The following is a 42,814-nucleotide window of genomic DNA, read 5'->3' as shown; positions in this document are numbered from 1 at the left end:
ACTCGTTGTCATACCAGGCCATTACTTTCACCAGGCGACCATTCACTCGGGTCTGAGTGGCGTCGAAGGTGGAGGAGTAAGGGCTGTGGTTGAAGTCGATGGACACCAGAGGCTCATGGTTTACAGCCAGAACTTCGCTCATGGCACCAGATGCGCACGCTTTCTCGATGATGGCGTTCACTTCTTCAATAGTGGTGTCACGGCTGGCCACGAAAGACAGGTCAACCAGGGATACGTTTACGGTAGGTACACGAACCGCACCGCCGTCGAACTTACCAGCCAGCTCAGGTACAACCAGGCCCACAGCGGCAGCAGCGCCGGTCTTGGTGGGGATCATGTTGACGGCTGCAGCACGGGCGCGACGCAGGTCAGAGTGGTATACGTCAGACAGACGCTGGTCGTTGGTGTAGGCGTGTACTGTGGTCATCAGACCGGACTCGATACCCAGAGCGTCGTTCAACGGCTTGGCGAAAGGCGCCAGGCAGTTGGTGGTGCAGGACGCGTTGGAGATAACGGTCATATCGGAAGTGATGACGTCGTGGTTAACACCGTAAACAACAGTGGCGTCTACTTCTTTACCTGGAGCGGAGATGATGACTTTCTTGGCGCCAGCTTCGATGTGCTTAGACGCGGTCGCCTTGGTAGTGAAGATACCGGTACACTCGAACACTACGTCCACACCCAGGTCTGCCCAAGGCAGCTTGGAGGGATCGCGCTCGGAGAAAGTCAGAATTTTGTCACCGTTGATGGTGATGGCATCGTCGCTGTGCTCAACTTTGGCATTGAAGCGACCGTGTACGGAGTCGTACTTGGTCAGGTGAGCGTTGATGGATGCGTCACCCAGGTCGTTAATGGCAACGATTTGGATGGGGTAGTCTTTTTCGCTTTCATATAGTGCACGGACGACGTTGCGGCCGATACGGCCATATCCATTGATGGCAACTTTGATCATAGCGATACCTGTCTCATAACTTTAATAACTGTGGTTAATTTACAACAATAATGCCGGTGGTCAAGGGTGACGACGCAATAATCTGCTGTATTTGAGTAAATGTTACGACACATCAAGTTTTGACAGCTTAAAGCCTAGTACACAAAGGGCTAAACCGTGGTGAAGATCACGTTAACCCTCGTGCCTTTGTGAGCAAGAAATCATCATTCGACCTGAAAGAGCAAAAGAAATTTAATTACAGTTTTAGGCTCTCGGGCTTAAATTTTCCCTCTTCCAGCAGTTCGTCGATCTGCTCCGCTTTCTCGTCCAGCTTAGTCCTTTTTACGCCTGCAGAAGCGGCCAGCAGACTCAGTCTTTGTTCGTTCACCAGCTCGGGTTGGTGCCGTGCGATTAGCTTGGCAAACAGATAGGCCTGAACCGGCTGATCGAGGTTCATGTATTCCTGGGACAGTTCAAGATAGGTATCGACCGAGGGGTAGGGCAGTTCATTCAGGGTATCGAGAAGATAATCTACGGCTTTCTGAGGGTTAGCCCTGGAGTAGTAGGAGGCGGCAAATTGCTTAAGTTCGACGGTGTTGAGCTCTCCATTGCGCTCGGACTGCAGGAACTGGCCCAGCGCTTTGGTGTCATTCAGGCGGGTCCAGCGATAGAAAGTGATGTAAGGGGAGGTGTCTTCGCTGGTGCTATTTTGCAGTTTTTTCAGCGACTTCTGCGATGACATGTAGCTTTCGATACGGGCGGTTTCCCTCTCTTTGGCGACCAGACGGTTTTCGATCATGGTGGCCTTCTCCATGCACTTAACGTAATTCTCCAGTGCAATGAGCTCGTTATACAGGGTGTGTCTGTCGGAGTCCTTATGCTCGTAGCGGGTCCAAATCACCTGTGAACGCTCTTTGACACACCACCCGGTCAGGGCGACGTCGGCGCACATTTTGGGGTTGCTCTCGCACACCTCCTGCAGGGTGAGTCGTGTGTCACAGGCGGTGAGGGGGAGCAGCAGTGCCGCTAAAGCAATTACTCGCATTGTGTAAACTTACCAAAAATTTTCTCTATTACAGCGGTAAACCGCCAATTTGCCTAATTAAATTACGGGTTTAGCTGGCTGGAATCAACCGGACGATCTTCTGTAGAATACCGCCAGCTGGCCAACGTAGCCACGTAATCTGTACCCATTTCATGGTCTTTTGACTTAGTCGACATTATAGGTCCTAAGCTGCAGATCATGCCTAGAAAGGATTTGTCCCAAATGACCGCTGACAAGCATCTGAAAAGCTGGCAAGAACGTTTTGAAATGGCGGAAGCGATGCAGCCTCTGATCGGCAAGCTGTACCGCAACCAGGGCATCGAAGTGCTGGTGTATGGCAAGAGCCTGCTCAACGCCTCCACCATCGACATCATCAAGATGCACCGTCTTGTTCGCAAGCACGAGGGCGACAAGCTGCGCCTGCGTGAGAGCTTCCCCTTCCTGGAAGCCCTGAGCAAGCTGGACGTTAAGTATGCTCGTGTCGACCTGGGCAAACTGGCCATCAACTACTGGCGCAACCACAGCGACGGCAGCGAGATTGAAGCCTATGTTGCCAAAGAGATGGCGCCTGCCTCCAATCAGGAAGTTGAGCAGCGCGATGTTGTGCTGTACGGCTTTGGCCGTATCGGTCGTCTGCTGGCCCGCCTGATGATCGAGCGTACCGGCGTGGCCAACAACATGCGTCTGCGCGCCATCGTCGTCCGTGGTGGTCGTGGTGGTGACCTGGAGAAGCGTGCCAGCCTGCTGCGCCGTGATTCCATCCACGGTCCTTTCAATGGCTCTATCGAGGTGGATGCCGAGAACAACGCCATTATCGCCAACGGTACCTACATCCAGGTGATCTACGCCAACAGCCCTGATCAGGTGGATTACACCGAGTACGGCATCGATAACGCCCTGGTGGTGGACAACACCGGTATCTGGAAGGATGAAGAGGGCCTGGGCCTGCACCTGAAGTCCAAGGGAACCGCTAAGGTGCTGCTGACTGCACCTGCCAAAGGTGACATCAAGAACGTGGTCTACGGCGTAAACCAGGCAGACATCCTGGATGAGGACCTGATTGTGTCCGCTGCCTCCTGTACCACCAACGCCATCACCCCTGTGTTGAAGGCGATTAACGATGAGTATGGCATCCGCAACGGTCACGTTGAAACGGTTCACTCCTACACCAACGACCAGAACCTGATCGACAACTTCCACAAGGGTGACCGTCGTGGCCGCAGTGCGCCGCTGAACATGGTACTGACCACCACGGGTGCCGCCAAGGCGGTGGCCAAGGCTCTGCCTGAGCTCAAGGGCAAGCTGACTGGTAACGCCATCCGCGTGCCTACTCCAAACGTGTCCATGGCCATCATGAACCTGAACCTGGCCAAGGAAACTGACCGTGACACGCTGAACGAGTACCTGCGTGAAGTGGCCCTGCACTCCAACCTGCAAAGCCAGGTGGACTTCACCGAGTCTACTGAGATTGTGTCTACCGACCTGGTAGGTTCTCGCTACGCCGGTGTGGTGGACTCCCAGGCCACCATCGTCGACGGTGACCGTGCGGTACTGTACGTATGGTACGACAACGAGTTCGGTTACAGCCGTCAGGTAATTCGCGTCATGAAGAAGATGCTGAACCTGACCACTCACGTTATCCCTGCCTAAGGGATAACCGAGATAAAAAAACCGGCGCATGCGCCGGTTTTTTTGTGCCCGAAGGTATGGGGGCCGATAGCTTCAGGGGATCAGATGCAGCGAGCCGGTTTTGGCAAGCCGGCTATTTTGGTGGCCTGTTTGGCCGGGCCTTTGGGGAACAGCTTGTAGAGATACTTGGAGTTGCCCTTATCCTCGCCCAGTTTCTGTCCAATCGCTTTGACCAGCACCCGGATGGCGGGGCTGGTATTGAACTCCTCGTAGAAGTCGCGAACAAAGGTAACCACCTCCCAATGAGCGTCGGAAAGTTCGATCCCCTCCTGCTCTGCCAAAATGGGCGCCATTTCCGGCTGCCACTGACTGGAATCGAGCAGGTAACCCTGCTTGTCGGTGGCGATCTCCTGGCCATTAAAATTCAACATCATTACCACGCCTGTACTTTTTCAAACTCCAGCGTCAGCTGGACAAATCTATCGTAGTCGACCACCTCAATGGGGGCGTTCACTCGGGAGATCAAGCCTCGGGCCTCAAGATCTTCCTTGAGAACATAACAGGGGCAGTCAGACAATGGCTGCAGCCACTGCGGCAGGGTAGCGGCGATGACGGCATCCTGCATCAGCAGAATGCCGTCTCCGGGGATCAGGGCGCGCAGCATCAGGGTGAGCCCGTCAGAGTCGGACGGCGAGCGAGATTGGGTATGGAGTACGTTCAAAATGTCAGTACCTGTTCTGTCTGGTTTAACTCCTGGGCGAAGTGCGCCTTATCAGCCACGTCAACCGCCATCAGCAGATCATCGCCGGTCAATCCACGCTCGGCCAGGGAGGTGGCGCAGACCCAGATCTCCTCCACATCGTAGAGGGGGAGGGCCTTGAAGGTGGCGATGTAATCTCGCCCCTCAATGCTGCCGGGTCGCTGCCCTTTAAGCAACTGATAGACCCCGTCACCACAGAAGAACAGCCGGGTGGGGATGTCGTAGCTGGCCCCGAGCAGTGCCAGGTCCAGTGCCTCCCGACCGCGGGGGGTGCCGTGTGGCGCGCGGGTAAATAGGATTCCTAACTGCTTCATCAGAATTGCACCGTCCTGTCTACCTGCTGCATGGTGGTCACCAGCTCGCCCAGGCCCCCCAGGATGAAGGGTGAGGCCAGGTTGGCACTGTCCAGGCCACCATCTTCGGCGGCTTCCGCATCGATGATGCCCCGTCGCAGTCCGGCTGAGACGCAACTGACCAGAGGCACCTTGTGCTGCTGGTGAAGGGCATGCCAACGTGGTGAGAGGTCCAGCTCATCACTGGCGGGCATCAGCATACGGCTGGCGTTGAGGACGCCGTGCTGGTAGAAGAACACCTGTTCCAGGGTGTGCCCCTGAGCCAGCAAGGTTTCACAGAACTTCAGGGCAGACCAGGCGGACTGGCTGCCGTAGGGTTCGCCGTTCACGACGACTAGAAAAGAACTCATTTCGGATTCGTAACCAAAGAAAAAGGCCCCGACTTGGGGCCTTAGTGTATCTCAAACTGGGCGCTTAGTCGTCGCTCATCCCCAGCAGGCTCAGCAGGCTGACAAAGATGTTGTACAGCGAGACAAACAGAGTCACGGTGGCGTTGATGTAGTTGCGCTCGCCGCCGTGGATGATGGCGCTGGTCTGCATCAGGATGGCACCGGAAGAGAACAGGATGAACAGGCAGCTCAGGGCCATGCTCAGCGCGGGAATCGCCAGGAAGATGTTGGCGATGAAGGCGGCGATGATCACCCAGAAGCCAGCCATCATCATGCCGCCGAGGAAGGACATGTCCTTACCGGTCACCAGCACATAGGCGGAGAGGCCGAAGAAGGTGAAGGCGGTGCCGCCCAGGGCCATCATGACGATGTCACCCATGCCCGCGCCCAGATACATGCCTAGGATGGGGCCAAGGGTGTATCCCATAAAGCCGGTCAGGGCGAACACGGACACCAGACCCATGGCGCTGTTGGCGGTGCGGCTGACCAGGAACAGCAGACCGTAGAAGCCCACCAGAGTGATGATGATGCCCGGATGTGGCAGCTGCAGTGCCATGGTGACACCGGCGACGGCAGCTGAAAACGCCAGGGTCATGGCCAGCAGCATATAGGTGTTGCGTAGAACTTTGTTGACCTCGACGCCGGCAGAGCTGGCGACGGTTTCAAAACGTTGGGTCTGCATGTGGACTCCTTTTTTGTGGCCCGTTTCTGACAGGTTAGAGCCACCGATTCCTGAAAAGTTTAACTCTACAAGCTGATGTGGGAACGGAGCAACGGTTTTTCAACCAATTTAGTAACAAAACCACTGCTGTGGCCGGTGTCTACCGGGCAGTTTCGGAAAAACCTTGGCGCGACCATGGCTTACCCGACCCATTCGGCTTCGTTGACGATTTATGACAAAACTTCTACCTTAAGCGGGTTAACCTTCCCCAGTTGAAGGTGCCCGCGAGGCAAACAGGCCCGCCAGAGGCCGACAAGGTGCCCCATCACCTGATTTGTACGGTTTTTTGCCAAGTCCATGACGTATTTGGTCATTCAACTGAAATTTTTTGAGCTTGGTATTTTACAGGTTAAGGATTAACTCACTCACTATGGATACTCTAAGCATTGCCCTGGAGCTTGAGCCCCACCTGATCGCCCTGGAAAAAAGGCTGTTTGTTCCCTCCACCCGGCGCAGCCGCGAACTGCTTGCCTTTTTGATTCACAAGGAATTTATCGAAGTGGGGGCGTCCGGTCGCGAGTTTGGTCTGGAGGAGGTGCTCAAGCGCTTGCCGGAAGAGGACTCTCTGGGTGTGGAAGCCCAGGATTTCAGGGTAAGGCAGTTGGCTCCCAACCTGTGTCAGGTGCTCTATAACGCCAAACTGACCCGGGGCACGGTGGTCAGCCACTCCCGTCGAAGCTCCCTTTGGGCTCTGGAGGATCATCGTTGGCAGATGATTCATCACCAGGGCACCCCCTGCCAACCGTTTTAGTTTCATGACAAAGCTGGTTGTTCGCCCTTACCGGACAGAAGATGCCCGGGCTCTGACGGACATCTTCTACGACACCGTCCACCGGATTGGTCTCGTCCATTACACTCAGGCCCAGGTGAATGCCTGGGCGCCACAGCCCAAAGAGTACGAGCGCTGGCAGCAAAGGCTGGCCCAGTGGCCGCCTATAGTGGCTGAATTCGATGGCAGGGTGGTGGGCTTCATTACCCTGACACCGTCAGGGCATATCGAGTGGACCTATACCCATGCTGATCTTCAGCGCCAGGGGATCGCGTCCCGTTTGTACCGACATCTGGAGCAGGAGGCTCGTCAACAGAGAATGGGTCGATTGACCGTGGATGCTTCTCGCTTTGCGCGCCCCTTTTTCGAGGCAAAAGGGTTTGCGGTGGTGCGGGAGAACCAAACCGTTCGCCAAGGTGAAAAATTGCAGAATTGGCGTATGGAAAAGCGCCTCTAGGAAGTCAAACCATCTGAAGGGCGGATCTTTTGTCAATCCCGCTGGATTCAGGGGTTTACACCGGACGATCCTTTCACTATTATTGCCGCCACTGGAGAGATGGCTGAGTGGTTGAAAGCACCGGTCTTGAAAACCGGCAAGGGTTAATAGCCCTTCTAGGGTTCAAATCCCTATCTCTCCGCCATATTTCAATACCTCGAGTTCTGAAGCCTTAACACTCTGGATTCGGAGTAGGTGAGATAGGGTGCAGAACCCTAGCCGGGTTCGCAACGAGCACAGCGAGTAACGCCGAAGGCGGCCGAGCTCCGCGAGGGAATCAATCCCTATCTCTCCGCCATATTCGTTCAACCCGCCTTTGAGGCGGGTTTTTTCGTACAACTCGCACTCTGCGAGAGAGTCACGGTCTGAGGTCGCAGCAGCGACCTGGCGGCCTAGGATTGTCACAAGGGTGTGCGAGACTCAGTCAACGGCAGCAAAAGCGGAGCTCGGCTCCCTTTGGTGCCAGGGATAGCTAACTTGGTGTTGCATACCCTGGTGAAGAGGCTAAAGATTCCGGTCCCGAATCCCCGTTGGCATTGATGAAGTGGGCTATAATTCGGTCGGCTATGTCAGGCTTCCCAAACGACGTCGGACGTGAGTATTCCTACCAACAGCTTGTGATAGGCGATAACTGGCGAAATCATTTCGCTAAGTGCGTATCTTTTGGTTGCAAAAGTGGTATACTCCCCCGCCGAAAAGTGACAACGATTGTTTTTTCAGAGTAAAGCAATGACTGATTTATCAAAATACAGAAATATCGGTATCTTCGCGCACGTTGATGCCGGTAAGACCACCAGTACCGAGCGTATCCTGAAGCTGACCGGTAAGATCCACAAGACCGGTGAAGTGCATGACGGTGCCGCCACCACTGACTTCATGGAGCAGGAAGCTGAGCGTGGTATTACCATTCAGTCTGCTGCTACTACCTGTTTCTGGAACGATCACCGCCTGAACATCATCGACACCCCCGGACACGTTGACTTCACCGTTGAAGTTTACCGTTCCCTGAAGGTTCTCGATGGTGGTGTTGGTGTATTCTGTGGTTCCGGTGGTGTTGAGCCCCAGTCTGAGACCAACTGGCGTTACGCTAACGAATCCGAAGTAGCCCGTCTGATCTTCGTGAACAAGCTGGACCGTATGGGTGCAGACTTCTACCGCGTAGTAGACCAGGTGAAGAACGTACTGGGCGCTCGTCCGCTGGTGATGACCCTGCCTATCGGTATCGAAGACGACTTCAAGGGCGTTGTAGACATCCTGAGTCAGAAGGCTTACATCTGGGACGACTCCGGTCTGCCTGAGAACTACGAAGTAGTTGATATCCCTGCCGAGTTGCAGGAGAAGGCCGCCGAGTACCGCGAAGAGCTGATGGAAACCGCTCTGGAGATGGACGAAGACCTGCTGATGGAGTACCTGGAAGAAGGCACTGAGCCTTCCATGGAGCAGATCAAAGCCTGCATCCGTAAGGGTACCCGTGACCTGGCATTCTTCCCCACCTTCTGTGGTTCCGCCTTTAAGAACAAAGGTATCCAGCTGGTACTGGACGCGGTAGTTGATTACCTGCCTGCTCCTACCGAAGTAGACGCTCAGCCTCTGACCGATCCAGAGACTGGTGAGCCTACCGGTGAAGTAGCGACCGTTTCCGCTGACGAGCCTCTGCGTGCCCTGGCGTTTAAGATCATGGACGACCGTTTCGGCGCCCTGACCTTTATCCGCATCTACTCCGGTGTTCTGGAAAAGGGCATGACCATCCTGAACTCCGCTACCGGCAAAACCGAGCGTATCGGTCGCATGGTAGAGATGCACGCCGACGAGCGTACCGAGATCACTCGCGCCCAGGCTGGTGACATCATCGCCGTAGTTGGCATGAAGAACGTTCAGACCGGTCACACCCTGTGTGATCCTAAGAACGAGTGCACCCTGGAGCCCATGATCTTCCCTGAGCCTGTAATCTCCATCGCTGTTGAGCCGAAGGACAAGGGTTCTGTTGAGAAGATGGGTATCGCCATCGGTAAGATGGTTGCAGAAGATCCTTCCTTCCAGGTTGAGACCGACGAAGAGTCCGGTCAGACCATCCTGAAAGGCATGGGTGAACTGCACCTGGACATCAAAGTAGACATCCTGAAGCGTACCTACGGCGTTGAGCTGGAAGTTGGTCAGCCTCAGGTTGCTTACCGTGAGACCATCACCTCCGCTATTGAAGACAGCTACACTCACAAGAAGCAGTCTGGTGGTTCCGGTCAGTTCGGTAAGATCGACTACCGCATCAAGCCTGGCGAGCAGGGTTCCGGCTTCACCTTTGCCTCCACTGTTGTGGGCGGTAACGTGCCTAAGGAATTCTGGCCTGCCATTGAGAAGGGCTTCCGTGACATGATGGATACCGGTCCTCTGGCTGGCTTCCCTGTTCTGGACGTTGAAGTTGAGCTGTTCGACGGTGGCTTCCACGCGGTTGACTCCTCTGCTGTGGCCTTCGAAATCGCCGCTAAGGGTGCTTTCCGTCAGTCTATGCCTAAGTCCGGTCCTCAGCTGCTGGAACCCATCATGAAGGTGGACGTGTTCACTCCTGAAGATCACGTTGGTGATGTTATCGGTGACCTGAACCGTCGTCGCGGCATGATCAAGGACCAGGAAGCTGGTGCTACCGGCGTACGCATCAAGGCAGACGTACCTCTGTCCGAGATGTTCGGTTACATCGGTCACCTGCGTACCATGACTTCCGGTCGTGGCCAGTTCTCCATGGAGTTCAGCCACTACGCACCTTGTCCTGCTAACGTTGCCGAAGAGGTAATTGCAGAGACCAAGGCTAAGAACGCCAAGTAATTCTTGAGTTCTTCCCTAAAGCCCCGGCCCAGTGCCGGGGCTTTTGTTTTTCTAAATGCGCAATCTTCCCGGGGAAAACTTGTTCAATGCGCTCTTGGTGTTAGCATTACTCTATAAGCTTTCACAAGGAGTGAGTGTGCATGCAGCCCCACGACCGTATCCCCCTCGATGATTTTGTCGAATATGACGCCGAGCAGATGGTTCAGCGATCGTCTGAGCACCTGGCACATCTGCGCCGGCGTCACTCCGTTCGCAGTTTCTCGGATCGCCCTGTTCCCCAGGAGGTGATTGAGAACTGTCTGCTGGCCGCGGGCAGTGCCCCCAGTGGTGCCAATCACCAGCCCTGGCACTTTGTGGCCATCCGCTCTGATGAGGTGAAGAAACAGATCCGAGAACACGCCGAGTTGCAGGAGCGGGGGTTCTATGACGAGAAGCGCGCGGGTGAAGAGTGGCTCAAAGCCCTGAAGCCTTTAGGCACCGATGCCAATAAGCCCTACCTGGAGATCGCCCCCTGGTTGATTGCGGTGTTCAGCAAGAAGCGGGGTGGGATGCACGACGATGGGGAAACCACCAACTACTACGTGCATGAATCCGTAGGCATTGCCACCGGTTTTTTGCTTAATGCGTTGCACACCAGCGGCCTGGCGACCCTGACCCACACCCCTAAGCCGATGAGTTTCCTCTCCAAGGTGTGTGGCCGTGGCGATAACGAGCGCCCCTATATGCTGATTGTGGCGGGTTATCCGGCAAAGGGTGCCACCATACCGCTTCATGCGACCCACAAGAAGTCCCTTGAGGAGATCTCAAGCTTCCTGTGATCAGTTCTGGGCCGGGGCAGGCTTGCCCAGCAGTTGACTGTCTCTGGCCATCTCGATAAACAGCCTCAGACGCTGATTTTCAAATGGGGTCCTGGGGTAGATGGCCCACAAGGGGCCTGGGGTCGCATGGCGGCCCTCAAACAGGCGCACCATCTCGCCGCTCTCCAGGTACTTGTCACAGCAGAAATCCGGCAGCCAGCAGATGCCGTGGCCCAGCAGGGTCATCTGCAGGGCCGCTTCGGCTTCATCCAGCATCAGATTGCTTTTTACCTGCAGGGTCCTCTGCTGCTCTCCGTCTTGCCACAGCCAGTCTCCATCCTTGAAGTCGGTGTAGTTGAGTACCACCAGGTCGTGGTCTGCCAACTCGGTGATGCTGCCCGGGCTGCCTCTGCGCTCCAGGTAGTCGCGGCTGGCGTAGAAGTCCCTCTGAGTCAGAGACAGGGGCTCGTTGACGAAGCTCTTGTCCTCCAGGGGTTTGGTATTGAACATCAGGTCCACATCGAATTTGGTGGCATCCGGCGGGGACCAGGTGGACTTGAGCTCCAGATCGATGCCCGGGTAGGTTTTGACGAAGCGGGACAGTACCGGGCCGGCAATGACCCGGTTGAACAGGCCCAGGGCACTGACTCTGAGGCGGCCCACGGGCTCACCGCTGGCACTCTTCATCTGTTCGGTGGCGGTTTGCCAGTGCTGCTCTATGTTGAGGCTGTGCTCCAGGAAGGCCTCCCCCTCCTGGGTCAGGGACAACTGGCGGGTGGAGCGCTGAAACAGGGTGACGCCCAGGTGGGCCTCCAGCTGTTTGACTCTGCGGGTGACGCTGGGCCTGGGCAGAGAGAGGGAGTCGGCGGCCCGGGCAAAGCTGCCCAGGCGGGCTATCTGGTTAACCAGGCGAATGTCATCGAGAGTGACTTGATGCATAGAGGGACAACCCAGAAGTAGTTGGCTAATGACACAAAGGGTATCAGTGGTTTTATCGCCGCCCAAGTGGCGCGATGGAATTCACCTGCCTTTGTTGCAGTTTCCCCCAGCGTCTTTCTGGCGTTGGGGGAAACCCACCTGGTATCAGAACCTGTGTGCCAGTCCCAGGCTCAGGATGTGTACATGGGCTTCGGAGTGGCCGGACACCGTCTGACTGAAGGGCTGACCGGCGACTGGGTCAAACCCCTCGATGGCCTGGTTGACCTCGATATCTCCCAGATCAAGGTACTGATAGCTGAGGTCCAGCTGAGTGTTGGGGGTCAGGGCCCAGCTCAGGCCGGCGGCGTAAGCAATTTGACGGTCCACTGGCGGATCCAGCTTGTGATTGGCCTTGGACACGGCGGACTCGTCGTAAGCGATGCCGGTTTTCAGCGTCAGCGTAGAGGAGACTTGGTAATGGATACCCAGGGCGCCGCTCCAGGCGTCCTGCCAGTTACGGGGCACTAAGATGGTGGGACCATTGTCGTGTTCAATCAGGCTGCGGTCCATATCAGACCACTGGGCCCACTCGATGTCTGCCATCAGGCTGAGAGCCGGTGTGAGCTTGTGCTCCACACTGAAGGTCACCAGATCCGCCAGATTAAACTGCTGGCTGGCCTGGTCGTGAACGGCTCCCATAGGGGTGGACATGCTGGTTTCTCCCCGAAGCTGATGTTCTACCCCGGCCACATAGCGCAGTCCCAGGCTGGTGTGCTGCCAGGGGCGGTAGAGCAGCCCAAGGGCCCAGGCCAGTTCGGTATCGTCCAGCTTGAGAGTTTCTTCGGCACCGGGGAAGGGATCCAGGGTCAGCTCCCAACTCATGTAGCTGATGCCCAGGCTGGCACCCACCGACCATCGGTCATTGATGCGGTAGCCCACGGAAGCTTGAGCGACGCCGATCATTACCTCCACCGATTCAATGAAGTTGGATCCGGCCCAGTTGTCGCCAAAGTCGGTGGCTCCGCCGGCGGGGGAAGCCAGGGCCAATCCGATTCCCCAGTCTTCGCTCAGCGGTTGACCATAGAACAGGGAGCCGCCGCCGCTGAGGCCAATGCCATAGTCGGTGCTTTTGCGTCTTCGTTCATAGTCTGGATTGGTGCCGGTTGAGCCCTGATCGTGGAAGCTAAAACTGTCCTCAATCAGCAGCAAGCTGCCCTGGACCTCCCTCTGCTCCAGATAGGCCAGCCCCGCAGGGTTGTTGAAGGCGGCACCGGCGCTGGTGTCGGTGGTTCTTCCGGCACCGGCACTGCCAAGATAGGCCGACGCGGTGTCGTCACGCAGGATGCCACTGGCTTCTACAGACAGTGAAGTGGTTGTCATTACCATTATCGCCATAGTGCTGAGTCGATAATTCATATATCCCCCTTATATATTTAAGGTTTGGTGTTTTTGTTGGAGTAATTGTTTGCAGCGGACTATATATCTGCCGAAATTAATGGCGGTATGACTTTGCAGCAATTTCGTGAGAGTGAACAAATTAATTTCATTTTATTGATCTCACTATTTTCCGTCAGGAAAAACTCTATTCCACTTTTGTTAATTTGACCTGATTTTATGTGCGCCTGCATGGCCGGGACACTCCGAGTGCGGGTGCGATGCCTGCCGGTGACACACCTCTAAGCTTCTCGGCAAACTGCTGTTGATATTGGGTTTTATGGCAAAGTGTTAGGCGCATCCCAGAATTGACAACTCATTGGCCGGGTAAGAAAGGCCATAAGAAGAAACTAACCCCTTTTATTAGAAAGGTTTTTACATATAAAGATCAATATAATTATCAATAGTGAAATACTGAGTTGTTTGGTTTGGTCTATTTGATTCTGGCTGGCTTTACTATTATTGAATCGAAGCTGATACGTCCGAAATAATTCCTTCAAATTTGTGTTGGACGAATTTATTTTGGCCTGGAATATGAGAAAAACCATGACTGAAAATAGAAACCAGGGAAATACCCGGTCCGCTACGGATCATGAGGGTTTATTGGAAAACCCCGAACGACGCAAGCTGTTTAAGCGTGCAGCCATTGGTGGTGGTGCAGTGCTGGCCGCGGGCTTAGGTGCTTATGGAGCCGGGCGTGCGTCCATCGAAGGCAAGATCAATGAGCAGTGGCCCATTCTGGCTGATGACTTCCAGCCCTTCCCGGGCGAAAGCCACATGTGGTCCTACGCCGGCAGCCCCTTCCTGATGATGCGCCACCCCGAGCGCAACGAGCAGTTTGGCCGGTTGGTGAAAGGCAACCCCAACTACAACTTCCAGCTGCAAGTGCCGCGCTTCGAACAGAAGGGGCACGATAACGCTCGTCCGGGTTTTACCCAGCTTGACCGCTCTCTCTCCCATGCGGCCTGGTGCCCTCCTCACAAGTGGGATTTGCGCCTGGGGGCCATGGGGGTACCGGACACCATATGGTTCTCCTGGGATCAGTCTGACATGGAGCATGAGCAGTATCAGTTTGCCTCCAAGCAGCAGGCGGCAAATGCCATCCGCAGTGCCGCACGGCTGTTCGGCGCTGCCCGCTGTGGTATTGCCAAGCGGGATAAGCGCTGGGATTACGATCCCATCTATCACGCCGGCCCCACGGTGGAGATGTTTGAAGAGATGGACCGTCGCGGTGTCAGCAAGATCACCGACCCACAAGAGATGGGCAAGGCAATGATGGCCGCCCTGGAGGAGTTTAAGCCGGTTGAGAAGCAGCTTTCCTGGGAGAAAGACTTCCCGTTCACTCCCAAGACGGTGATCGTCATGGCAGTGCCCATGGATTATGACAATCTGGCGACCGCACCCACCTTTACGTCCGGAGGCACCGTGGGAGACGGTTACACCAAGATGGCGACCCTGGCGTCGCAGATGGCCAAGTTTATCCGCGGCCTGGGTTACCACGCCGTAGCCTCGGGCAACGATCTGGGTAACTCCGTGGCTTATGGCATTGCCGCCGGCATGGGGGAGGGCGCCCGGAACGGTCAGCTGATTGTACCTGGCTACGGCCCGCGAATTCGCCTGTGCAAGGTGTACACCGATTTTGAGTTTGTCGAGCACGATCAGCCACGTACCTGGGGCATCGAAGACTTCTGCAAAACCTGTAAGAAGTGCGCCGAGGCCTGTCCCTCCAAGGCTCTGCCCATGGATGAGGACACCACCTTTACCTTTGTGGGCGAGCACTCGGAGCAACCCGGCTACAACTGGAACAACCATGAAGGGATCAAGAAGTTCCATGTCGATTCCAAGCGTTGTTTCGACTACTGGATGGAGAGCGACGGCGACTGCGCCGCCTGTAATGCTGCCTGTACCTTCAACGAGCCGGACTTCTGGCACCACTGGATGATCGTGGCCGCCAACCCCTTCGTGCCAGCGACCCTGCACGGAGTGATGTCTGAGATGCACCCTGCCTTTGGCTATGGCGCCACCCAGGATCCCACCAAAGTGGCGAAATTCTGGAACACAGGTGAAGGGATGCGAGTGAACCCCACCAACCGTAACGTGTTCGGCGCCGTTGGCCGTTCATAAGGAGGACAACATGGAACTAATTGAATTTTTCATCATGGGGATCCTGTTCACCCTGGGTGTGCAGGGAATGGCGTATCTGTCGGTTAAGGCGCAGCTTCCGGTGACCGCCTGGGTTGGGATGATCACAGGTGGCCTGATGTTTCTGTTCGGCATTGGTTGGGCTGGGAGCTCCTTTATCGAGAACGTGCCTCAGTCCGGCGCCCTGGGACTGGCGGCCTTCTGCATGCCTGGACTGTTGCTGATGGCCTTCATCTGGCGCAAATACGCCCCCAAGGGCGCCCGCCTGTAAGCGTCAGCCAGCCTACGGCCGTGCCGATCATCCTCCGGCACGGCCCCATTTCTCAGAGCGTATTATGAGTAAGAAACTACAGAATCCCTCCTCCCTGCTAAGCCTTGTGGCCTGGCTGAGCCTGGTCCTGGCGTTTGTCGCGGGCCAGCTTGGCAACCAGCCTGACTATCCCGCACGGCTGGCTAAGAGCTTTCCCGGCGCCCAGTTGGTCGAGCAGGCGGACACCCAGGGTGGTCCGGTGGTTCTCGAATGGGTCAACCGTCAACCTGATCAACCCCAGGTGGTGATCCTCGGAGAGGGGCAGGGCTATGGCGGACCATTGCAGGTGGCGGTCACCGCCAGTCGCATCGAGGGGGGCGCCCGGGTTCATGGTGTCCACCTGATCGGGCATCGCGAAACCCCACCCTATGTGGCGCGCCTGGTGAAGATGCAGTTTTTCCGCCAGTTCGCCGGTGCCAGCGTCACCGATGACTTTCTGCTCGACACGGATATCGATTCCTTTTCCGGCGCCACAGTCACTGCCCGGGGCGTGAGTCAGGCGCTGCGAGGATCCCTGCACCTGGGCGCGGTAAAGCATCTGGGGCTGGAACCCAGCTGGACACCGGATCCCTGGGTCTTCGGATGGGAGGAAGCGGGCATGCTGCTGCTGGCTCTGGGGGCCGTGGCGGTCAGCGTCGGTGGGCGAAGCAAGCCGATGAGCTGGCTGAAAACGGCGCTTCCCCTGGTTTCCCTGCTGTTTGTGGGGTTCTACACCAACGCCTCCATCAGCATCGGCAGCCTGGGGAGCATACTGCTTGGCTACCTGCCCAGCATCAAGCAGCACCCCATCTGGTGGATTCTGATGGGGACCATAGTCCTGGGGGTGGTGGTGTTGGGGCGAAACCTCTATTGCAACAAGTTGTGCCCCTATGCGGCGGTGCAATCGTTGCTGCATAAGATCACCGGCATCAATATGAAGGCGCCCAGGTGGCTGAACAAGCATGGCCGCTCACTGGTACTGGGCATGATCTGGGCGTCACTGATGCTGATCTTCCTGTCGCGCCATCCGTCCATGGGCGCCTATGAGCCCTTCTCCATGATGTTTGCCCTGGAGGGGACTGGGCTGCAGTGGTACATCCTGCCTCTCTCCCTGTTTGGTGCCTGTTTCGTGCCGGATTTCTGGTGTCGTTACTTCTGCCCAGTGGGCCTGACCATCAATGAGTCGGTAAAACTGCGGCGCAAGTGGGTCAATCGATTGAGCCAACGTCGACGCGCCGGCCACACCATCGCTGTGCAAACCAAGGAGTAACCATGTCCAGAGTAAAATCCCGGGGTGAGGCTCACCCCATTTCCCAGTTACTGAGCGTGGTCACCGTGTTGCTGGTGCTGCTGTTTTTTGTGGGAGCGGCCGAATCCATCATCACTGACGGCGTACTGCACCGTTTTGTTCAGCAGCTCGGTTGGGCTGAAGGGGGGGCACAATGAGATACGGTCCTGAGCGCTGGCTCGCCTGCAGCCACTGTGGCGGTGCCTTGAGATTTCGTGCGCTTCTTCAGGTGGATGCCCGACTGGCCCAGTTGTGGAGCGACGGTTATGTCGACAGCCCCTCGGTGCCCGAACAGCCTTTGGTGGTGGCCTGTGGCCACTGTCAGGGTAGCGTGTGGTTGCCGGAGTTGGCTGACGCCACAGGCTCTGATGGAGTGGATTATCGTGCCCTTACCGAGGAGGAGTTGTGGGCGCTGACCCGGAGCTATGGGGAGGAGCTGTCGGAGCATCAGTTGCACCTGAGGCTCAAACTCTGGCAGCTGGCCAACCACCGTCATCGCCGCGGCGAATCTCAGGTGGTCTGGAGCGACCGCGAGAGACGCAACCTGGAGAGGATTCTGGGTTTGCTGGATCTCTCTACGGCCACAGAGGTGATGACGGCGGTTGAGGTGTCCAGGCAGCTGGGGATGTTTAATCAGGCGTTGGGGCTCCTTGTCAGGGTCGAAGGTGAGTTGCCAGCGGCCTTGCTGACTCAGGTAGAGCAGCGGATTCAGGCCCGGGATCCCAGGGTGTTTAGCGTCAGAGCCAATGGGGAGGCTGGCCATGAGTGCCGCCGCTAAACAGCTGCAGGATCCGGGCGGCGATCATCATGGGTTGCAGCAGATGCTGGCCGACCTGAATGAACAGTTGGGCCTGGGGGGCATATGGTACTGCTACGACATCGCTCATCCAGCGAAGTGGTGCAGGAGGGTAAAAAGCAGCGAGCAGATGATACGCAGCTTTGTTCGCCGCCGCCGGCTCTTTGCCAGCAGCGGCACCGCCGCACAGCTGTGGCAGCAGCAGATGAGTCATTACCCGGGATTGGGCCATGTTCTTGAGGGAGTGTGGAATCAGCAGGTCTACTTCTGGCCCATGCGGGAGCTGCCGGTAGTGATGAGCCGCCGCTTGACCAAGGCCGGGATAGAGGCGCTGGTGACCTTTAGCGTCCGTTGTCCTCTGTCCCCGGAGTTTCGAGGACGCTTCACCCTGTTGATCCCGGACAGCCAATCTGTGGCTCAGGTCAGCGCCACAATCGAGATGGTTCTGCGGCAACTGCAGCAGCTGCAAGTCAAAATTGCCCTGGAGTTTGGCAAGTCCATCAATCCTCTGGTGGATTACAACATCGTCAATCCGTTGTCGGCCTACATACTGGGTTTGTTGGCTCAGGGGCAGGACAGAGAGCAGGTTTCTGCCCAGCTCAGGCTGACTCTGCGGGGGGTGGACTACCACGTCAGCGTGCTCAAAGAGCTGCTGGAAGCCAGAAACATTGCTCAGCTTGTGTATCGGGCGGGGCAGTGTCAATTGATCTGATTGGCTTTACCCCCTGGGCTCTAAACGCTAGTTTAAATGTTCAGCAATTGAGCAGGGAGAGCCGTTGATGAACCACCTTACAGGCCCGGATGGGGCAACCCACGAGGTGTTTAACCAGCCACCGGCGCTGGAGAATCACAACCTGTTTGACACCGATGTCCCACTCAGGGAACTGCTTGCCAGGGAAGGGGGCCGTTGGGGTGAGGAGCGGGTTCGCCACCTGGGGGCCACCCTGGGACAGAGAGATTGGATCGCCCGCGGATTTCAGGCAAACGAGCAGGCCCCCAAGTTCCACAGCCACGATCGCTTCGGTCACCGTATCGATCAGGTGGAGTATCACCCCGCTTATCATGAATTGCTGTCTTTGGCGGTGGACTCGGGACTGCCGACCCTGCCCTGGACCCATCCTCAGCCTGGCGCCCACGTGGTGCGGATGGCACTGAGTTACCTCTACAGCCAGGTGGAGGCAGGATCGGGTTGCCCCCTGACCATGACCTTCGCCGCGGTTCCCCCTTTGAGAAAGCTCAGTCCCCAAGCTGGCCAGTGGCTGCAGAAGCTGCTTCATGGTTGCTATGACCCGACCAACGCCCCCATAGCGCAAAAGCAGGGGATCACCATAGGGATGGCGATGACCGAAAAACAGGGGGGCACGGATGTGCGGGCCAACACCAGCCGTGCCGATGAGGTTGAGGGAGAGCTCTATCGTCTCACCGGTCACAAATGGTTCTGCTCTGCCCCCATGTGCGATGCCTTCCTGGTGTTGGCTCAGGCGCAAGGGGGGCTCACCTGTTTTCTGATGCCCAGATGGAGTCCCGATGGCAGCAAAAATGCGCTGCAGATCCAGCGTCTGAAAGAGAAGATGGGCAATCGTTCCAATGCATCCTCCGAGATAGAGTTCCGTGATGCCCTGGCCTGGCGTCTGGGAGAGGAGGGACGAGGTGTGGCCACCATCATTGAGATGGTGGCACTGACCCGATACGACTGCATGATTGGTTCCACGGCCCTGATGCGCCAGGCTGTGGCCCAGGTGACTCACCACATTGCCCATCGCAGTGTGCTCGGCAAACGCCTCATAGACCAACCCCTGATGCAAAATGTGGCCGCCGATCTCTGTCTGGAGGTGGAGGGGGCGCTGGCGATGACCTGCCGGGTGGCCCGGGCCCTGGACAACCAGGCCAGCGAGGCCGAACGCCTGCTGGTGCGCATTACCACTGCCGTGGGCAAATACTGGATCTGTAAGAGAGCCACCAGCCAGATAGGGGAGGCTCAGGAATGCCTGGGCGGCGCAGGTTATGTGGAGGAGAGCATTCTTCCCCGGCTCTACCGCGAAGCGCCGGTCAACTCCATCTGGGAGGGCAGTGGCAACGTACAGTGTCTGGATCTGTTGCGGGCCATTTCAAGGACGCCGGCGGTGGCCGAGGTGTTCATGGAGGAGTTGGGGCAGGCCCGAGGAGGGCACCGCCTTTACGACGCCTATCTGGATAGGCTGGGGACTCTGGTAACGGATCTCGGTGACATGGAGTATCGCGGCCGGGCGGTGATGGAGCGTCTGGCTCTGGGATTCCAGGGAGCCCAGCTGATCCGTGCCGGCAATGAGAACGTTGTGGACGCCTTCTGCCGCAGCCGTCTGCAGGAGCGCCTTGGTTACTGCTTTGGCAACCTGCCCAGCGGCATCGATTGCCGGGCAATCATTGAGCGGGCCCGGCCTCACTCCGGCTGACAAGGGGGGACTGACGCACGATGCTCAGCTGCGTGTTCTAGGGCGCCAGTCTACAACGCCTTCGCCGAAGAGGACGGTGTGATGTTTACGGCAACCTGATGCGCAGGAGGAGCGAAATCGCCAAGGTTGCATTTAGGCGGTGACATCCGGCTAAGGTATTGTTGTAATTGACTGCAATCCGCCGGAGTGATGGCGTCAATCAGAACAGCAAGGATAGAGAATGATGAAGAAATTGGGTTTGTCCGTTATCGCCGCCGCGGTGATCGCCGGAGGGGTCTACATCAATCAGACCCAAACCGGTGGCGCAGGCATGCTGGAGCAGGTTCCTGCTGACACGGTATTTTTCGCCGCTCAAGTGACGCCTTTTCCGCTGCGGGCCCAGCTGGAGCAATATTCGGCCCCATTGTTGAGTGAACAAGAGCGGGTCATGATGGAGCAGGAGCTGGAGGATATGACTCAACCTTCAGCCCGTTTTCTGATGCATTGGTTTATCCATTATGCTGAGGCGTTGACCAGCCCGGACAAATTCATTGAAGATTATGGCCTGGCGGATGAGGTGACAGGTTACACCTATGCTCTGGGCATGACCCCGGTGCTCAAATCCAGTCTGGCCCATCCTGACAAGCTGTTTGCCACCCTGGATCGTTTCGAACAGCAGAGTGGCCAGACCCACGAGATGCGCACTCTGGGTGATAGACAGGCTCGGGTCTACCCCCTGGATCTGGATGACACCGGTGAGGTGATCGAGTTGTGGGTCGCTCATCATCAGGGCGAGCTGACCTTGACCCTGGGGGCTCCCTTTCTCACTGAAGCGCAGATCACCCAGACTCTGGGCGCGTCTCAGCCAGCCCGCTCCCTGGCGGACAGTGGTGAGGTGGCTCAAATCAAGACGCGCAACGGCTTCTCCAGTGACAACCTGGGTTTCATAAACCACAAGCAGTTGGTGATCGGGCTGTTCAGCCAGGATGGCAATGAGTTTGCTCGTCAGATGACCAAACTCATCGATAACCCCTCCGAAGTGGTGTCGTTCCGCAATCCAGAATGTCTGAGCGAGTGGTCGGCCATTGCCGATAACTGGCCCCGTACCTCATTTGAAAACGACTATCGTCTTGAGGCCGGCAAACTGGCTATGGAAGGGCAGATGGTGGTCGAATCCTACAACGGTGTGATCCTTGACGCTCTGATGCAGATGCGTGGCTTCCTGCCCGATCTCGGCAAAGGAGCCGCAGGTCCGCTGCTCAGCGCCGCTCTGGGGCTCAATGCGGACAAGCTGCAGGGGAGCCTGACCACCATCCGCGACCAGTGGCTGGAGCAGGAGTATCAGTGCCAGGCGCTGGGTGAGATCCAGGATGAGCTGAAGATGATGCCCCCTGAGACTCTGGGATTGTTTGCCGGATTCACCGACGGGGTGCAGGGCATCAGCCTGAGCATCTTCGACTATGCGCTGGATCAACAGGGAGTGAGCAGCGAGATGATCGAGCGTGTGGATATGCTGATGAGCTTCTCCGCCAAGGACCCCGGCAAGATCGTCGCCACCGGTGCGGCTGCCTTCCCTCCCTTGGCTGAAGTCAAGGTTGCCCCGGGTGAGAAGAAGCAGGTGGATCAGGTCATGGGCCAGTCACTGCCTCAGACCATGACCGTCGAGCAGGCAGGGGAGCACCTGCTGATCTACTCAGGGCTTAAGTCGGAGGCGGCAGCCCAGACTTTGGGTATGCAACCAGCGAATCCTAATGGCCTGTTCTCCATGGTACTGGATTACCGCCGTGCCATGGAGCCCATGATGCAGCTTCTCAGTGCCATTGAGCCTGAAGCGGCCGCTGAGTTGGCGACTTACAGTGAAATGGACGCACGACTGAGCATGGAGATGGATGTGGACAGCCGGGGACTGGTATTGACCTACGATCAGCAACCGACCCAACGTTAACCGCCGAACAAGGCTCTTGCGGCCTGATGTCTACAAAATCGACATCAGGTCGCAAAACTATCTACTTTTCTGTCGAAAATTCACAGGTAAGATCGGGGCAGAGTTATGGCCACACTCAACGGTGGTCCCATCTTACAGACAAAGTGGAGCTTCTAATGAGCAGTAAACAATTTCTCACCTTTCACAGTGTGGTCTACGGCTTTTTTGCCCTGGCACTGCTGTTGGTCCCCGTGCAGCTTTGGCCACTCTATGGGCTGGAGATCGCCGACGGCGATGCCCTGTTTTTGTCGCAGCACAACAGCATCTTTCTCGGTGGCATCGCCGCGTTGACCTGGTTGTTACGCGATCTGACCCAGCCAGACATCCTTAGGCGTGTGCTTGTCGGTTTGCTCGTCACCAATGTGTTTGGGGTCATCATTACCCTGTATGCTTGCGTCTCCGGGGTGTTTTCCGGCTTTGGCTGGAGCGATCCCGCTTTCTTCACCCTGCTGGCTTTGTTGAGCCTGATGCAATTGAAAAAGCTGGACTGACTTCGCCGGATGCCCGGAGGTTTGTTGCTCGATTTTTTGGGGTAGTATAAGGGGTTCGAATCTCGGCATCGGACCCTTTCATGCGCCCCAACCTCAATCAACTCAGAGTGCTCAGTGCCTTACTCCATACCCCCAACCTGACCCGGGTTGGCGAGGCGCTGCATATGACTCAGTCTGCGGTCAGCAAGACACTGGCTCAGTTGCGCGACGACTTTCAGGATCCGCTGCTGATTCGTGATGGCCAACGCTATCTGCTGACCCCACGGGCAGAGGAGTTGAAGCAGGCCCTTCCTGAAATGATGAGGCAACTTGAAGCGCTCTATCGGCCACCGGCGTTCGATCCGGCACAGTGCCGACGCACCTTCGTCTTCGCTTCCTCCGATTATGTGGCTCAGTTTATCTACCCCTTGATAGCTGCCGAGGTGGCGCGTCAGGCCCCCGGGGTGACCTTGAGGTACCGTTTGTGGCAGCGAGAACAGGTGCACCAGCTGGCGGACCTACCCGTCGACCTGGTCTCCACCATCCTGGAAGAGGAGGAGGTGCCTGCCAACCTGTGCCATTGGCCCGGTGGGGAAGATGGGCTGGCGGTGGTATTGCACCGGGGCCACCCCCTGGCGAAGGGAGAATTCAGGCTTCAGAGCTATCTGGGCAGCCGCCACCTGCTGGTCAGTGGGGGAGGGGATAAAGACACCCCGGTGGACCGTTATCTGGCGACCTTGGGCCATAGGCGGCAGATCTGGGCCGAAGTGCCTTTCTTCCAGGCGGCGGTGGGCATTCTGTGTCACTCTGATGCCCTGTTGACCACCCCGCTGCACATTGGGGTTCAGCTTGCCGAAAACGCCCCCCTGACCGTTCGCCGTCTGCCTTTCGCCTTGCCTAAGCAGGGGTATCGCATGTTGTGGCACCAGAGACTCGATCACGACCCGGCACACCGCTGGTTTCGCGAGCTTGCCCAGCCGCTGCTCGAAGGGCATCTGCGCAGCTACGTCGTTAAAGGCATGAGCATCTGGAATGGCCGTGATGACTAGATATCTCTTTGTGGCATCTTGTCAGGGGATTATGCTGAAGTCATTGAGGTTCGAATAGGAAAGAGCAATGAGTTTTACCACCTGGCTGCCCCTGGCCACCATCTGCGTGCTGGGCGCCATCAGCCCCGGGCCAAGCCTGGCCCTGGTGATCAACAATACGGTGCAAAGGGGCACGGCCACCGGTCTGAATACCGCCATTGGTCATGGCCTGGGTGTGGCCCTGTATGCGCTGATCACCGCCATGGGACTGGGACTGATGATCAGCCAGACGCCCTGGTTGTTTCAGGGGCTGCAGTATGCTGGCGCCGCCTTCCTGCTCTATATGGCGTTTAACATTCTGAGGGCCAAGTCTGCTGCTGACACCGAAGAGCCCAAGCCCCATAAAAGCCGGTTTGTCGGCTTTGGCGGTGGCTTTATGGTGGCCTTCCTCAACCCCAAGCTGGCGATATTTTTCCTGGCGTTGTTCAGTCAGTTTGTTCGTGAAGACCTCACCCTGGGTGATCAACTGGTGATGATGGCCACCGCCGGTGGCATCGACGCCCTGTGGTATGCCGCCGTGGCCTTGGGGATCGGTCGCACCGGGCTGCTGGGTTGGCTTAAGTCCAACGCCCTGTGGGTGGACAGGACCAGTGCGCTGATCTTTATCGCCCTGGCCACGGCTGTAGTGCTGCGAACCTGATGATTTTTTCGATTAAAGTGAACAAGATTATCAGTGTGATCCAGATAACAGATGTGGCTGTGCCCGCTTGAGTCACCCATCACAGGGCGTAAGCTGGTGTCAACCGTTGTTGAGCTAAGGAGTGATGTTGATGGACACTAACCTGAAATTCGCGCTGGGCGCCGTTGTGGGCTCTCTGGGCATGATCGTGGTACTGGCTTCCTTTATTTTCTAAGGAAGACCAGACACAACAAAGCCGCCTGTTGGGCGGCTTTGTTGTGTCTGGCGTTGGACTCAGTTGTATTGAATGTTGTCGCCGGAGATGCGAATGATCTTGTCGGCGATCAACTGCTGAAACTGGTTCTGAATGGCCACGTCGTTTCCCTGAATTTTCATATGGCTGGCAATATGGTTCTTCAGGGTGGCGATGGTTTTCGGTCGTTTGTTCTTTGGGGTTGAGATCAGCAGTTGCAGCATCTTGTCTGGATCCGGTGGGGCTGTGTTCATACGAACCTGCTGGCATTTTCGGCCATTGCTGCGGATGTGGGTGACCAGAGGGGTAAAGCCGTTGTCATTACTGATGACATCAAAGGCGATGTCCGGTGACTCCAGTGCATCGAACTTGCCCAGATAATAGCTCAGGTGAAAATCCAGATTGTTGGATTGAATCTCCTGTACCTGGACAAGTGTTAGCTCTATGGGGGAGGGGTAGCGTTGAGAACCCAGATCCACTTTGGGCTGCTTGGCACCTAGAAGCAGCACCACCTTGTCGTAGGCACTGAGGTCCACTTTGTCCAGGTTGCCAATGTTCTCATAATCGATGAATGCCCACTTCATGCTCACCTCCCTGTGGCCCATAGTCTCTGGCCAGTAAGCATGGTACAAAGCCCCTAATTCAACAAAGTCTGTATGATCAGCGGACCCACCGGTAGGCGTCAATGCCGATGGAAAGGGATGAGAAGGCGAAATGAAAGCCCCTGAGAGTGACTCTCAGGGGCTGCTGTTCAGGGCAGGATGATGTGGGGCACGAAGCGGGAGAGATCCTGGGTGATCAGGCTTGAGTCCTCTCTCACCGAGATGCCGGCGGCTTCATCGCCCACCAGCCAGGAGCCAATCAGGGCGTAGTCGTCGCCGAAGCGGGCGAGGGGCTGGAACGCCTGATAGATGACGCCCTCCTCTCCATAGGGGCCTTCGCTGTCCGCCACCGCGTGCCCCCCTTCGAGAATGCGCACATTGGCGCCCTCCCGCGAGTAGATGGGTTTTTCCACCAGCTTACTCTCCGAGGCCAGATGCAGTTCATCGGCGAAATAGGCGGGCAGCAGGTTGGGGTGGTTGGGGAACAGCTTCCATAACATCGGCAGCAGCGCCTTGTTGGAGAGCACAGACTTCCAACTGGGTTCCAGCCAACGGGTCTGGCTCTTGTCCAGATGCTGGCCAAACTCCTCCCGCAGCATGAACTCCCAGGGGTAGAGTTTGAACGCCGCATGCATGGGACGATCCTGGCCATCCACAAAGCCGCCTTGGGGCGTCAGCCCGATCTCCTCGATAAAGGTGAAGATGGCCTCGAAGCCCGCCTCTTCGGCGCAGTCCTGAAGGTACTGTACCGTGCCTCTGTCCTCGTCTGTGTCCTGGCAGCAGGCGAAATGCAGTGGCACAGGTGGCCAGCTCCGCTTGAGCTGGGCGAAGCGTTCAATCAGCTTGTCCTGAATGCTGTTGTACTGGTCACTGCCCTGGGCCAGGGTACCGTCCTTGAGACGGTCCTCCAGCCACAGCCACTGGAAAAAGGCGGACTCATACAGGCTGGTGGGGGTGTCGGCGTTGTTCTCCAGCATCTTGGCCGGACCGGCGCCATCGTAGGCCAGATCCATACGGGCATAGAGTGAGGGATCCTTCAGTCGCCAGGAGCGGGCGATCATCTCCCAATGCTCCCGCGGGATGGCAAATCGAGTTAGCAGTTCCTCGCTGGCCATCACCTTATCCACCACCTCCAGACACATCTGGTTGAGCTCTGTGGTCGGGTCTTCCAAGTCCCGCTCTATCTGCTCCAGGGTGAAGGCGTAGTAGCGGCTCTCGTCCCAGTAGGGCTCCCCATAAAGAGTATGGAAATTAAAACCATAGCTTTCGGCCTGGCTCTGCCAGTGGGCCCTTGGGGTGATCAGTTCGCGCCGCATCAGCCGCCCCAGCTCCTGGAACTGCTCTTAGTGCTGCTGCGGGCCTGGGTGGATTTCACCCGGGCAATCTTGCCGAAGCCGCCCCGCTGGGTCACCGTAGTGGCCTTCTTGGGGGTGAAGTTGTTGGGGGAGGTGCGGACCACCCGGTCATTGGCGCGGCCGACGGTGTCGCCGGTACCGGTGACCAGCTTGCCATACATGGGCGAGCGGGCGTTTTTGGAACTGTAGAGCGGCGCGGCGCGGTATTTGCGCGAGGAGCCGCTCAGCATGTTGCCTATCATGTAGCCATACATCATCGGCATAAACCAGCCACCGCCGCCACTGCTTTCGGCGTACTGATCGCCGTCGGCCAGGGAGCCGGCAAACTCGCCGCCGCCCATGCACTGATCGGCGCCGAACTCCAGCTCGCAGTCGGTCAGAGAGTTAAAGCGAGGGGCGGTCTCCTCGGCCAGTGCCATGGCTTCACCGAAGACATCCCGGCACAGCTGCTCCTGATCTGGATTAACCAGGATGCACTCCTCCGCAGTTTTGTATACCTGGGCCGTTTCCTGCTTGGGGGCAGGGCTGCAGCCAGACAGCATCAGGGAGACGCTGACGGCGGCTGCCGTCGGTGCCGTGGCCTGTTTCTTAAATCTCGGGGAGAGGACAGAACGACTTCGTTTCACAATCTGCTCCTAATAGCTCATGCAGGCGGCGTTGAGCAAGCCTACACAAATGTTAATGGCGGCCAGCACGATGGCGGCGGCGATGTTGTTTTGCTCAATCTTTTCCACCAGGCCGGGCAGGATCACCAGTCGTACTACGGTGAAAGCCAGCAGCTGGGCCACCAGTGCGACGCCAGCCCAGAGCACGTAATCCATCAGAGAGACAGAGTTGGCTGCCGCCGCTGCCAGGGCCAGGGTAAAGCCTATCAGGGCACCACCGATGCCGATGCCGGCTGCTTGATTTTGTTCCTGTTTTACCAGGCCCCATTCATCATAGGGAGTCAGTGCAGAGTAGATCACCTTGAACAGGGCGATCAGGGCCAGTCCGATCACCAGGTAGGTAAAGAAAGGGCCAATTCCGGCCAGAGAGTCAGTCAGCATATCCATATGTGTATCCAGTTGGTCGAAACGATTATTGTAAACAAAAGGTTGGGGTGGGTGCTAACCCCGGGTAACCCCATGGCTCAGGACATGAGCACCATCAAAATAATCCCCGATTCTGCGGCTCCTCAAAAGGTACCAGCCAAACCAGAAACTGGCTAACAGGGGAAGGCTCTGGTAAAGGCCAATCTCCCCGCGCAGGTGCAGCACCCCGGAAAGTTGCAGGCCCAGATCCGCCACCCAATTGGCCAGCAGTAACCAACGGCCATGACGCCACAGTATGGTGAGAGCGGGGCGCTCGTCGCTTTTGAGTCGACCGCAGATCATCAGGACGATCACTGGTAATCCCGAGGCCAGACCAAGGTAAAAGTGGTGAGTATCAGGATAAAACAGCGCCAGGATATCGGAACCCGTGGTTCGGCTGGCAGCGGCAATGGCCAAAAGCAGCCAGGTTCGCGCGAAAAACGCCAGCAAAAGGTAGAGCCACACCGGCGCCTTTAGGCTGCCGTGCTGGTCGTATGCGTGGATTGGGTAGTTCAATGGTCTCTCTCTCTGCTGGCCCTAGGATAAGGAGTGGGGGCGCCACTAAGGTTTTTCAACAGTAAGAATATAAGTGAATGGAATATGAAGAAGGGATGACGACGGACTATGATTGGTTCGACCTGTTAGGCAAGGATGCATTATGAAACCCAGATTTGAAGGGGGCAGCACTCTTTTGGTGCGCATCCCGCCCCACGAGTTCACTCAGACCCTGAGCTTCTACCGCGACATTCTCCAACTCGAGGAGGACGTCAGTTTCAGTAAACCTTCACTGGGCGCCTATGCATTCTGTTTTGGCGCGATGCGGTTGGTCCTGTGTGAAGTGGATTGCATCAGCCGTACGGAGATTTGGCTGCACCTGGCGACCGCAGACGAGTCCGATGCCGCTTTTTATCTGGCTCAACATGGCGTGGTCCGCCGGGATGAGATTGCGCCTTTGCCCGATGGCGACAAAGGGTTCTGGATCAGCGCACCTGGGGGACTGATTCATCTGGTCAGCAACCTGGGGCAACCCTTTGGCTGACCGGGCATAAAAAAGCCGGGTTCTGCCCGGCTTTTTTTGTTACTCGTCTGGGTAGACCTTCTCTTTAAATTCGCACAGGTCTTCGATGATGCAGCTGCCGCATCGGGGTTTACGCGCCAGGCAGGTATAGCGTCCGTGTAGAATGAGCCAGTGATGCACATCCACTTTGAACTCGGCGGGCACCACTTTGAGTAGCTTCTGCTCCACCTGATCCACATTTTTGCCCATGGCAAACTTAGTCCGGTTGGACACCCGGTAGATGTGGGTGTCCACGGCGATGGTGGGCCAGCCAAAGGCGGTGTTCAGCACTACGTTGGCGGTCTTTCGGCCTACGCCGGGCAGGGCCTCCAGTGCCATTCTGTCTTCGGGGACCTCGCCGCCGTGCTTCTCCACCAGAATTTGCGCCGCCTTGATGACGTTTTCCGCCTTGGTGTTATACAGGCCTATGGTCTTGATGTACTCCTTCACTCCCTCGGCCCCAAGGTCCAGCATCGCCTGCGGGGTGTTGGCGGCGGGGAAAAGGTTGCGTGTCGCCTTGTTGACGCTCACATCGGTGGCCTGGGCGGACAGGGCTACTGCCACCAGCAACTCATAAGGGGTCGAGAACTCCAGTTCCGTGGTGGGGTGAGGGTTGTTGTCCCTGAGCCGGGTCAGGATCTCCAGCCGTTTCTCTTTATTCATTCTCTGTTTGCGTTCCCTGTTCACAGCCTGTTTTGCGAAACCGGATCAGTTGGTGACCCGGGCACGCTCAATCTTAACGGCTTCTTTTTTCTGGGCAAAGGCCGACTCGACCTTGTCATTCAAGGCATTTTTAGCTGCGATGAGCAGACCCATGGCGATAAAGGCGCCGGGTGGCAGCAGCGCCAGCAGGAACGGGCTTTGCACCTGCCACAATTCAATGCGCAGGGCGGTGGCCCAGTCTCCCAGCAACAGTTCAGCGCCATCAAACAGGGTGCCCTGACCCAGGAGTTCGCGGACCCCGCCCAACAGGCACAGCACCAGCAGGAAACCCAGAGACATCATCAGGCCATCGAAGGCGGCGTGGGCCACGGAGTTTTTCGAGGCGAAGGCTTCTGCACGGCCGATGATGACGCAGTTGGTCACGATCAGAGGCAGGAAAATCCCCAAAGACAGGTAGAGCCCGTAGGCATAGGCGTTCACCAGCAACTGTACACAGGTCACCAGGGCGGCGATGATCATCACGTAGATGGGGATGCGAACCTCATCAGGAATCCCTTTGCGCAGGCCGGCCACCAGCATGTTTGAGGCGATCAGCACGACCATGGTGGCCAACCCCAGGCCCAGGGCGTTGGTCAGGGTGTTGCTCACCGCCAACAGGGGGCAGAGCCCCAACAGCTGAACCAGGCCGGGGTTGTTTTTCCACAAGCCTTGCCAGGCGATCTCTTTCAATTGGCTCATCGTTTCTCTCCACACTGAGGGGCAGAGGGGATCTCTTCTTTGAAGCGGCGCACATAGTTCAGGGTGTTGCGTACCGCCTTGGTGTAGGCGCGTGGGGTGATGGTGGCACCGGTAAACTGATCGAACTCACCGCCATCCTTCTTCACGCTGATGCGCTTGTCCTTCTCATCCTTCAGCCGATATCCGACAAAGCTCAGCACCCAGTCGGACTTGCGCAGCTCAATGCCATCGCCCAGCCCGGGGGTTTCCTTGTGGCTCAGGGTGCGAACCCCCAGCAGGTTCTCATTCCAGTCGATGCCCACAATCAGGTGGATATCACCGTTGTAACCGTCGGGAGCCGTGGTCTCCAGGGCCAGGCCCACCGGGCGACCCTCTTTGAGAGCCAAAAAGGCGCGCTGAGGTTCCTCGCTGCCCAGGTACTGGTGGCTGGTGATCAAGTGGCAGCTTTGATGCAGAGGGATGTCGTACTCTTCTGCCGGCAGAATCTGGTGCAGGGTTTTCAGCAATTGCTTTTGCTGCTGTTCGTAGATCCGCTCTTCGGTGAGCTGATGGGTCACCGCCACCAGCGCGGTGGCCGCCATGCCAAACAGCGCCAGCACCAGGCCATTACGTTTCATGGAGTTCAACATCAGAGGCTCCCGTGTCCGTAGGTGCGTGGGCGGGTGTAGTGGTCAATCATCGGCGCACACATATTGGCCACCAGCACGGCAAAGGCAAAGGCATCGGGGTAACCACCAAAGCTGCGGATAACGAACACCAGCACGCCGACGATGGCACCGAAGATCAGTCTGCCCCTGGGGCTGGTGGCGGCGGTAACCGGGTCGGTGGCGATGAAGAAAGCGCCAAACATGGCCGCGCCGGAGAACCAGTGGAACATCAGTCCGCCGGTGCCGTCGGGGTGCAACATGGTGCCGAGAATGGCACTGATGCCCAGGGCCAGCAGCACGGACACCGGGATCTGCCAGCGAATCAGCTTCTGCTGGAGCATAACCAGGCCACCCAGGAGGAAGCCCGCGTTCACCCAGACCCAACCCACGCCGAGGTTATCGACGAAGATCGGCTTGGAGAAACTCTCTCCGGCGGTCAGACCCAGGGTCAGGTCGGTCTTGAGGGTGTCCAGTGGTGTGGCCATGGTGATCCCATCCACACCCATAGACAGTTGGCTGATGGTCAGCTCCAGGCTGTTACTGCCGAGGAAAATCATCTGCAGAGTGTCACCGAAGTTCAGGACATTGGCTGCCAGGGCCTGGGGGGGCATCCAGGCGGTCATCTGTACAGGGAAGGAGATCAGCAGGGCGACATAGGCCACCATGGCGGGGTTGAACAGATTCTGTCCGAGTCCGCCGTAGAGCTGTTTGGCCACGGCAATGGCAAACAGGCTGCCCAGAACCACAATCCACCAGGGGGCCAGGGAGGGCATACAGATCCCCAGCAGCAGACCGGTCAGTACTGCGCTGTAGTCGCCAATGGCACTCATCACCGGGCGGCCGCGAGCCACCATGAACAGCGCTTCTACCAGTACCGCAACGGTAATGGCCAAAGCAATTTGAATGAGGTTGCCCCAGCCGAAAAAGTACCACTGGGCCACGATGCCGGGCAGGGTGCACAGTGCCACCCTCTGCATCACCTGATGAGTCTTGGTATGCACGGTGGCATGGGGTGAGGAGGCGATTTTAAAAGCCATCGTTTACTGCTCGTCCGTTCTAGGGGCAGCATCTTGCTGCGCATGTTCTTTGGCTGCGGCCTGTTTGGCCTTCGCTTTGGCAATAGCCCGCGCGACGGCCGCCTTTCTGGCTTCTTCGGCGCTGGCTACCTTGTCTTGAGGCGGGGTGTCAGCCTGCTCTTGCTGTTCGGCAGCCTTCTGGGCTTTGGCCTTGGCGATGGCGGCGGCCACGGCGGCCTTGCGTTTGTCCTCGGCCGGGGCGGGCTCGGCTTGCTCACCCTGGGCCGCGGCCTGCTTGGCTTTGGCCTTGGCGATGGCGGCGGCCACGGCGGCCTTGCGCTTGTCCTCCGCCGGGGCGGGCTCGGCTTGTTCACCTTGGGCCGCGGCCTGTTTGGCTTTGGCCTTGGCGATGGCGGCGGCCACGGCGGCCTTGCGCTTGTCCTCCGCCTGGGCGGGATCGGTCTGCTCGCCCTGGGCCGCGGCCTGTTTGGCTTTGGCCTTGGCGATGGCGGCGGCCACGGCGGCCTTGCGCTTGTCCTCCGCCTGGGCGGGATCGGTCTGCTCGCCCTGGGCCGCGGCCTGTTTGGCTTTGGCCTTGGCGATGGCGGCGGCCACGGCGGCCTTGCGCTTGTCCTCGGCAGGGGCGGGCTCGGCGTGCTCACCCTGGGCCGCGGCCTGTTTGGCCTTGGCCTTGGCAATGGCGGCGGCCACGGCGGCCTTGCGCTGGTCCCCGGCGGGAGTGATGTCGCTTGAACCCTCGGCCTGCTTGGCTTTGGCCCTGGCAACGGCGGCGGCGACAGCGGTTTTTTTCGGGTCTTCGGCCTTAGGTGGCTGGGCGTCGCGCTTGGCTTTAGCCCTTGCCACTGCGGCGGCTACGGCATCCTGTTGTGAACCGGGTGCCATCGTGGCATCGCCAGTTTCTGCCTTCTGAGCTTTGGCGGCTCGAGCCTGGGCTTTTCGTTGGGCACGCAGCGCGGCCATATCCTGCTCGCCGTTATTCTGTTCATCGGTTGCGCCAGGCTTGGCTTGTTTGATGCGTGCCAGTGCGGCCTGGACCGCATCGCTTTCTGGAGCCGGCGTTGAACCTCGGCGACGGGCGGAGGCGGCCTTGTGGCGATTTTCACGCTCTTGCTTCTCAGCCTCAAGACGGGCTTGTCGGGCCTCGAAACGGATCTTGGCGGTTTCCGCTTTCTGCTGTTTCTGCTCTTCGTGACGGATGGCGGCTTTGGCCACTCGATAGTATTGCACCAGCGGTATGTCCGACGGGCAGACATAGGCGCAGGCACCGCACTCGATGCAGTCACGCAGGTTCAGCGCCTGGGCCTTATCCAACTCATTGGCGCGGGCGTGCCAGTACAGTTGTTGTGGCTGAAGCTGCGCCGGGCAGGCTTTGGCGCACTCGCCGCAACGGATGCAAGCCAGCTCTCTGGCATTGCCCGGCAGCTCTTTTCGGCTTGGGACGAGAATGCAGTTAGTGGATTTGATCACCGGTGCCTTGAGGCTTGGCAGGGTAAAGCCCATCATCGGGCCACCCATGATCGCCTTTTGGCCATACAGTTGAGGCTTAAATCTGGTTTGCTCCAACAGCCAGTCGATGGGGGTACCCAGGCGCACCCAGTAGTTGCCAGGTTGCTTGCTGCGATCTCCTGTGACGGTCACCACCCGCTCTATCAGGGGCTCGCCATTGAAGATGGCGCGCTTGATGGCGAATACCGACCCGACGTTCTGCATCACCATACCCATCTCGGCAGGGAGAGTGCCGCTGGGCACTTCACGACCGGTAAGCACCTGAATCAGTTGTTTTTCGCTGCCCGAGGGATACTTGGTGGGGATCACTCGTACCCGCAGCCTTTCCGGATCGAACTGACTGTTCTTAATCGCCTGTTCGATGGCGGCAATGGCCTGAGGTTTGTTGTCTTCGATACCAAACAGGATACGCTTGGGGCCCAGCAGCTTGTCCAGGACCCGTAATCCTTGAACAATCTCTGCGGCAAACTCGCGCATCAGGGTGTCATCGGCCGTAATGTAGGGTTCGCACTCTGCGGCGTTGATCAGCAGCACCTCGATCGGGTTGCGAGGGGCCAGTTTGATGTGGCTGGGGAAGGTGGCGCCGCCCAATCCTGCAATACCGGCCAGGCGGATCTTTTCCAGAATCGCTTCCTGACTCAGTTCATCCAGGGACTTGATTGGGTGGCGCTCAAACCATTCATCCTGACCATCGGCACGTACGGTAATGGTCAGTTCCTTCAGGCCCGAGGGGTGAGCCGCATCCCAGTCGCCAATGGCTTCGATGGTGCCGGACGTGGGGGCGTGTACGGGCAGACTCATGGCGCCTTCGGCCTGAGTCAGGGGTTGGCCACGCTTAACCGTATCCCCCACTTTCACCAGCAGGTTGCCCGGTTGGCCAATGTGCTGGCTGACCGGAATGTGGAACAGTTCCGGCAGGGGCAGCAGGTCGATGGGCGTCTGGTTGGACTGCTCTTTGTTCTCCGGTGGGTGGATACCGCCCGGGAAATTCCAGAGTTTGCCGCTGTCGATCTCTTCAATCAGGGTCTGAATCATTCTTTATTCACTCCACCTCGGTGACCGCGATGCGGTTCAGATCCCAGTTCCAGTTCTGCTTGGTGGTCTTCACTGGAATCATGTCGATGCAGTCGACGGGGCAGGGGGCTACGCACAGGTCGCAGCCGGTACAATCTTTGGCAATGACTGTGTGCATCTGCTTGCCGGTGCCAACGATGGCATCCACCGGGCAGGCCTGAATGCACTTGGTGCAGCCAATGCACTCCTCTTCTCGGATAAAGGCCACGCGCTCGACCTGTTCTCCGCCTTCCAGAGGTTCGGGATCTACGCCCATCAGGTCTGCCAGCTTCTGAATGACGGCATCGCCACCCGGAGGGCAAAGGTTGATGGGAGCCTGGCCAGAGGCTATCGCTTCCGCATAGGGGCGACAGCCAGGGTAGCCACACTGACCGCACTGAGTTTGCGGCAGAGTGTTGTCAATCTGCTCGACCACGGGATCCGACTCCACCTTAAAGCGGATGGCGGCATACCCGAGGGCCACACCAAACACCAGGGCAAGCCCGGCGAGTACAAAAATGGCGATTAAAATACTGCTCATCGTCTATTTCACCAGCCCGGTGAAGCCCATAAAGGCCAGGGACATCAGGCCGGCTGTAATCATTGCAATGGAAGCGCCCTTGAAGGGCGCGGGGACATCGGCGGCGGCCAGTCGCTCTCTCATGGCAGAGAACAACACCAACACCACAGAAAAGCCTACGGCAGCGCCGAAGCCATAGATCAATGAGCCAAACAGGTCGTGTTGCTCCTGAACGTTCAGCAGGGCAACGCCGAGTACTGCACAGTTGGTGGTGATAAGCGGCAGGTAGATACCCAGGACCCGGTAGAGTGAGGCACTGGTTTTGCGCACCACCATCTCGGTGAACTGAACCACTACGGCGATCACCAGAATAAATGCCAGAGTACGCAGGTACACCAAGTCGAAGGGGATCAGCAGATACTGGTTGATCAGATAGCTGCACAATGAAGCAAGGGTCAGAACGAAGGTGGTGGCCATGGACATGCCGATGGCGGACTCCACTTTGCCCGACACCCCCATAAAGGGGCACAGACCCAGGAATTTCACCAGAACGAAGTTGTTCACCAATATGGTGCCAACCAGTAGCAGCAGATACTCTGACATGGAAATGAGGCTCGGATTACATTTAGCCCCCTATTATCGGTAATTGATTGGTCATAAACAACTGAGGAGCAATGGGGTTATTCACAGAAGAACGTCCAATAGCGACTTCGGTGGAATTATTGAACAGCTTCGCTTCGTTTTCAGTAGCTTGCACTGCACTTTTTCTCGGCGCTCCGGGCAAAAAGGCGTCACCCAGGCTGGCGCCCTTCCCTCGAATGACGGCGCAGAGCCGGGATGGGGCCAACAGGGAAACGTTTTATTGTTGGGGCGTGAGCCAGGGTGAGGGGAACTGTTAAGCGGGTCACGTATTTGAGTTTTAGCAGAAAAATGATGTTTATGAGTGAATTGTCGTCGAAACAGCGCTCTCTTAGGATTTTCCGCGTTTGCTTTCTCCTAGTTATGCGTCCAGGCCGAATGGCTAACATCTTACGACAGTCACTGACCGTCCTCTGACGTGCAAATGTCATCGGGAATCTCTAAGATGTGCGCGAATTTGGACCCAGGTTCAAACCTTGTTGTGAATGTGGAGAGGATGTGAAAGGAAGAGTCGCCGAAAGTGCACTGGTGTTTGCCATGGTGCTGTGGGCCAGCAGCTTTATTGCCCTGAAGCTGGCGTTTGTGAGTTATGACCCCTGGACAGTGATTGCTGGCCGCATGTGGGTGGCAACCCTTTGTTTCCTGTTGATGTGGAAGCGGGTTATGCGCTTTGAATATCGCCGCGGTGACTGGAAGGTGCTGCTGTTGTTGGTACTGGCTGAACCCTGCCTCTACTTCATTCTTGAAGCCATGGCGCTTCAGTACACCAGTGCCGGTCAGGCGGGCATGGTGACCTCTCTGGCGCCGCTGCTTACTGCGGTGGTGGCTTTTATCTTCCTGAAGGAGCGCCTGAGTCGCATCGCGGTCTTTGGTCTGAGCATCGCCATTGGCGGCGTCCTGATGCTGGGTACCGACGGACATGGCTCAGAGGCGGCGCCCAACCCCATGCTGGGGAATGCCCTTGAGTTTGGTGCCATGCTGTGTGCTGCTATCTGCAGCGTCTGCCTTAAGCACTTGAGCAGCCGCTACTCTGCCCTGACTCTGACGGCGCTGATGTCCTTCTCCGGTTTGATTTTCTTTACGCCGCTGGCGATGACTCTGGGTAACCCCTGGCATTGGGATGATCAGGGTATTGCTGCCATCGTTTTCCTTGGCGCCTTTGTGACATTGGGAGCCTATCTGCTCTACAACTATGCCATCGCTCATATGCCGGTGACTCGGGCGGCCAGTTTCGTCAACTTGATTCCGGTGTTCACCCTGGTGTTGGCCTACCTCATCCTCGATGAACGCATGACCATGATGCAATTGGGGGCTTGTGGGCTGGTGATGGTAGGCGTCGGGGTCAGCCAGATGCGCAGCCGCAAGAGTTCAACGCGGACTGCCGAGCAGCCTGGGTAGTGTGATGTGTTGAAAAAGGGAAGCCAGTGGCTTCCCTTTTCTATGCGTGAATCCTGGAAGGGGTGTCAGCCATCCACTGCTGCAGTTTCTCTGCGGGCATGGGGCGGCCGTACAGGAAGCCTTGAAAGATATGGCAGCCCATCTGCTCCAGCTGTATGCGTTGTTGGTTGGTTTCAATCCCCTCAGCGATAACCCCCAGGTGCATGTGCTGGCCAATGGCGATCATCGATTCCAGCAACGGCTGGCTGGTGCCCTGGTTCAGTTCATCCACAAAGGACTTATCGATCTTAAGCTCGTCCAGAGGCAGATCTTTGAGATAGGCGAGTGAGGAGTAGCCAGTCCCAAAGTCATCCAGAGACACCTGGAACCCCGCCTGACGAATCAACTGAAGTTTGCTGATGGTTTCAGATACGTCCTGAAGCAGGGCGGATTCCGTCAGCTCCAGAACAAAGCGACTGGGATCGATGGTGGTCTGATGAAGTTGACTCATTAGCTGCTCTACAAAGTCACTTTGGGCAAACTGCCAAGCGGAGACGTTGATGGAGATCCTCTTGGGGCAGCACCCCAGAGTCTGCCAATGCGATGCTTGCTTAAACGCAGCGGAGAATACCCAGGCACCCAGCTTTAGAATCAGTCCAGTCTCCTCCGCAACGGGGATAAAGCTGGCGGGCGAGATGGGGCGGCCGTCCGCTCTGTTCCAGCGAAGCAGGGCTTCGACACCCACCAGGTCGCCATTGCTGCGAATCTGAGGCTGAAAGTGCAGCTCGAAACCATCGTTTTCCAGAGCGTCTCGCAGCCCCCTCTCTATCTGGATTCGGTCGTTGATCTTGTCCTGGAGTTCAGAGCGGAATACGACGTACTGGTGACGACCATTGTTTTTGGCCTGGTACAGGGCAATGTCGGCGAACCTCAGCAGGTCCAGCTCCGTGGGCTTGTGGGTCGGCAGGCCATCAGGATAGAGCACCACTCCTATACTGCATCCGGCATTGAGCAGCCGGTCGCCTACTTGAAGTGGTTTGGTCATCAGGGCAATCAGCCCGTCTGCCATCCTCCTGGCCTGGGCCTCCTCCTGATCCGGCTCACAACTCTGAACCACCACAAATTCATCGCCCCCCATACGGGCAACAAAGACAGAGTCATCCAGGTGTTCCCTGAGCCTGCGTCCCACGCCCCGTATCACTTCGTCACCGACATCATGACCCAGGGTGTCGTTGATGGTTTTGAAGTGATCCAGGTCGAGAAGGTACATGGCGGCGCCTTTGGCCTGGGTTCGACACTCCTCCAGGTTGTGCCTCAGATGCTCGTGGAGCAGCGCCCTGTTGGGCAGTCGAGTCAGGTAGTCTTGATAGGCCATCTGTCTCATCTTGTTTTCGGCGCTTTGTCTCTGCAACTCGGCACCTGCTTTTGCGGCAAAGATCTCCAGGATCTCCTGCACCTGTTTCACCTGGGTCAGCGGTTTGCTGTCCAGCACGACCATGATGCCAATGGGGTGATTGTCGGGATCATAGATGGGTGTGCCGATGTAGGATTCGATGCCGAGCTCTTGAAGAATCAGGTCATCCGGAAACTGCTCCTGAACCTTGTGTTGATAGACACAGGTCTGCCTTCCTGCGACATTTTCACAGGGGGTGGCCGCCAGATCATAGGTGAAATTCTCCATGATCTGGCCATCAGAACAGATGGAATAGGTGGTGATCTGATTCCAGTTGTCTTTATTGGTCTGCAGCCCGATGAAGGCCATCTTTGCGTTGAACAGTTTGGCCAGAGTCAGTACCAGGTTGTCGAAAAACTGATTGCTGTACCTGTCGGCCAGACCACGCGCAATCTCTTTGATGGCGGTTTCGGCATGGTATTCACTGGTGACGTCGATGTGGTAGATCACCACTCCCATGGTAACGCCACTGTCAGAGCGAAGCGGATAGGCCCTGAACTTCAGCCATCGCGTCCTGTTGGGTATTAGCCCGCCATACTCCTGTCCCTGGTCCAGGCGCATCGTGGCGAACTCCCGATGTTCCCCATCTGGCAGATCAGCAAAGTAGATCTCCAGGTCCAGATCGCTAAGCTCCAGCAGATTAAGGAGAAAGTCCTGATCATCATCGCACAGGTCTCGTTTCCAGAATCGACGGCTTGCCTGGTTGGTTTTGATGACTCGTCCATCCAGGTTCAATACCTGGATGCAGGCGGGAGTCTGGTCCAGCACAATCTCCCACATAGGGCTGTCAGGCTGCGACTCCAATAATGAGGAGGGGCGGGGGGCTCCGGCGCTGTCTGTGGGTTGAACTTGCTCTGTGATTATTGCCTGTAACATCAGCAGCGCCATCCCGAACAAGCTCAGGCCAGAGGCGTCCAGCCAGTACAGGAGAGGGGAGCCCAGTATCCACTCTCCCGCGAGAGTCAGAGGTGGCAATGCCAGGGCAAGGGCCAGCAGAATCGCCGCCTGAGGTCGTCCATTAAGGTGCATTACAAAGCAACGGCTCCACCCCCAGCCCACTAGGCACAACCCCAGAATCAGCGCCAACAGCCCCGAACTGCCCGGACTGCCTCTCAGCATATAGACAGTTTGGCCCCAGGGCAGCAAGGCCGGTTCGTAGGAGACCTGAGAGGCGATGCGCAGCGGCATAGGGCCCTGCATGTTGGCCAGAAACAATCCGATGCAGGCAATGCTCAGGCCAATGGCCCATGGCTGAATCCGTTTCTGGCGGCTGAAATAGGCGATGAACAGAAAAAGGCTGATAAAGAGAAAGGGAAGAAGCGCCGTCTGACATTTCATCACGGTACTGTGAAGCGCCAGATCTGAGCTGGGCATAATGTAGGCGTAGCAAAGCTGCTGAGCCGCAATGCAAAGGGTCACGACACCAAAGGCCAGCCGTTCCCGCCAGACCAGCCCCCGGGATTTTAGAGTGAGGATCTGCCAGGCAATATAAAGGGATACTCCGAATGACCCAATACTCAACAGCTCGGCCAGGGGGTGACTGCTCGTCTCTACCATGGTTCGTGGTCTGCCTTAGGCATTTTCGAATACGATTTCGACCCAGTGTAACAATAAGGCAACATAATCGGTAGAGGCAGATTTGGTTATGGCCGCCCTAAAGCCTGAGTAAAAAACATCTGTGGTAGCAGGCAGATTATGGGGGGAAGCTTAAGGCTTGGGTTGCAGCTGTGGGCGGAGCCCTTCGCCTGTAGGATTGCAGTGTAAGGCGTGCTGCGCAGCACCGTTTTGGCCAGGAGAGGGGAGTGGCGTCATACTGGCAGTTAAGGAGGAGAGAATGGAAACGCTTACCCTACAACAGAAACAAACCCTGTTAACTCTGGCTCGCAATGCCATAGGACGGCGTCTGGGGCTCCCCGGTCGCGAGGTGCAAAGTGAGCGCCAGTTATTGAATCAGGCCATGGCATGTTTCGTGACCCTAAAGATCAAAGGTGAACTCAGGGGCTGTGTTGGCACCTTGGAACCCCGTCACCCTCTTTGGCAAGGAGTGCAGCGCATGGCCGTCGCGGCCGCGTTTGAGGACAGCCGTTTTGCCCCACTGACTGCCGATGAGTGGCCACAAGTTAAAGTGAGTATCTCTCTTCTGACCCCATCTGAGCCCCTGTTGGTGTCCGGAGAGACAGAGTTACTGCAGAGGCTGACACCCGGAGAGGACGGGCTTACCCTGGATTTCGGGCAGAATCACGCAACCTTCCTGCCTGCGGTCTGGGAGAGCCTGCCGAAGCCTGCGGATTTTGTTTTACACCTTAAGCGCAAAGCGGGGCTGGATCCCGAGTTTTGGAGTGACAAGATTCACTGGTTCAGATACCACGCCATTAACTTCAGTGAAGCCGAGTCCGGCTCCGTCTAGCTTTTAAGCCATTCTGACGGGAATGCGCTGGCGGCCAAAGTGACCCGGTTCATCCTGAAAGACACCGGGGATTTTCTGATGACAATCTGGACAGGCTCCTCGATGAAGGTTCCACTGTTCCAGCAGATACCAATTACGTCCAATAAGAAGCTTGCCACAGTGGGGACACCAGGTGGTGTCTCCGGCTTGGTCGTGGACATTACCCGTATAGACATAGTTCAGGCCCACCTCCTGAGCGATCCGCCTGGCCTGAATCAAAGTGGCTTTCGGGGTAGCAGGTTTCTCCAACATGTGGAAGTCAGGATGGAAGGCGGAAAAATGGATGGGCACATCCGGCCCGAGATTGTCTGCTATCCAAAGACACATGGCTTCAATCTCCTTCGGAGAGTCATTTTCGTCGGGAATGAGCAGATTCGTCAGCTCCAGCCAAACTTGTGTCTCCTGCTTTAGATAGATCAGGGTATCCAGAACAGGTTGAAGTTGGCCGTGACACAACTTTCGATAGAAGCGCTCTGTAAAACCCTTAAGGTCCACGTTTGCGGCATCCATATGTTTGAAAAACGCTTCTCTGGGGCGTTCATCGATATACCCTGCGGTCACTGCGACCGCCTTGACCCCCTGTTCGTGACAGGCAATGGCTGTGTCCACGGCGTACTCCATAAAAATCACCGGGTCATTGTAGGTAAAGGCCACGCTGGCGCATTGGTGAGATTTGGCCGTATGAGCGAGTCGAGAGGGGGTGGCTTCATCAGCCAGGGTATCCCACTGGCGGGACTTGCTGATGTGCCAGTTTTGGCAGAATTCACAGCTTAAGTTGCACCCCGCCGTGCCGAAGGAGAGTACCGAAGTGCCCGGGAGAAAGTGGTTGAGCGGTTTCTTCTCGATAGGATCGATGCAAAATCCACTGGAGCGTCCATAGCTGGTAAGAACTATGGCTCCACCTCGGTTAGCCCTGACATAACAGGCGCCACGTTTACCTTCGCGCAGTTGGCAGTGACGCGGGCAAAGATCACACTGAACCCGGCCATCTTCGAGGCGATGCCAATAGAGGGTAGGGTGTGCTCCTGTCAGGGAGGAGTTGGTCTTATCCATAAGGAAACTTCGCCGTTTTGACGTACTCTTAAAAAGTATACCTCTAAGGCTGTGAGGAGGGAGTCATGAATGTACGTCCTGCTGCCGTGTCTGGCAGTTTCTATCCTGCCGACGCACTGGTGCTGGATCAGCAGTTAAATGACCTGATTCAGCCGACTTTTGCACTTGGTGTTCCCAAGGCGATCATCGCCCCCCATGCGGGTCTTCAGTATTCAGGTGCCGTGGCCGGCCATTTGTACGGCTCCATGGAAGCCGTGGCGTCCAGGATCACCAGGGTTATCTTACTGGGCCCCAGCCATCGAGTTGCCTTCGATGGTTTGGCATTGCCGGAATCCGATGCCTTTGCCACCCCTCTCGGCGACCTTGAACTGGACGCTGCTTGTTGCCAGCACTTGGCTGAGATGGAGGGAGTGGAGATTAGGCAAGACGCCCACGCACGCGAGCATTCCCTGGAGCTGCAGCTGCCCTTTATTCAACACTGTTTTAAGAAGGCCAAACTGGTGCCTCTGGTGGTTGGTGATGCGTCTGCGTCCTTGGTGGCCAAGGTGTTGAAGCGGGTTTGGGGCGGGGATGAAACTCTGATCGTTGTCAGTTCAGACCTCAGTCACTTCCTCGATTACGATCAGGCGAAGGACAAGGATGGTCTTACATGTCGTCAGATTGAAACCCTGCACGGCGGGCTTAATGGGGACCAGGCTTGCGGCTGTCGCGCCATTAATGGGTTGGTGCTTCTCGCCAAAGAGAGAGGAATGCAGATTCGCAGGGTCGAGTATCTGAACTCAGGTGATACTGCTGGTGACAGAGAGCGAGTGGTGGGCTACGGCTCCTTCACCATTTATGAAGCCTGACCGGATAATGCCAACGAGGCACCATTGAACGACTTGGCCGGGCGTCGAAAGGCGTCCGCTATCTTGGAGCTGTGTGGGCTGATTAGTTTTAACTCTATGATTCTTAAATTCTGTTTCTAAAAAAATCCCGCTTGGCTACTTGCTGCTCAAACAATTGCTGAAACCGAAAATTTTGGTGCACTTTGGTTGACTCCCGCCTCGGTGGGTTTTATTATGCGCCCCGCTTTCAGGGAACGGCAAACACCGGTTACTGAAAATGAAAAATCGGACGCGGGGTGGAGCAGCCTGGTAGCTCGTCGGGCTCATAACCCGAAGGTCGTCGGTTCAAATCCGGCCCCCGCAACCAACTTC

44 protein-coding genes and 2 tRNA genes are annotated in these 42,814 nt (G+C 57.1%); 23 read left to right on the top strand and 23 right to left on the bottom strand.

Going from position 1 to position 42,814, the window contains the following annotated elements; translation table 11 throughout:
• Together gap and G505_RS0116805 are read right to left on the bottom strand one after the other, a co-directional pair.
• The coding region (gene gap / locus G505_RS0116810; RefSeq protein ID WP_035385518.1) for a type I glyceraldehyde-3-phosphate dehydrogenase at window positions 1-952 on the bottom strand (952 nt) is incomplete at its 3' end.
• Between the two features lie 235 nt (window positions 953-1,187).
• Window positions 1,188-1,976, bottom strand: a complete 789-nt coding sequence (locus G505_RS0116805) for a DUF2989 domain-containing protein (protein WP_084644040.1) — start codon at window positions 1,974-1,976, stop codon at window positions 1,188-1,190.
• Between the two features lie 222 nt (window positions 1,977-2,198).
• Here G505_RS0116805 and G505_RS0116800 point away from each other — a divergent pair, with 222 nt between their 5' ends.
• Window positions 2,199-3,626: a glyceraldehyde-3-phosphate dehydrogenase gene (locus G505_RS0116800; RefSeq protein WP_028110597.1), complete on the top strand. Its 1,428-nt coding sequence runs from the start codon at window positions 2,199-2,201 to the stop codon at window positions 3,624-3,626.
• Window positions 3,627-3,706: 80 nt separating this feature from the next.
• On the opposite strand, the gene G505_RS0116795 is transcribed toward G505_RS0116800, so the two are convergent.
• From G505_RS0116795 to G505_RS0116775, 5 genes are all read right to left on the bottom strand, one after another.
• Window positions 3,707-4,036 (bottom strand): TusE/DsrC/DsvC family sulfur relay protein, encoded by a 330-nt coding sequence (locus G505_RS0116795; protein ID WP_028110596.1) that lies wholly within the window; start codon window positions 4,034-4,036, stop codon window positions 3,707-3,709.
• A gap of 2 nt (window positions 4,037-4,038) precedes the next feature.
• A complete protein-coding gene (gene tusB, locus G505_RS0116790; protein ID WP_035385517.1) occupies window positions 4,039-4,326 on the bottom strand; it encodes a sulfurtransferase complex subunit TusB in 288 nt (95 codons plus the stop codon).
• Window positions 4,323-4,679, bottom strand: coding sequence for a sulfurtransferase complex subunit TusC (tusC, locus tag G505_RS0116785; protein WP_028110594.1), 357 nt, complete (start codon window positions 4,677-4,679; stop codon window positions 4,323-4,325). The genes tusB and tusC overlap by 4 nt, the downstream gene beginning before the upstream one ends.
• On the bottom strand, window positions 4,679-5,068 hold the full coding sequence (gene tusD, locus G505_RS0116780) for a sulfurtransferase complex subunit TusD (RefSeq protein ID WP_028110593.1): 390 nt from the start codon (window positions 5,066-5,068) through the stop codon (window positions 4,679-4,681). The genes tusC and tusD overlap by 1 nt, the downstream gene beginning before the upstream one ends.
• 64 nt (window positions 5,069-5,132) lie before the next feature.
• Entirely contained in the window at window positions 5,133-5,789 is a 657-nt protein-coding gene (locus G505_RS0116775; RefSeq protein ID WP_028110592.1) for a Bax inhibitor-1/YccA family protein, read from the bottom strand.
• Window positions 5,790-6,198: 409 nt separating this feature from the next.
• Between G505_RS0116775 and G505_RS0116770 the strand changes: the two genes are divergently transcribed.
• The 5 genes from G505_RS0116770 to G505_RS0116750 all read left to right on the top strand — a co-directional run bounded on the left by G505_RS0116770 (window position 6,199) and on the right by G505_RS0116750 (window position 10,728).
• Window positions 6,199-6,579, top strand: a complete 381-nt coding sequence (locus G505_RS0116770; RefSeq protein WP_035385516.1) for a nuclear transport factor 2 family protein — start codon at window positions 6,199-6,201, stop codon at window positions 6,577-6,579.
• Between the two features lie 4 nt (window positions 6,580-6,583).
• Window positions 6,584-7,054, top strand: coding sequence for a GNAT family N-acetyltransferase (locus tag G505_RS0116765; protein ID WP_051216384.1), 471 nt, complete (start codon window positions 6,584-6,586; stop codon window positions 7,052-7,054).
• Between the two features lie 93 nt (window positions 7,055-7,147).
• Window positions 7,148-7,238, top strand: a tRNA-Ser gene (locus G505_RS0116760).
• Between the two features lie 584 nt (window positions 7,239-7,822).
• Window positions 7,823-9,910 carry an elongation factor G gene (gene fusA, locus G505_RS0116755; RefSeq protein ID WP_028110589.1) on the top strand — a complete coding sequence of 696 codons (2,088 nt, stop codon included), beginning with the start codon at window positions 7,823-7,825 and terminating at the stop codon, window positions 9,908-9,910.
• Between the two features lie 140 nt (window positions 9,911-10,050).
• The gene (locus tag G505_RS0116750) at window positions 10,051-10,728 is read left to right on the top strand and encodes a nitroreductase family protein (protein WP_028110588.1); all 678 of its coding nucleotides are present in this window, start codon (window positions 10,051-10,053) and stop codon (window positions 10,726-10,728) included.
• On the opposite strand, the gene G505_RS0116745 is transcribed toward G505_RS0116750, so the two are convergent.
• Together G505_RS0116745 and G505_RS0116740 are read right to left on the bottom strand one after the other, a co-directional pair.
• Window positions 10,729-11,646 carry a LysR family transcriptional regulator gene (locus tag G505_RS0116745; RefSeq protein WP_028110587.1) on the bottom strand — a complete coding sequence of 306 codons (918 nt, stop codon included), beginning with the start codon at window positions 11,644-11,646 and terminating at the stop codon, window positions 10,729-10,731. It abuts the gene before it with no gap.
• 144 nt (window positions 11,647-11,790) lie between these two features.
• Complete coding sequence (locus G505_RS0116740; RefSeq protein ID WP_028110586.1) at window positions 11,791-13,005, bottom strand: OmpP1/FadL family transporter; 1,215 nt, start codon at window positions 13,003-13,005, stop codon at window positions 11,791-11,793.
• Window positions 13,006-13,605: 600 nt separating this feature from the next.
• On the opposite strand from G505_RS0116740, the gene G505_RS0116735 reads away from it, so the two are divergent.
• From G505_RS0116735 to cydH, 12 genes are all read left to right on the top strand, one after another.
• Window positions 13,606-15,183: a reductive dehalogenase gene (locus G505_RS0116735; protein WP_035385515.1), complete on the top strand. Its 1,578-nt coding sequence runs from the start codon at window positions 13,606-13,608 to the stop codon at window positions 15,181-15,183.
• Window positions 15,184-15,193: 10 nt separating this feature from the next.
• Complete coding sequence (locus G505_RS0116730; protein ID WP_028110584.1) at window positions 15,194-15,472, top strand: hypothetical protein; 279 nt, start codon at window positions 15,194-15,196, stop codon at window positions 15,470-15,472.
• Window positions 15,473-15,536: 64 nt separating this feature from the next.
• On the top strand, window positions 15,537-16,760 hold the full coding sequence (locus G505_RS0116725) for an FMN-binding protein (RefSeq protein ID WP_028110583.1): 1,224 nt from the start codon (window positions 15,537-15,539) through the stop codon (window positions 16,758-16,760).
• 2 nt (window positions 16,761-16,762) lie between these two features.
• On the top strand, window positions 16,763-16,936 hold the full coding sequence (locus G505_RS23120; RefSeq protein WP_157509264.1) for a hypothetical protein: 174 nt from the start codon (window positions 16,763-16,765) through the stop codon (window positions 16,934-16,936).
• Window positions 16,933-17,556, top strand: a complete 624-nt coding sequence (locus G505_RS0116715) for a hypothetical protein (protein WP_028110582.1) — start codon at window positions 16,933-16,935, stop codon at window positions 17,554-17,556. The genes G505_RS23120 and G505_RS0116715 overlap by 4 nt, the downstream gene beginning before the upstream one ends.
• Window positions 17,540-18,286 (top strand): LuxR C-terminal-related transcriptional regulator, encoded by a 747-nt coding sequence (locus G505_RS22545; protein WP_051216380.1) that lies wholly within the window; start codon window positions 17,540-17,542, stop codon window positions 18,284-18,286. Before G505_RS0116715 ends, G505_RS22545 begins: the two co-directional genes overlap by 17 nt.
• Before the next feature lie 67 nt (window positions 18,287-18,353).
• Entirely contained in the window at window positions 18,354-20,006 is a 1,653-nt protein-coding gene (locus tag G505_RS0116705) for an isovaleryl-CoA dehydrogenase (protein WP_035385514.1), read from the top strand.
• Window positions 20,007-20,226: 220 nt separating this feature from the next.
• On the top strand, window positions 20,227-21,930 hold the full coding sequence (locus G505_RS0116700) for a hypothetical protein (protein ID WP_028110580.1): 1,704 nt from the start codon (window positions 20,227-20,229) through the stop codon (window positions 21,928-21,930).
• Window positions 21,931-22,085: 155 nt separating this feature from the next.
• Complete coding sequence (locus G505_RS0116695; protein WP_028110579.1) at window positions 22,086-22,460, top strand: hypothetical protein; 375 nt, start codon at window positions 22,086-22,088, stop codon at window positions 22,458-22,460.
• Between the two features lie 80 nt (window positions 22,461-22,540).
• Window positions 22,541-23,488: a LysR family transcriptional regulator gene (locus tag G505_RS0116690; protein ID WP_028110578.1), complete on the top strand. Its 948-nt coding sequence runs from the start codon at window positions 22,541-22,543 to the stop codon at window positions 23,486-23,488.
• 67 nt (window positions 23,489-23,555) lie between these two features.
• A complete protein-coding gene (locus G505_RS0116685; protein ID WP_028110577.1) occupies window positions 23,556-24,167 on the top strand; it encodes a LysE family translocator in 612 nt (203 codons plus the stop codon).
• Between the two features lie 124 nt (window positions 24,168-24,291).
• Entirely contained in the window at window positions 24,292-24,381 is a 90-nt protein-coding gene (gene cydH, locus G505_RS23510) for a cytochrome bd-I oxidase subunit CydH (protein WP_136853662.1), read from the top strand.
• A gap of 59 nt (window positions 24,382-24,440) precedes the next feature.
• On the opposite strand, the gene G505_RS0116675 is transcribed toward cydH, so the two are convergent.
• From G505_RS0116675 to G505_RS21865, 5 genes are all read right to left on the bottom strand, one after another.
• Window positions 24,441-24,983 carry a PIN domain-containing protein gene (locus tag G505_RS0116675; RefSeq protein ID WP_028110576.1) on the bottom strand — a complete coding sequence of 181 codons (543 nt, stop codon included), beginning with the start codon at window positions 24,981-24,983 and terminating at the stop codon, window positions 24,441-24,443.
• A gap of 167 nt (window positions 24,984-25,150) precedes the next feature.
• Entirely contained in the window at window positions 25,151-26,317 is a 1,167-nt protein-coding gene (locus tag G505_RS0116670; RefSeq protein ID WP_028110575.1) for a glutathionylspermidine synthase family protein, read from the bottom strand.
• Window positions 26,317-26,982, bottom strand: a complete 666-nt coding sequence (locus G505_RS0116665; protein WP_028110574.1) for a DUF1190 domain-containing protein — start codon at window positions 26,980-26,982, stop codon at window positions 26,317-26,319. The genes G505_RS0116670 and G505_RS0116665 overlap by 1 nt, the downstream gene beginning before the upstream one ends.
• Before the next feature lie 9 nt (window positions 26,983-26,991).
• Window positions 26,992-27,408: a DUF350 domain-containing protein gene (locus G505_RS0116660; RefSeq protein WP_028110573.1), complete on the bottom strand. Its 417-nt coding sequence runs from the start codon at window positions 27,406-27,408 to the stop codon at window positions 26,992-26,994.
• A gap of 54 nt (window positions 27,409-27,462) precedes the next feature.
• Window positions 27,463-27,942, bottom strand: coding sequence for a DUF2919 domain-containing protein (locus tag G505_RS21865; protein WP_051216376.1), 480 nt, complete (start codon window positions 27,940-27,942; stop codon window positions 27,463-27,465).
• A 142-nt stretch (window positions 27,943-28,084) separates the two neighbouring features.
• On the opposite strand from G505_RS21865, the gene G505_RS0116650 reads away from it, so the two are divergent.
• Window positions 28,085-28,465: a VOC family protein gene (locus tag G505_RS0116650; protein WP_028110572.1), complete on the top strand. Its 381-nt coding sequence runs from the start codon at window positions 28,085-28,087 to the stop codon at window positions 28,463-28,465.
• A gap of 39 nt (window positions 28,466-28,504) precedes the next feature.
• On the opposite strand, the gene nth is transcribed toward G505_RS0116650, so the two are convergent.
• Genes nth through rsxA form a run of 7 tightly spaced genes read right to left on the bottom strand, consistent with a single transcriptional unit; the run spans window position 28,505 to window position 35,250 of the window.
• Window positions 28,505-29,146 carry an endonuclease III gene (gene nth, locus G505_RS0116645; protein WP_028110571.1) on the bottom strand — a complete coding sequence of 214 codons (642 nt, stop codon included), beginning with the start codon at window positions 29,144-29,146 and terminating at the stop codon, window positions 28,505-28,507.
• 45 nt (window positions 29,147-29,191) lie between these two features.
• Window positions 29,192-29,884, bottom strand: coding sequence for an electron transport complex subunit E (locus tag G505_RS0116640; protein WP_028110570.1), 693 nt, complete (start codon window positions 29,882-29,884; stop codon window positions 29,192-29,194).
• Entirely contained in the window at window positions 29,881-30,513 is a 633-nt protein-coding gene (rsxG, locus tag G505_RS0116635; RefSeq protein ID WP_028110569.1) for an electron transport complex subunit RsxG, read from the bottom strand. Before rsxG ends, G505_RS0116640 begins: the two co-directional genes overlap by 4 nt.
• Entirely contained in the window at window positions 30,513-31,568 is a 1,056-nt protein-coding gene (gene rsxD / locus G505_RS0116630; protein WP_028110568.1) for an electron transport complex subunit RsxD, read from the bottom strand. The genes rsxG and rsxD overlap by 1 nt, the downstream gene beginning before the upstream one ends.
• A 3-nt stretch (window positions 31,569-31,571) precedes the next feature.
• The gene (gene rsxC, locus G505_RS0116625) at window positions 31,572-34,109 is read right to left on the bottom strand and encodes an electron transport complex subunit RsxC (RefSeq protein WP_342662895.1); all 2,538 of its coding nucleotides are present in this window, start codon (window positions 34,107-34,109) and stop codon (window positions 31,572-31,574) included.
• Between the two features lie 7 nt (window positions 34,110-34,116).
• Window positions 34,117-34,668: an electron transport complex subunit RsxB gene (gene rsxB / locus G505_RS0116620; RefSeq protein WP_028110566.1), complete on the bottom strand. Its 552-nt coding sequence runs from the start codon at window positions 34,666-34,668 to the stop codon at window positions 34,117-34,119.
• Between the two features lie 3 nt (window positions 34,669-34,671).
• Entirely contained in the window at window positions 34,672-35,250 is a 579-nt protein-coding gene (rsxA, locus tag G505_RS0116615) for an electron transport complex subunit RsxA (RefSeq protein WP_028110565.1), read from the bottom strand.
• A 534-nt stretch (window positions 35,251-35,784) separates the two neighbouring features.
• On the opposite strand from rsxA, the gene G505_RS0116610 reads away from it, so the two are divergent.
• Window positions 35,785-36,684, top strand: coding sequence for a DMT family transporter (locus G505_RS0116610; protein ID WP_211219989.1), 900 nt, complete (start codon window positions 35,785-35,787; stop codon window positions 36,682-36,684).
• A gap of 40 nt (window positions 36,685-36,724) precedes the next feature.
• On the opposite strand, the gene G505_RS21860 is transcribed toward G505_RS0116610, so the two are convergent.
• Window positions 36,725-39,673, bottom strand: a complete 2,949-nt coding sequence (locus tag G505_RS21860; protein ID WP_051216374.1) for an EAL domain-containing protein — start codon at window positions 39,671-39,673, stop codon at window positions 36,725-36,727.
• Window positions 39,674-39,950: 277 nt separating this feature from the next.
• Between G505_RS21860 and amrA the strand changes: the two genes are divergently transcribed.
• Window positions 39,951-40,523 (top strand): AmmeMemoRadiSam system protein A, encoded by a 573-nt coding sequence (gene amrA / locus G505_RS0116600; protein ID WP_028110563.1) that lies wholly within the window; start codon window positions 39,951-39,953, stop codon window positions 40,521-40,523.
• Window positions 40,524-40,526: 3 nt separating this feature from the next.
• Here amrA and amrS read toward each other — a convergent pair whose 3' ends face one another.
• Window positions 40,527-41,615: an AmmeMemoRadiSam system radical SAM enzyme gene (amrS, locus tag G505_RS0116595; protein ID WP_051216372.1), complete on the bottom strand. Its 1,089-nt coding sequence runs from the start codon at window positions 41,613-41,615 to the stop codon at window positions 40,527-40,529.
• Window positions 41,616-41,680: 65 nt separating this feature from the next.
• Here amrS and amrB point away from each other — a divergent pair, with 65 nt between their 5' ends.
• Both amrB and G505_RS0116585 read left to right on the top strand, forming a co-directional pair.
• On the top strand, window positions 41,681-42,463 hold the full coding sequence (gene amrB / locus G505_RS0116590) for an AmmeMemoRadiSam system protein B (protein WP_028110561.1): 783 nt from the start codon (window positions 41,681-41,683) through the stop codon (window positions 42,461-42,463).
• A 269-nt stretch (window positions 42,464-42,732) separates the two neighbouring features.
• Window positions 42,733-42,809, top strand: a tRNA-Met gene (locus tag G505_RS0116585).
• The last annotated feature ends 5 nt before the right edge of the window (window positions 42,810-42,814 follow it).

Origin of the sequence: Ferrimonas futtsuensis DSM 18154 (assembly GCF_000422645.1) — a bacterium.
GTDB classification, from domain to species: domain Bacteria; phylum Pseudomonadota; class Gammaproteobacteria; order Enterobacterales; family Shewanellaceae; genus Ferrimonas; species Ferrimonas futtsuensis.
The sequence above is the reverse complement of the archived record's forward strand: the minus strand, read 5'-3'. Positions and strand labels throughout refer to the sequence as shown.

Excerpts from the sequence above, each read along its gene's own strand:
- G505_RS0116805 (WP_084644040.1), bottom strand. The coding sequence starts at position 1,976 with ATGCGAGTAATTGCTTTAGCGGCACTGCTGCTCCCCCTCACCGCCTGT.
- G505_RS0116800 (WP_028110597.1), top strand. The coding sequence starts at position 2,199 with ATGACCGCTGACAAGCATCTGAAAAGCTGGCAAGAACGTTTTGAAATG.
- G505_RS0116795 (WP_028110596.1), bottom strand. The coding sequence starts at position 4,036 with ATGTTGAATTTTAATGGCCAGGAGATCGCCACCGACAAGCAGGGTTAC.
- tusC (WP_028110594.1), bottom strand. The coding sequence starts at position 4,679 with ATGAAGCAGTTAGGAATCCTATTTACCCGCGCGCCACACGGCACCCCC.
- tusD (WP_028110593.1), bottom strand. The coding sequence starts at position 5,068 with ATGAGTTCTTTTCTAGTCGTCGTGAACGGCGAACCCTACGGCAGCCAG.
- G505_RS0116775 (WP_028110592.1), bottom strand. The coding sequence starts at position 5,789 with ATGCAGACCCAACGTTTTGAAACCGTCGCCAGCTCTGCCGGCGTCGAG.
- G505_RS0116770 (WP_035385516.1), top strand. The coding sequence starts at position 6,199 with ATGGATACTCTAAGCATTGCCCTGGAGCTTGAGCCCCACCTGATCGCC.
- G505_RS0116765 (WP_051216384.1), top strand. The coding sequence starts at position 6,584 with ATGACAAAGCTGGTTGTTCGCCCTTACCGGACAGAAGATGCCCGGGCT.
- fusA (WP_028110589.1), top strand. The coding sequence starts at position 7,823 with ATGACTGATTTATCAAAATACAGAAATATCGGTATCTTCGCGCACGTT.
- G505_RS0116750 (WP_028110588.1), top strand. The coding sequence starts at position 10,051 with ATGCAGCCCCACGACCGTATCCCCCTCGATGATTTTGTCGAATATGAC.
- G505_RS0116745 (WP_028110587.1), bottom strand. The coding sequence starts at position 11,646 with ATGCATCAAGTCACTCTCGATGACATTCGCCTGGTTAACCAGATAGCC.
- G505_RS0116740 (WP_028110586.1), bottom strand. The coding sequence starts at position 13,005 with ATGACAACCACTTCACTGTCTGTAGAAGCCAGTGGCATCCTGCGTGAC.
- G505_RS0116735 (WP_035385515.1), top strand. The coding sequence starts at position 13,606 with ATGACTGAAAATAGAAACCAGGGAAATACCCGGTCCGCTACGGATCAT.
- G505_RS0116730 (WP_028110584.1), top strand. The coding sequence starts at position 15,194 with ATGGAACTAATTGAATTTTTCATCATGGGGATCCTGTTCACCCTGGGT.
- G505_RS0116725 (WP_028110583.1), top strand. The coding sequence starts at position 15,537 with ATGAGTAAGAAACTACAGAATCCCTCCTCCCTGCTAAGCCTTGTGGCC.
- G505_RS23120 (WP_157509264.1), top strand. The coding sequence starts at position 16,763 with ATGTCCAGAGTAAAATCCCGGGGTGAGGCTCACCCCATTTCCCAGTTA.
- G505_RS0116715 (WP_028110582.1), top strand. The coding sequence starts at position 16,933 with ATGAGATACGGTCCTGAGCGCTGGCTCGCCTGCAGCCACTGTGGCGGT.
- G505_RS22545 (WP_051216380.1), top strand. The coding sequence starts at position 17,540 with ATGAGTGCCGCCGCTAAACAGCTGCAGGATCCGGGCGGCGATCATCAT.
- G505_RS0116705 (WP_035385514.1), top strand. The coding sequence starts at position 18,354 with ATGAACCACCTTACAGGCCCGGATGGGGCAACCCACGAGGTGTTTAAC.
- G505_RS0116700 (WP_028110580.1), top strand. The coding sequence starts at position 20,227 with ATGATGAAGAAATTGGGTTTGTCCGTTATCGCCGCCGCGGTGATCGCC.
- G505_RS0116695 (WP_028110579.1), top strand. The coding sequence starts at position 22,086 with ATGAGCAGTAAACAATTTCTCACCTTTCACAGTGTGGTCTACGGCTTT.
- G505_RS0116690 (WP_028110578.1), top strand. The coding sequence starts at position 22,541 with ATGCGCCCCAACCTCAATCAACTCAGAGTGCTCAGTGCCTTACTCCAT.
- G505_RS0116685 (WP_028110577.1), top strand. The coding sequence starts at position 23,556 with ATGAGTTTTACCACCTGGCTGCCCCTGGCCACCATCTGCGTGCTGGGC.
- cydH (WP_136853662.1), top strand. The coding sequence starts at position 24,292 with ATGTTGATGGACACTAACCTGAAATTCGCGCTGGGCGCCGTTGTGGGC.
- G505_RS0116675 (WP_028110576.1), bottom strand. The coding sequence starts at position 24,983 with ATGAAGTGGGCATTCATCGATTATGAGAACATTGGCAACCTGGACAAA.
- G505_RS0116670 (WP_028110575.1), bottom strand. The coding sequence starts at position 26,317 with ATGCGGCGCGAACTGATCACCCCAAGGGCCCACTGGCAGAGCCAGGCC.
- G505_RS0116660 (WP_028110573.1), bottom strand. The coding sequence starts at position 27,408 with ATGGATATGCTGACTGACTCTCTGGCCGGAATTGGCCCTTTCTTTACC.
- G505_RS0116650 (WP_028110572.1), top strand. The coding sequence starts at position 28,085 with ATGAAACCCAGATTTGAAGGGGGCAGCACTCTTTTGGTGCGCATCCCG.
- nth (WP_028110571.1), bottom strand. The coding sequence starts at position 29,146 with ATGAATAAAGAGAAACGGCTGGAGATCCTGACCCGGCTCAGGGACAAC.
- G505_RS0116640 (WP_028110570.1), bottom strand. The coding sequence starts at position 29,884 with ATGAGCCAATTGAAAGAGATCGCCTGGCAAGGCTTGTGGAAAAACAAC.
- rsxG (WP_028110569.1), bottom strand. The coding sequence starts at position 30,513 with ATGTTGAACTCCATGAAACGTAATGGCCTGGTGCTGGCGCTGTTTGGC.
- rsxD (WP_028110568.1), bottom strand. The coding sequence starts at position 31,568 with ATGGCTTTTAAAATCGCCTCCTCACCCCATGCCACCGTGCATACCAAG.
- rsxC (WP_342662895.1), bottom strand. The coding sequence starts at position 34,109 with ATGATTCAGACCCTGATTGAAGAGATCGACAGCGGCAAACTCTGGAAT.
- rsxB (WP_028110566.1), bottom strand. The coding sequence starts at position 34,668 with ATGAGCAGTATTTTAATCGCCATTTTTGTACTCGCCGGGCTTGCCCTG.
- rsxA (WP_028110565.1), bottom strand. The coding sequence starts at position 35,250 with ATGTCAGAGTATCTGCTGCTACTGGTTGGCACCATATTGGTGAACAAC.
- G505_RS21860 (WP_051216374.1), bottom strand. The coding sequence starts at position 39,673 with ATGGTAGAGACGAGCAGTCACCCCCTGGCCGAGCTGTTGAGTATTGGG.
- amrA (WP_028110563.1), top strand. The coding sequence starts at position 39,951 with ATGGAAACGCTTACCCTACAACAGAAACAAACCCTGTTAACTCTGGCT.
- amrS (WP_051216372.1), bottom strand. The coding sequence starts at position 41,615 with ATGGATAAGACCAACTCCTCCCTGACAGGAGCACACCCTACCCTCTAT.
- amrB (WP_028110561.1), top strand. The coding sequence starts at position 41,681 with ATGAATGTACGTCCTGCTGCCGTGTCTGGCAGTTTCTATCCTGCCGAC.